Below are 56,802 nucleotides of genomic sequence, written 5' to 3'. Positions count from 1 at the left end.
CAAATAATGTTGGCTCATACAACGCCATGGCGCGCACTCGGCCGGGATTCTGCAACGCCGCGATCAACGCCACCGCCGCACCATAAGAGTGACCGACCAGAATGAGCGGTTCGCCGGCGCGGGCGAGCACCGGCTCGGCGAAGCGCGCTTCTTCACTGAGGGTGACGATTCGATCGGTGGGCCACGCCGGGCTCTTGCCAGCGCCAAACGAATCGAGCGCCAGAACCCGAAACGTTGCGGCCAGGTGATCTTGCAGTCCACGCCATTGCACTGAGTGACTCGCGTTGGCATGAAAGCAAACAACACCCGGGCCCACGCCTGAGTCCCGGAAAAAAGGTTCGACGGTTTTCATCCTGGCCTCCTGCAGCGGGTTAAAAGGACAAAGAGCGTTAGAGATTAGCTTCAAGGCTTCGGTGTAGCAGCCAGTCATGATGAAATAGCCGCCCGTTTTTGCTGTCAGCAACACCTGATTTGGAGCACCCCATGAAAAACGCCGCCGTACTGACCTTCGCCTTGATGCTCAATACCGGATTATTAAGCCTGCAAGCAGAAGCGGCGGGGGATGCTGAAGCCGGTCAGAAACTGTTTAACCGCATTTGCGGCGGCTGTCATCAAGTGGGGACTTCGGCTCGGGGCTCTTTTGGTCCGCAACTCAATGCCATCTTCGGGCGCCCTGCGGGAAGCACGACGGATTACCAGTACTCATCCGCGATGAAATCATCAGGCGTCGTCTGGACCCGCGAAACACTCACCGCCTACATCGAGGCGCCAAAAGAAGTTGTCCCCGGAACCCGCATGATTTTCTGGGGCCTCAGCGATTCGCAGAAGATCGAAAACCTGTTGGCCTACCTTCAGACGTTTCAGCCGCAATAATCTGTGCCTCATCAAAATGATTGCCCCGTAAAGGCTGTATAGGTGATATCAACGAGCCATTTCATCCGTTAAAGTATGCGCCGCCCGAGAAACGGATCCCGGGTATTTCTAAATGGAGTGACTCAGTGAATTATCTCAGCAAAGTTGTTGCCGTAGCCCTGTTCGGTCTGGTTCTGGCGGGTTGCACCGGCGCCCCGATGAAGACTCAGCAGTACGACAGCAGCCAGTACACCGTTGTCGGCCACAGTGAAGCGACCGCCACTGGCCTCCTGCTGTTTGGTCTCATCCCGATCCAGCAGAACAACCGTTTCATCCGCGCTCAGAACGCCGCGATCAAGGCCAAGGGCGGCGACGCCATGATCAACACCCAGGTTCAGGAAAACTGGTTCTGGGCTTGGGTCCTGACGGGTTACACCACCACAATCTCCGGTGATGTCGTCAAGCTGAAAACGGTTCAGTAAGCGACAGGCTCTGCCATTGTGGCGAGCGAGCTTGCTCCGGGCGGTGTTCCGACGCTGGGCTGCATAGCGGCCCCAAAAATCCGACAGCAATTGCCGATTTTTGTGAGTGCTACACACTCAAGCGGGAGCAAGCTCCCTCGCCACAGGTTTCTCACTCATTGATCGTACGTCATCCCCAGGCTTTTCCGAGCTCCTCCAGACCCGCGTCTTGCAGATTCTGCGCACTCATGACCACGCGCAGTTTGCAGCTGGCCTGAAAGTTGAGAAAGAAAGGTTCCGCATAGCCAGGAATTTCGGAAGGGTCTTCTATATCGATCAGAAAAATTCCACTTCGCATTCCATCCTGCTCAGTGAAATAAGTCGCCTCCGGCTTAATGGTTTCCAGGACGCGGTTCATGATTTCGCCGATCTTCCCCGACCTGACAAGCGCGTTGAAAGGCTCATGGGGAAACTCGACCATCAGTAGCATTTTCATTATTCGATACTCTGTTGAGGTGGCGTGCTCCTTACCCGGGTCCTTACTCCTGACGATGCCGCAAGCCGTACATTCAGCCGTGCCAGCGGTGGTGTGTGGTTAAGAATAGCGAAGGGTGAGAGGCTGCCGGGGCAGAGTTACGGACGGTCGTTTTTGATGATTCAGCGGCGAGGCGAAGGGTTTGTTGGCTGAACTCATGCAGTTCTGTGATGAAAGCAATTTTATGCAGCGTGGCTTTGGACGTTCGAAGAGAGGCACGCCAGCATCGCCTATAGAGGCGATGCCGACTTACCGATTACTGCTGTACCGGCGTGCAGAGTTCTACCAAGGTTCCGTCAGGGCATCGAACGTAAGAGACGATTTGTCCCCAGGGCTTGGCGCTTGGCGCGGAAATTTCGCTGGCTCCCGCTTCCAACGCTCTGGCGTGCGCCGCCGGAACGTCCTCGGTCACCAGGCCTACTTCGATTCCGAGTGGTTTGGGGGAGGAGTGTGCCGAGACATGGCCCGTGCTGAAGTTCATCGCAGCCAGTTCATCGGCGGCGAATGCCAGCGCGGTTTCCCCTGTTTCGAGTTCGCCGTAGGTGTTGGATTCATGGAGGAAGCGAACGCTAAACCCGAAGGCTGACGAAAAGAACTGGAGTGAGGTAACGACGTCCGGGACGTAGATGATCATGTAGCCAAATTTCATGAATGGGCATTCCTTGTCTTGTTAATTGAGTGGCAAATCACGGTTACCCAAGCAGGTTTACCCTGTGTCTGTTCTTTTGAGTTAAGACACGGAGCCCTGTAGGAGCGAGCTTGCTCGCGAAAGCGGTATATATGGCGACATCAATGTTGACTGTACTGCCGTCTTCGCGAGCAAGCTCGCTCCTACAGGAATTTCGCTTAACTGACTGGCATTAGGGCTTGCCCGCGAAAGCGGGTGTGCTCAGGCCTGGCTGATGTCCAGCAACCGAGGTTTGGCAATCGCCAGATAATCCTGCGTATCAAGCACCATCGATGCATCCAGCCGACCAGCGTTGAAGGCGATTTCGCTATAGCCTGTGGTCAGGGCCGGATCGACGATCAATTGAATCCGCTCATCGAAGACGAAAGGAGGGATGGCGCCGATCTGGCATCCGGTCAGTCCCATGGCGGTTTCGGCCTTCACCAGTTCGGCTTTTTTCCCGCCCAGGGCCGCTCCGACCTTCTTCATGTCGAGCTTCTGGTCGCCTGGCAGTATCACCAGGGCATACGGTTCGGCCTGACCCTTGAGCGAGCAAAGCATGGCCTTCGCGCCTTGGCCGGGCTTGGTGCCACGGATTTCGGCGACCCGCGCCGACTGGCCCTCGGCATCGTGCATCAACACTCGGTAGGAGGCTGCGCGCGCATCGAGTAGCGCCACCAGGCGATCGAACATGGGATGCATGTGGTTTTCCTCAGATTTACAGGAACAGGTCGTAGGACAGCTTGCTGATCAGGATCACCAGCAACACCAGGAACAGGGCCCGGACAAAGGGCACGCCTTTATGAACCGCCAGCCAGGTGCCGGTCAGCGCGCCCAGGATATTGAATGCCGCCATGGGAATGGCGACCAGGTAGAGCACGTTACCCGTCGGAATGAAGAATATCAGCGCCGCTACGTTGGTCGCGATGTTCACCAGCTTGGCCGATGCCGAGGCATGAAGGAAGTCGAAGGCGAAGAAGCGGATAAACAGGAAGATCAGGAAACTGCCGGTGCCGGGACCGAACAGTCCGTCGTAGAAGCCGATGGCACCGCCGATGACGATCGCCAGCAGTTTTTCCTTGGTACCGATGCGCATGGGTTTGTGCAGGGCGCCGAAGTCCTTTTTCCAGAAGGTGTAGATCGCCATCAGTACGATCAACACCAGCACCGCCGGCCGGATCATCGACTGCGGTACGAACGACACCGTGGCCGCTCCGAAGAAAGCCATGACAAAGGCCGCACAGGCGGCGGGGATCACCAGGCCCCAGTTGATCACCACCTTGCGCACGAAGGACCGGGCCGCGAATGCGGTGCCGCAGGCCGCTGCGACTTTGTTGGTACCCAGCAGCGCCGCCGGTTGTGCCGTGGGCAGCACGTTGAACAGCGCGGGTATCTGGATCAGTCCGCCGCCGCCCACCGCCGCATCGATCAGGCCGGCGGCGAAGGCGAACACGCAAAGGATGACAATATCGACCATGAAATCAGGCTCTGACGATGAAGGGAAGGTGAGGGTCCAGCGGTATCACGCGTGCCAGGTCATTGACCCCGAAGACACGCAGCATCCAGCGGTCGCGACCGTCGTAGCGGGGGGTAAAACCGTCTCGGGCATGCAGGGTTTGCTGGTTCTTGAAGATCAGCATGTCCCCCGGTTGCAGCAGTATGTGGTGCACGACATCGGGATGATTGGCGGCGGCGGCGAACAGTTGCAGGGCAAACTGCGCATTGGCGCCGGTCGCTTCGACACTCGCTTTGTTGTAGCGGCAATACAGGCCACCGGTTGCGCTTCTGTACAGCAGGGGGACGTTTTCCAGCACGTTACCCTGTTTGCCGAAGGACGCCGGTCGGCGAATGGCGAAGTTCGGTCGTGACAATTCTTCTTCGACGCTGGCCGGCAGCATGGCCAGCACGTCGTCAATGGCGACGATGCGCGTCGGCACGTCGGGCTCGCAGCGCAGGCCGGTCAGGGACAGGTACTCCGGACAAGCCGACAACTGCGAGACGGGTTCGCAGGTCAAGGGCAGGTGAGGGTTGTCGACATGCATGTCCAGGTCCGCGCGCGAGCCATAGGAACTCTTTTCGGTCTCTCGCTTGTGCTTGGGCGATACATGGCGGAACACCGTGTCGTCGCTTTCACCCTCGTATGCCAGCGGATGGGTTTGCAGGGTTTGCAGCACGGACAGAATAGCCCCGGCCAGAACCGACACGTTCTCGATACCCGGCTCCATGTCGTAGGGCGTGGCGGGCAGTTGCGGGTCCAGCGGCAATCCCCTGACGATCATTGCCACTTCTCGGGCCTGGGGAAAGTTACGCAACTGCTGGACTTTCTCGGCGCACAGGACACTTTCCAGCAACTGCCCCAAGGCCGGCATGTGGCGGATGCCCGAGGCGCTGTCGGTCACGACCAGCGATGCCAGGCCGGTTTGCAGGGTACGCTGTTCTTCGAATGACAGATGAATTTGCGGTATCTCCTGTCGGGTCGGAGCCGCTGATTTTTTTTCCTGCCATTCATGAACTTCTTCACCGATATGGGCTGCGGATTTTCCGACTATTTCATCCAGCTTCGACACGTCCTTCTGCTCCTCTTTGCCCCATCCCTGTGGGTTGAGCGGGAAGGTTAACGGAAGGGCCTTTTTTGTGTTGCAATGCCACGTTGTGAAAAGTGCAATGAGGTGGTCAGTGGCATTGAATATGTTGGGAGAACTCGAAGCCTTCGCGACGGTGGCTCGCAAGCGCAGCTTCGTCGCGGCGGCACGTACTCTGGGGCGCTCCCCCAGTGCGCTGACCCGTGCCGTTCAAGCCCTGGAGGAAAGTGTCGGGGTCAAGCTGTTCAATCGCTCGTCCAATGCCGTGAGTCTGACCGAGGCGGGTGAGCGCTTGATGCCTCACGCTTACAAAATGCTGGATCTGCAACGTGAGGCGGAGGAAGACCTGGCCGGTCTCAGCGGCCTGGCCTGTGGCTGGATCCGCTTTTCCGCCCCCGAGTTTCTCGGGTACGGGGTATTGCCCCGGTTGATCGCGCAGTACTGCGAGCGTTATCCAGACGTGAACGTCGATGTGATTTTCACCGATGAAACCATTGACCCGGCCAAGAACAAGCTGGACTTCTCGATTCGCGGCGCGTTTGCGCAATCCAGTGATCTGATTGGATTTCCACTCTGGAGTTATTCACGTTACCTGTATGCCAGCCCCGGATATCTGGAGCGACACGGAATGCCCGACTCCATCGAGGCCCTGGAGTCGCACTCACTGATCCTGCATACGGCGCCACGGATTCTCAAAGAGTGGAATTTTCGCAGTGAGGAGCAGGCCATCAGCTTTCGGGTTCATCCAAAATTTCGTTTCAGCTCCGGTTTGGCGGTGTTCCAGGCGACCCTGGCGGGCGTCGGGATCGCCCGTCTGGCGGACTGGATGGCGGAACCCGAAGTGCAAGCGGGGCGCCTGCTTCGGGTCTGCCCCGAGTACAAACTCACCTCCAGCGGCGGTGAGAGCCCGCAAATGCACGCGGTGTACCCGGCCGGGAATCTGCCGCTGCGGGTGAAGTCGTTATTGGAGGTGATCCGTGGTTTTGGCGACAGCCTTGATCGAAAGCGTGCAGTGACGCTTTAGGTGGCTGACGCAGGCCTCAATCTGTGGCCTTCGAGGTGCCTTCGGCCTATGGCTGCGGAACCAGCGTCATTTGTATGAGGGCTGACCGACCGTTTCCCAACGAAGGTCGTTCCTCAATGGCGAAAGGCACAAACCCAAGCCTGGGGTAGAGCAACAGCCCAGCCGTATTTTCGTTGAAACAGGAGATCTGCACCTCGTTGGCTTCATAACGCTCGAATGCCAAGCGTGTCATTGTCTCTACGATAAACGTCGCCACACCTTTGCCCCGAGCGGTCGGCGAGACGATGACATTGCCGATACAGCAAACGCCATTGCGTTCAGCTCGATAAAAATTGGCGAATCCGACGATGGCTCCATCGATCTCAACGACAGTAGAGTCGAAACGTTGGGTGATCGCAGCGATCAATTGCGCTTCCGTTAGCGGGTAGTGCGCTTTCGGAAACATGAAAAACAACTCTTGGGCGTTCTGAGGAAAGCCGCAGATCGTTTTAATGTCGTCCGCCTTCACTGGCCTGTGTTTCAGTTTCATTGCGTATCCCTGAGCTCCATGAATTAGCACTCTAGCGGAATACCAAGGTTTGTGCAGTGAGGGAAATTATTGGTATGGATGGCTGATTACTGCCTGTTGTGAAGGGCTGCAATCGACCCAAAGCTGCCCTTCATTGTCTTTTCGAAGCGGTCACCAATGAGTTTCGACGACTCAACATTTTCCTTGGTTTTGCGAAACGGTTTGTCATGAACTGGATAGCCTCCGTCGCGAGATGTACATAACCCACCGTCGAACATTCGTATATTCCAGTCCATGGGACCAGCTCCCGACAAGATGAAATCAGACTGGAGAAACGACATGGTTAAAGCTGTTCGCTTTTACGAAACCGGGGCACCCGAGGTCCTTCGCTACGAAAATGTTGAGGTCGGTGATCCAGGGCCCGGGCAAGTTCGTCTTCGTCACGTTGCTGTTGGCTTGAACTACGCCGACACCTATGTCCGTAGTGGCATCTATCAGGTCCCGTTACCTAGTGGCATAGGCTGTGAAGCCTCGGGCATCGTAGTGGCCGTCGGGGACGGCGTGACTAACGTTACCGTTGGCGACCGAGTGACTTACACCGGCTTTATGAACACCATCGGCGCTTACTGTACCGAACGGCTGATTTCGGCTGCACCGCTGATCAAGCTACCCGCAAACATCGGCTTCGAAACGGCTGCCGCCATGACCATGCGCGGGCTTACGTCGGCTTACCTCATGCGTCGCATCTATCCCTTTCAGGCCGGCGATAGCATCCTCTTACACGCCGCTGCTGGTGGTGTTGGTTTGATTGTTTCGCAGTGGGCGAAACTCCTCGGGCTCACCGTTATTGGTACCGTTTCCAGTGAGGCCAAGGCAGAGGTGGCGCGCGCCCATGGCTGCGACCACATCATCAATTACAGCCATGAAGACATTGCCAAGAGCGTGCGTGAGCTGACCGGCGGGCGGGGTGTCGATGTCGTGATCGACAGCGTCGGTAAAGACACTTTCATGGCCTCGCTCGACTCGGTCAAACGACGTGGCCTGATGGTTTGTGTGGGTACCGCCTCTGGCAGCATTCCGCCTTTCGACCCGCAGCTTCTGGCTTTCAAGGGCTCACCTTATTTGACTCGTCCGGCATTGGCAGATTACATCGCCGACCCGGCAGAGAAGGTTGCGTTGAGTGAAGAAATCTTTGGTCATGTTGCAGCTGGCCGCATCAAGATTGAGATCAACCAGCAATATGCTCTCGCCGATGCGGCTCAGGCGCACCGTGACATAGAAGGCCGCAAGACAATCGGCTCGTCGATTTTCGTCATCTAAGGAGGCGGCCATGCGAGTCGAGCAATTGACCTGTAGCATCGGTGCGGAGCTTTCTGGTGTGAACCTGGCTCACGCTGTCCATGATGACGAGTTGCTGACGCAGATCCGGCAACTGCTGCTTAAGCACAAAGTATTGTTTTTCCGCGATCAGGACATCAGCAATGCCGAGCATGCGGCGTTCGCGCGTCGATTCGGCGAACTTGAAGATCATCCAGTCGTCGGAAGCGATCCGGATTGCCCCGGGTTGGTACAGATCTACAAGACCCCGGACGGTCCACCCGAGCGATATGAAAACGCCTGGCATTCCGATGCCAGTTGGCGTGAGAAACCGCCGATGGGCAGCGTCCTGCGCTGCATCGAGTGTCCTCCGGTCGGTGGCGACACGATGTGGGCGAACATGGCGTTGGCTTATGAGCATCTGCCCACGCACATCAAACAGCAGGTTGAAGGCCTGCGCGCCCGTCACAGCATAGAGGCTATCTTCGGCGCGGTCATGCCGATTGAAAAGCGTTTGGCGCTAAGAAAACAGTTCCCGGACGCCGAACATCCAGTTGTGCGTACTCATCCTGAGACGGGCGAAAAGGTTCTCTACGTCAACGTGTTCACAACCCATTTCAGTAATTTCCACACGCCTGAACGGGTTCGTTTTGGCCAGGACGCGAATCCGGGAGCGGCCGACCTTCTGCGCTATCTGGTGAGCCAGGCCAGTATCCCGGAATACCAGGTGCGTTGGCGATGGAAGCCGAACAGCATCGCCATCTGGGACAACCGCAGTACCCAGCATTACGCAGTGATGGACTACCCCCCCTGTCACCGCAAGATGACGCGCGCCACCATTATGGGCGACCTGCCTTATTGATCAGTTCGACTCCTCGACTAACAACATTCATCCAAAAATACGTCTTCGGAGACACCCATGAATTTCATTGACGGTTCGCTATACCCCGAAAACCAGGAAAAACTGGTCATCACTGTTGCCCCTTATGGTCCGCAATTCGAGGTCAGTGATTTCCCGCAAGACATCCCGGTCACGATGCACGAACAAGTCCAGAAAGCGGTTGACTGCTATGAAGCCGGTGCCACTGTGCTGCACCTACATGTGCGCGAACTCGACGGCAAAGGCTCAAAACGCTTGTCCAAATTCAACGAGCTGATCGCCGGAGTACGTGAGGCTGTACCGGATATGATCATTCAGGTGGGCGGCTCGATTTCATTTGCGCCGGAGGAAGGCGAGGTCGCCAAATGGCTGTCCGACGACACACGCCACATGCTGGCTGAGCTGACACCGAAGCCGGATCAGGTAACCCTGGCCATCAATTCGAACCAGTTCAATATCATTGAAGCACTGTCCGATGCCGATGTCGCCGGCACCTCGTTCGCTGATCCAGTGAAGCAGATTGCCTATCGCGAAATGACCATTCCGGCGGGTCCTGGCTGGGTCGAAGAACACGTCAAACGCCTAAGCGCGAACGGCATTCAGGTGCAGTTCCAGATGGGCAACATCAACTCGCTGGAAACCGTCGAACGCATGATGCGCCGCGGCGTTTGCAACATTCCGCTGATTTTGACCTGGATACCCATCGGCGGCGGTGCAGATGCCATGACGCCCTACAACATGACGAATTTCATGCGCGCAGTGCCGGACGGTGCAGTGCTTACTTTCGAGGGCCAGATGAACAACGTGCTGCCGCTTAACATGATGGCCATTGCGATGGGCCTGCATGTGCGCTGTGGTATCGAAGACACGATCTGGACACCTGATCGTTCGCGCAAGATGAGCAGCGTGGAGCAGATTGAGCAACTGGTGCGCATCGCCAATGAATGCGCACGACCGGTTGCCAATGGCAAGGAGGCGCGCGAAATCTACAAGATCGGTACGTTCTACAAGGACGCGGACGAAACGCTGGCCGCGAACGGTTTCGCACCGAATCGCAAGCCGCGTCAGTAACGGATCTACGTTCACCCAAGACCTGTGCCATCGATGGTCAGCCAGACTGACCAAGGCAGGGGACGTTGAACGTTCCCTGCCGTCGAACCTAATAACAACAAGACGCATCGACTCAAAGGACCTGCCATGGCTTTCCATCACACCACCGTCGGTGATTGCGCGGACGTCGCCGTCAGCGTTCCCCGTACGTTTGCCTGGGTTGTGTTCGCACTGACCTTTGGCCTGCTGATTTCCGATTACATGTCACGCCAGGTGCTTAACGCGGTTTTCCCGCTACTGAAGGCCGAATGGGCTCTGAGTGACGCACAGTTGGGGATGCTCAGCAGTATCGTCTCGGTCATGGTCGGTTTGCTGACCATTCCCTTGTCGTTGCTTGCGGACCGCTGGGGACGCGTCAAGAGTTTGGTACTGATGGCCATGTTCTGGAGCCTGGCGACACTGGGCTGCGCAATAGCGGAAAACTTCAATCAGATGTTTGTCGCACGTTTTCTGGTCGGTGCCGGTGAGGCGGCCTACGGCAGTGTAGGCATTGCGGTGGTGTTATCCGTTTTCCCCAAACATATGCGCGCTTCCCTGTCGGCTGCATTCATGGCCGGCAGCATGTTCGGCTCGGTGCTGGGCATGGCGTTGGGTGGTGTCATCGCCGCGCACCTGGGTTGGCGCGTCGCGTTCACCAGCATGGCACTGTTCGGAATGTGCCTGGCGGTGATTTACCTGATTGTTGTGCGTGAGCGACGCATTACCGCGCAACGCCAATGCAGTTCGCAGGGCCAGGCCGCAGCAGCAACCATTAAACGCCCACTGACCACACTGTTTGCCAGTCGCTCGGTGATCTGCGCCTACGTTGGCAACGGCCTCCAGCTTTTTGTCGTTGGCTCGGTACTCGCCTGGTTTCCGAGCTACTTGAATCGCTACTACCACATGAATACCGACAAGGCCGGCATGCTTTCGGCGTTGATCGTTCTGATCGGCGGTGGCGGCATGATTCTGTGTGGCATGTTGAGTGATCGCCTGTGCCGCAATGCACCAGACCGCAAAATTGCCCTGGCCATCACCTATTGCCTGATCAGCGGTTTGTTACTGGCAGTGGCTTTCCAATTGCCGCCCGGTGTCGGGCAACTCACCTTGATCAGCATGGGGATGCTGGTTGCCAGCGGCACCTGCGGGCCGGCCGGTGCCATGGTGGCTAATCTGACCCATCCTTCGGTGCATGCCACGGCATTCGCGGTTCTGGCATTGGCCAACAATATTTTGGGCTTGGCGCCTGGCCCGCTAGTCACCGGCATGCTGGCCGATGCGGTCAGCCTGGACCACGCCTTCCAGGTTATCCCACTGATGGCCATCGCATCCGCCCTGGTGTTTTGGTACGGCAAGCGTCACTACCACCGCGATATCGCGAAATTGGGATCGCCTGGCGCAGCTCCAACGGTGAGGGCGCCATCATGATGTTCTTTGCATTGACGTTGTTGCCTGTCGAGCTTGATCCGAACACCTTTTATTTCGGCCGCATCGCTCCGGCCACCTGCCTGTACCGAGAGAGACTGATATGAACGAAAAACCCATTTTTCAGCCCGGCATCGAGAGAATCGCCAACACGCGCCTGATGGCTTTTATGCATTTTGCGCAGTCGCGAACCGGGCGTGAGTTCACCGACTACGACGCGTTATGGAGGTGGTCGGTTCAAGAGATTGAGCAGTTCTGGCCACTGGTTTGGGAGTTCTGTGGCGCAGTCGGCGAACTGGGCGATGTGGTGCTGGAAAACGGTGGGCGTATGCCCGGCGCACGCTGGTTCCCGAATGCGCACTTGAACTATGCGCAGTCGCTCCTGGCTCGCCGCGACGACGGTGATGCGGTGGTGTTCTGGGGCGAAGATAAGGTTCAGCGCCGCCTGTCCCGAGGTGAACTCCATGCCCAGGTTTCACGCTTTCGCCAAGGCCTTGAAGCTCTGGGTATCGGCAAGGGCGATCGCGTTGCCGCAGTCATGCCGAACATGCCTGAAACCCTGGTCGCCATGTTAGCCACCATCTCGCTGGGTGCGGTCTGGTCTTCAGCCTCGCCTGACTTTGGTGTTCAGGGGGTGCTCGACCGTTTCGGGCAAATCGAACCCAAGCTACTGTTGTGCGTTGATGGCTATTGGTACAACGGCAAACGTGTCGATTGCCTAGCGAAGAATGCTGAGGTATCGGCGCGTCTACCCAGCCTCCTTCGTACCGTGGTAGTGCCTTATGTGGAGGATATGCCGGACGTCGCCAACTTTGTCGGGGGGACGCGTTACGCTAATTTTATCGAGCCCTACGCCGCAGCCGAGATCGCGTTCGTTCAGGTGTCTTTTGACCATCCACTGTTCATCCTGTTTTCCTCTGGAACGACTGGCGTGCCCAAATGCATCGTTCATGGCCACGGTGGCTCGTTGCTGCAACATCTCAAAGAGCACCAGTTGCATACCGATGTGCATCCGGACGATCGCTTGTTCTACTTCAGCACTTGCAGCTGGATGATGTGGAACTGGCTTGTTTCCGCTCTGGCATCTGGGGCGACGGTACTGCTCTACGACGGATCGCCGTTCCTGGCGGGTCGTGACGGTCGTCCTGGCAGTATTCTTTTCGATTACGCTGACGCCGAAGGCATGACCCATTTCGGCACATCAGCCAAGTTTATTGACGCGCTGCTCAAGCAGGGCCTTTCGCCACGCAGTGGTCATTCTCTGGCTGCATTACGGGGTTTCCTGTCGACCGGTAGTCCTCTGGCTCCGGAGGGGTTCGATTACGTCTACCGCGAGATCAAGAGTGATTTGCATCTGGCCTCGGTCGCCGGGGGAACCGACATCCTTTCCGGTTTCGTGGTTGGCGTACCGATCCAGCCTGTATATCGCGGTGAAATCCAGCGAGCAGGCTTGGGTATGGCGGTAGCTGTATTCGATGAGCGTGGCGAGTCCGTCCGCGAAATCAAAGGTGAGCTTGTGTGCACCCGGCCGTTCCCTTGCATGCCCGTAGGTTTCTGGAATGACGCCGATGGATCGCGATACTACGCGGCCTATTTCGCCCGTTTCCCCAACATTTGGTGCCATGGCGATTTCGCTGAGATCAATAGCCGTGGTGGTTTCGCAATCTATGGCCGTTCGGACGCTACCCTTAATCCCGGAGGCGTACGCATCGGTACTGCGGAGATCTACCGCCAGGTTGAACTATTGCCAGAAATTGTTGAGTCGTTGGTGATCGGGCAAGAATGGGCGGGCGACACCCGCGTTGTACTGTTCGTGAAGCTGCGTGACGACCAGCAACTCGATGATGACCTGGTGGCGCGGGTTAAGCAGCAGGTCCGCAACAATACTACGCCGCGTCATGTTCCTGCGAAGGTCCTCCAAGTCGTGGATATTCCCCGCACCAAGAGCGGCAAGATCGTTGAACTGGCGGTTCGTAACGTCGTACACGGCGAGCCGGTGAAGAACGTCGAGGCACTCGCCAATCCCGAGGCATTAGCATACTTCCGAGATCGCAGTGAGCTAACTGTCTAAGGATAGGTAAAGGCGCTTGGGGGAACTGCCTAAACGTGCCCCCAGATTGCTGGACAGGGGGCAAGCAATAATGTCTCGAGGTGGAGGCTTGTTCTATTCTTGGTTGTTGAGGTTTTGGCGCCGCCAGGCTGTCGGTGCCATGCCGTACTGGGCGTTAAACCAGCGGGTGAATGAGCTTGGCGTTGAGTAACCAAGCAGACCTGCAACCTGGCTCAACGAGTAACGTGGATTCGTCATGTAACGGTGCAAAAGTTCGTGACGTATTTGATCATGCAGTTCGGTAAAATTAACGCCGCTTTCTTCCAATCTGCGTTGTAACGTGCGCACGTTCATGTCGAGGGATTGGGCGACCAGACTGATTGAGGCCCGGTCCATGGGCAACAACAGGTAAATGGCCTGGCGTACTTCGTTAAGTATCGAGCCCTTGCTCGCCCCAGGTAATGCTTCGAGAAATCCCCGTGCGTAGTTCGCCATCACCGGATCTGATGTTGGATTCGTCTTATTCAGATCAGCGACAAGGCAGACAATACCGTTGAACTGGCAGTTGAATTCAACGTTGCAACCGAACACTCGGCGATGAACGTTTAGGTCTGCCGGGGCGTTGTGGGTGAAGCTTACGCTCTGCGGGCGCCAATTCTTGCCAAGCAACGCACTACAAAGTCGATGCAGCACGCCAATTGCCAGTTCGATACTTTGGCGCGTGGGGGTAGACGGGGCGATCATGATTTCCTCACGGATAATCACTATCTTGTCGGTCTCAGTGATATCCATTGCCAGGGATTCGTTGAGCAGGTGCCGATATTGTCCAATGGTGTTCAAGGCGTCCCGCAGCGTTGGCTGGTGGGTGAGCAACAAGCTGATCGCGCCGAAACTTGAAAGTTGTCGTGATTCAGCCATGCGCAGGCCAAATGTTTCGCAACCACTGGCCCTTGCGGACGCTTCCAGCAGCATTGCCACAACTGTCATGGGAATGCGTAATTCCGGATTCTTCAACATTGCCGTGCTGAGTGCGAAATCATTGAGTAGCTGCTGAGAATTAACACCCAGCTGCGTGCACAGTTCCAGGTAATTCGTCAGGGCAGCGGTACGAGCCATTAGGGCCATGATGGTGACCTCGTTATTGTTATTTTCACCTGCCCATCCTGCCCCATGCTGGGGTGGAAATTTTCGTTTGAAGTGGCAAGCGAACTTTCATAATCAGACCCTTTATAGAGGGTTGAGCAAGAAATGAAAACCGTCTGGCCAGCATCCTCCAAAGCAATTGACCTGTTGCGATTTTTAGCGGTGCACTCTGCGGTATCTGTCATGAGATGGGCAGTCGCTGACACCAAATGTACAGCATGGCGATTAGGCAAAACTTACTGTGCCACACCACAGTTCGAGGTGGGTATGGTCCCTGAACTTGCTGCTTAGCGGCGGGAGAACGCTGGGACAACACCTGAGTACAGGAGTGAGAAGAAACACCATGCTGACAACAAAAATAATCAAGCCAGCGCCAGACGCTTATGCCTACCCACTATTGATCAAGCGACTGCTGCTATCAGGGGCCCGGTACGAGCCAGAGCAGGAAATTGTCTATGCTGACAAATTGAGATACAGCTACCGGACGCTCAATGAGCGAATCCAGCGTTTGGCCAATGCCTTGACGGCGGCAGGCGTCAAGGCAGGGGATACCGTAGCGCTGCTCGACTGGGACAGCCATCGCTACCTGGAGTGTTTTTTTGCGGTTCCGATGATCGGCGCGGTTTTGCACACAGTGAACATCCGCCTTTCCGCAGACCAGGTGCGCTACACCATGAACCACGCCGAAGATGATCTGGTGTTGGTCCATGACGACTTCCTCCCCCTGATCGAGCAGATTCATGAGGAACTATTGACCGTTAAAGGCTACATCCGACTCACCGACGATGATGCAGCCGCTACCGACTTGCCGGTGCTGGGGGAGTATGAGCATTTGCTGTCCAGGGCCAGTGACCATTACGATTTCCCTGATTTTGATGAAAACTCGGTGGCGACCCTTTTCTACACGACGGGCACCACCGGAAATCCTAAAGGAGTGTATTTCTCGCACCGACAATTGGTGCTGCACACCTTGAATGCCGTCGGAACATTGAGTGCCTTTCAAGGTCAGCCGCTACTGCGTTCCGATGACGTCTACATGCCCATTACCCCCATGTTCCACGTACATGCCTGGGGCGTTCCTTATGTCGCCACACTGATGGGGGTCAAGCAGGTTTACCCTGGTCGATACGAACCCAATCGCCTGGTCAGACTCTTCCGTGATGAGAAAGTCACGTTTTCCCATTGTGTGCCCACGATCCTGCAAATGATCCTTGGATGCGAAGAGGCGACCCAGACCGACTTCGATGGCTGGAAAATGCTGTTGGGTGGAAGCTCTATTACGATGGGAATCGCGCAGCAGGCGACCAACCGTGGTATCCGAGTGCACAGCGCGTACGGGATGTCTGAAACCTGCCCATTGCTCTGCACCACTTATCTGCATGCCCAGGATCTTGAGCAACCGGCGCAAACCCAGCTCGCCAGTCGCATCAAGACAGGGACGCCAATACCGATGGTCGATCTGAAAATCGTCGATGCTGGCGGCAAAGAGGTTCCTCATGATGGCGAATCGCTGGGCGAGATCGTGGTGCGCTCGCCATGGCTAACACAAGGTTATTTCAAGGATCAGGAAAAGGGCGCAGAGCTGTGGCACAACGGATGGTTGCACACCGGTGACATGGCTTCGATCGATCCCCGGGGCGTGGTGGAAATCAAGGATCGAATCAAAGATGTGATCAAAACGGGAGGGGAATGGATCAGTTCACTGGACCTGGAAAGCCTGATCAGCGAGCACTCGTCGGTCAGTGCGGTTGCTGTAGTCGGTATCGCCGATGAGCAATGGGGGGAGCGTCCCATGGCATTGGTGGTATGCGTACCTGGCAAACACCTCGATCAAGCGCTGCTCGAAGCCCATCTACAGCAGTTTGTAGCGTCCGGCCGTATCAACAAATGGGCAATTCCCAGGCAGTTCAAGTTCGTCGCAGAGATTCCAAAAACCAGCGTTGGAAAGATCAACAAGAAACTGATCCGAGAATGTGAATCAAACTGAGCCCCTTCTGAACGCAGACCATCTCAAATGCGCATATTTCGCCAGTCAGTGAGGTGGACTGATTTGGACAATTGGGCAGAGCTTTAAATGGATGCACGTTAAATGCATTGAATTCTCCGGGAACGTATTTGTGCGCCCACCAATGACCGCTTTTGGCCGTTTTCTGCCTGTCGGCAAAGGCTGCAATCGACCCGAAACTGTCACTGGTGTTGCGGCCAATGATCCGTGATTTCATACCACGAGGCCTTGGATGGGACCTGAACGTGCTTTTGTTTATCAGAGGTGAATGTTGTATCCAGGGTACCCAAGGCGATCGAGATCCAGCCAGAGTATTCACCTTGGCTTGTTGACCAGAACAGCGACGAACCGCACTGGCCGCAAAACTGACGCAGGACTGACTCAGAAGACTGGAACGACTTAATGCAATCGGCACCGTGAATAAACTGCAGATCGCCGCGCAACACGCTGCCATAGCTGGCGAATGCGGCCCCATGGCTTTTGCGGCATTGGCTGCAATGACAGTGAGAAAGTGCTTTAGGTCGTGAAGAGATTTGGTATTTGACGGCGCCGCAAAGGCAGCTGCCCGAGAAGGGGGCATTCATGTAGGGGAGCACCTTCAGACGAGGAGGCAGCGAATTTAAACGAGCAGACCAGGTGCTAAACCAGCTGGCGGATCCCCAGAGACAAAATCAAACCACCGCACAGTCGATCGATTGCTTTTTTCCTCCCTTGATACCCGCAAGCAATCTTAGGTTGCGAAAGAGCGATTGCGACCATTCCATACCAGGTCGTTGAAACCACCACTACAACTGCCAGCATCGACGCAAACGTGCCTGGCGAAACGTGGGCGGGGGCTGCGGCTGAAAAAACAGCGGCATAGAAGGCCATGGACTTGGAGTTGCCAATGTTGGTAATCACCCCCTGAATGAAGGACTGCCTGCAACTACCGGCGACGTCATCATTTAGCGGGCCAGGCGCATTCTTCCCCGCGTTGATCAGCAGTCGGAATCCGAACCCTATCAGGTAAGCGGCCCCCAGAATCTTTACAACAAACGCAGCCCGGGGGAGGGCAGCAAATACAACCCCGAGACCTGCAATTGCACAGGTGGACCAGAACAAGTTGATCAGTACGATACCCGCTACCAAGGCCAGAGCTTCTGACCGTGTAGCAGCCACCGCTTTATGGACCACGGCGACGAAATTTGGCCCGGGGATAACAACGCCTGCCAAGTAAACCCAAAAAACTGTCAAAACGGCGGAACCGTCGATCATTTGCTTCCTCGCAAGTCCTGTGGACGGCTTCTTCCCTGAGTAGTGCTGGGCGCTGAAAACCCGGCTCATTCTCGACGATGAGTGTGCGGCTGTCGAGATACCGCTTCTGGTCGATTGCTGTCTGCAGCGATGGGCAGCAAGCGGCCCAAAGGCGAACTTCGTTCCGGCTCGCCAGATGGCCGGATGGATTAATGTGTGGTTGGTTCTTTATCTTATATACGGAAAACCATATATTCGTTAAACCGTATAAAAGCTGAGACTTCACAATGACCAGCAAAGTCCGTGTCCTGTTCGTCTGTACCGCCAACGCTGCACGCTCTCAGTTGGCCCAAGCGTTGTTGAGGCATACCGACTCGGAGCATTTCGAGGCGTTCAGTGCCGGCACCGCTCCGACTCAGGTAGACCCGCGCACCCTTGAGGCGCTTTCACACATTGGTGTGAGCACCGAAGGATTACGCAGCAAGTCGATAGACGAGTTCCGTGGTGAGCGTTTCGATTACGTCATCACCTTGTGTGATAAAGCCGCAGCGGAATGCCTGTCTATACCTGGAGCCGATGAGTCGTTGGTCTGGAGTTTTGAGGATCCGGTCACCAGCACCAAACCCGATGCCTTCCGTCACACCCTTCACGAAATCCATGAGCGCATCAAGATGTTCGTCTTGGTCAAAAACAAACACTGAGAAACGATATGGCTGACCATCTGACACTGATCACTGTTTTCAAATGCCTGGCTGACGACACTCGAGTGCGCACGATGATGCTCATCACTCGTGAAGGCGAGCTCTGTGTTTGCGAGCTGACCTGCGCGTTGAATGAGAGTCAGCCAAAAGTCTCCAGGCACCTGGCGCAGCTGCGCAGTTGCGGTTTGCTGTCGGACCGTCGGCAAGGCCAATGGGTGTATTACCGACTGCACCCGAATCTCCCGGATTGGGTCCATCAAGTGCTGACCACTACGCTCGAAAGCAACAAGCATTGGTTGAGCCCTGACGCCAAACGCCTTGATGAAATGGGCGACCGTCCTGAACGGGCACTCGCCTGCTGTGAAAGCTAAATCGTCTGATACCGCCTTCGAATACTAGATCGCTCAGCATCCTGCCCATATCGAATACATCGGCCAGTTCGACAGCCAGTCGAACGCCCACTGACAACAGATACAGAGCACAACAACATGACTATCAAAGTTGGCATCAATGGTTTTGGTCGGATCGGTCGCCTCGCTTTGCGCGCCGCGTGGAGCTGGCCAGAATTCGAGTTCGTGCAGATCAACGATCCGGCAGGTGACGCATCCACGCATGCGCACCTGCTGAACTTCGACTCGGTGCATGGCCGTTGGAATTACCAGGCCAACTCCGAAGGCGACAGCATCGTCATCGACGGCAAACGCATCAAAGTCACTGCCAACAAGGCGATTGCCGACACTGATTGGTCGGGCTGTGATCTGGTGATTGAGGCCAGCGGCAAGATGAAAACCGTCGCGGTGCTTCAGGCTTACCTCGACCAGGGCGTTAAACGTGTAGTGGTCAGCGCGCCGGTGAAGGAGAAGGGCGCGCTGAACATCGTCATGGGCGTCAACCATCAGCTGTTCAATCCGGCGGAACATCGCATCGTCACCGCCGCATCGTGCACCACCAACTGTCTGGCGCCGGTGGTGAAGGTGATCCACGAGAAACTGGGCATTCGCCACGGTTCGATCACTACCATTCACGACCTGACCAACACCCAGAGCATTCTCGATCAGCCGCACAAGGATCTGCGCCGTGCACGTGCATCCGGCATGAGCCTGATTCCAACCAGTACCGGCTCGGCCACGGCCATTGCCGAAATCTTCCCGGAACTGCGCGGGCGTCTGAATGGCCATGCCGTGCGCGTACCATTGGCCAACGCTTCGCTGACCGATTGTGTCTTTGAAGTCGAGCGCGTCACCACTGTCGAAGAAGTGAATCAGTTCCTCAAGGACGCGTCCGAGAATGAACTGAAAGACATCCTCGGTTTCGAGGAGCGTCCGCTGGTGTCCATCGACTACCGCACCGACCCGCGCTCATCGATCATCGATGCGCTGTCGACCATGGTCGTCAACGGCACCCAGGTCAAACTCTATGCCTGGTACGACAATGAATGGGGTTACGCCAACCGCACCGTCGAACTGGCCAGAATGGTCGGCCTGGCTGTTTAAGGAGCGGTAATGAAAGCGTTGTCAGCCCTCGCGCCGCAAGTGCGACAGTACCTGCTCGTGACGGGCAATTACTGGGCCTTCACCCTCACTGATGGCGCCTTGCGTATGTTGGTGGTGCTGCACTTTCACGCGTTGGGCTACAGCCCTCTGCAAATCGCAGCGTTATTTCTGTTCTACGAACTCTTTGGTGTAATCACCAACCTGGTGGGCGGTTATCTCGGCGCCCGATTGGGCCTGAACCGGACCATGAACATCGGGCTAGGGATACAGGTTGTGGCGTTGTTGATGCTGACGGTGCCAGTGGCCTGGCTGACGATTCCATGGGTGATGGGCGCTCAGGCGCTTTCCGGGATTGCCAAGGACCTGAACAAGATGAGTGCCAAAAGCTCCATCAAACTTCTGGTTCCGGATGGGCAGCAGGGCAAACTCTACAAGTGGGTGGCAATCCTCACCGGCTCGAAGAACGCACTCAAAGGTGTCGGCTTCTTTCTTGGTGGAGCCTTGCTGGCATTGATCGGTTTCAAAGGCGCCTTGCTGGCCATGGCCGGTGTTCTGGCGCTGATCTGGATCAGCAGCCTGATTCTGTTGAAGAAGGACTTGGGCAAGGCCAAAGCCAAGCCAAAATTTCGCGACATCCTGTCCAAGAGCCGGGCGATCAATATCCTCTCGGCGGCACGGATGTTCCTGTTCGGTGCGCGCGATATTTGGTTCGTGGTGGCATTGCCGGTGTACCTGAGCAGTGTCTTCGGCTGGGACTTCTGGAAGGTTGGCGGCTTTCTTGCGGCCTGGGTGATTGGTTATGGCATCGTGCAGTCTTTCGCGCCCTACATCACAGGAAAGAAACGTGGGCACGTACCGGATGGTCGTGCGGCATTTCTATGGGCTCTTGCACTGGCGGGCCTGCCTGCGGCAATTGCTCTCGGGCTGAACACCGGGTTATCGCAACAGGCGGTGCTGCTCGGCGGATTAATGGTCTTTGGCGCGCTGTTCGCGGTGAACTCTTCGCTCCACAGCTACCTGATCGTGTCCTACGCCAAGGAAGACGGCGTGTCGCTGGATGTGGGTTTTTATTACATGTCCAACGCCATGGGCCGGCTGATCGGCACGGTGCTTTCCGGTTGGGTTTATCAGGTGTATGGATTGGAAGCGTGTTTATGGATATCGAGTGGATTCGTGCTGATTGCAGCGTTGATTTCGATTGCCTTGCCTCGTCACATGCTTGGTAAACGCGGTTGTACCTTGTAGCCGGATTGGATCTTTTCGACGTTCGACATATCAGTTGGGTTGAACAGCTGGGTTCGAGAAAGTTTGTGGATCGATCCAAAGTCTTAAAATTCATCGTGGGAAGGAGCGACGCCAAATAAGGCGTTGCGTTCAATAGGATCGGTCCGACGTTCACATGGATTATTGACAGTTACCAGTCATCCGGCAAAGCTGGAGCGAGCTTGAACGCGCGCTTGACGGCAAGCGCACCTGGACTACGGAAGTCGCAATGCCGAAAGATAAAAATAAAGCGGTTACCGCAAACCCTGATCCGCAACCGTCCCTGATAAACCGCTACCTGTTTCCCGTCACCATCGCTGTCCTGCTCCTGGGTGTTGTGGGCCTTGGCTGGTTTGCGTTCGGTAGTAAATCTGCTCCCGCGACCTATGCGCCAGTCAGCACACCGGTCACTCAACCCACCAAGCACCAACCGAGTGCCGTGCCGCCGGCGAAAATGGTCGTCGAGCAGCAATGTCAGGGCTGTCACAGCTCCCAGGTCAAGGACTGGCAAGGCTCCCATCACCAATTGGCGATGCAAGCAGCCAACGCTGAAACCATGCTTGGCGACTTCAACAACGTCACCTTCAAGACGGAAAATGAAACGACCCGTTTCTCGCGCAAGGATGACGGATTCTGGGTCAACACCCCGGGCATTGACGGCAAGAATGCCGACTTCAAGGTGGCTTACACCTTCGGCATTGCACCGTTGCAGCAATACTTGATCGAGGTCGGCGACGGTAACTTGCAGGCCCTGGGCGTGGCCTGGGATACCGAAAAGCACCGCTGGTTTCATCTCTATCCGGGCCAGGGCGTGACCTTCAAGGATCCGTTGCACTGGAGCAAACCGAGCCAGAACGCCAACTTCATGTGCGTCGAGTGCCATACCACCGGTTACAAGCGCAATTTCGATGCGGCAAAAAATACCTTTGACAGTCAGTGGAATAGTCTCGGTATCGGTTGCCAGGCCTGCCACGGTCCGGCTTCCTACCACCTGGAATGGGCGGCGAAAAAAACCGACCTGATTCACGCCGGATTTGCCGTCAACCTTAAGGACAAGGATGCCACCGTTGAAATCGAGACTTGCGCCCGCTGCCACTCTCGCCGCGCGCCGCTGGGCGATGGTTTCACCGTGGGCAAGCGCCTGATGGATGATTATTTGCCCAGTCCCCTGACGCGCGAGTTGTACGCCTTGGATGGCAAGATCAAGGACGAAGTGTTCGAACACGGCTCCTTTGCCCAGAGCAAAATGTCCGACAAGGGAGTGCGTTGCAGCAATTGCCACAATCCCCACAGCACCCAGCTCAAGATGCCGGGCAATGGCGTCTGCCTGCAATGCCACAACACCGTTGGCAAGACTTCGGCGGAAGGTGTTGATGGCAAGGGCCTGCAAGCGAAGAACTACGATTCCATCGAACACACCCGTCATACCCCGGGCCAGCCTGGCTCGCAGTGCGTGGATTGCCACATGCCCGGCAAGTTCTATATGGGCAATGACTTTCGGCATGATCACAGCTTCAGCATTCCCAACCCCGAGCGGGCGAAAAAACTAGGGACACCGGACGCTTGTCTGACTTGCCACCAGGGGAAGGCTGGCGGCAAAGTCACTGAACAGTTCAAGCTGTCGACCCTCACTCCTACCGTGCAGGCCCCGCGTTACGACGAAAGCCTGTGGCTGATTCGCAACGATTTACCCGGCGCGGCGCAAGCCTTGTACGAACAATTGCAACGCAGCAACCTGCCGACGATTCAACGGGCGACGCTGCTTGCCGAATTGCCGTCGTATCCCAGCGAACAGGCGCTGAAACTGGCGAGCCGGGATCTGAGTCACCCGGCACCACAAGTGCGTGTAAGCGCCGTGCTGGCGATCAGCGCATTGCTGCCGCCGACGGAGCGTGCACCGCTGTTGACGCCGTCGCTGAGCGACCCGGTGAAGGCCGTGCGCATTACGGCGGCGCGGGATTTGCTGGGGGTGGCGCGTAACGGTCTGGGCAATGCTCAGGACAGGTGGAACAGTGCCATCGCCGAATATGAGGCGGTGCAAAATAGCCTGGCTGACCGCGCCGAAGCCAACCTCAACCTTGCCATGTTGTATCAGGCCAACGGTCGTAGTGGCGACGTCGAAGGTCTGCTGCGCACTGCGCTCCAACGTGATCCTGATTTCCACCCGGCGCTGGTGACGCTGGTGCAATGGCTGGAAGCCAATGGCCGCGGCCAGGAAGCCCAGGCGCTGCTCGCGCAAAGCCTCAAAGAACACCCGGACGCCGCCCTGCTGCAACATACCCAGGGCTTGTCGTTGGTGCGTGCAGGCCAATCGGACAAGGCCATGCCGTTCCTGCGCAAGGCCGCACAACTGGAGCCGCAGAGTCCTCAATACGGCTACGTCCTCGCAGTGGCGCTGCATGACAGCGGCAAGGTTGAGGCGGCGTGTGAGGAATTGGAAAGACTGTTGAAGGTGCAGCCCGCCAACCGCAATGCTCGGCGGGCGTTGATTCAGTACTACCTCGAAGGCGGGCAAGAACCGAAGGCGCAAATGCTTTTGCAGGGCTGGAAGAAAATGAACATGAATGATCAATAAACCCGAGCACAAAAAAAGCTGTGATAAGGAGCGAGATTAAATAACCGTACTACGCTAAGGCGGGCACCTTGAGAAGTGAACGGAGAGTCCGATGGCCGGGTTAGCTGACCTGTTTGAACTATCCGGGAGCAAGGTTTGGGGGATTACTCACAGGATTCTGATTGCTGCTGACTCAGTGGTTGGGTAGCAGCGAGGATCGACTCTCGATAGAGGAAAGCCACCATGAAAAGACTCCCGCATCGCTCCAGGTTCTACGTCGCCTGTTCATTACTGATGGCACTAAACGGTCTTGCTCAAGCCGCCCAAACAGAAAAGCCCAACATTCTATTCATCGTCTCCGACGACACCGGCTACGGTGATTTGGGACCTTACGGTGGGGGTGTCGGGCGAGGCATGCCAACCCCGAGCATCGATGAACTGGCCGCAGCGGGCACCACTTTTTACTCGTTTTACGCCCAACCCAGTTGTACGCCCGGTCGGGCAGCCATGCAAACCGGGCGTATCCCGAACCGCAGCGGCATGACGACGGTAGCCTTCCAGGGCCAGGGCGGCGGTTTGCCCGCGGCCGAGTGGACGTTGGCCTCGGTGCTCAAGACGGGTGGCTACGACACATACTTCACCGGCAAGTGGCATTTGGGTGAGGCCGACTATGCAATGCCCAATGCCCAGGGCTATGACGTAATGAAGTACGTCGGCCTATACCACCTCAATGCCTACACCTACGCTGACCCGGAATGGTTCCCGGACATGGATCCTGAAACCCGGGCCATGTTCACCCAAGTGACCAAAGGGGCACTGTCCGGCAAGGCTGGCGAGAAGCCCGTCGAAGAGTTCAAGATCAACGGCCAATATGTGGATACCCCGGTGATCGACGGCAAGCCGGGTGTGGTCGGGGTTCCCTTCTTTGACAGCTATGTGGAAAAAGCCACCCTGGAGTTTCTCGACACGGCCGCCAAATCGGACAAGCCTTTCTTCATCAACGTCAACTTCATGAAAGTGCATCAACCGAACATGCCGGCGCCGGAGTTCGTTCATAAATCGATCTCCAAATCCAAGTACGCCGACTCCGTGGTGGAACTCGACACCCGCATTGGCCGCATCATGGCCAAGCTCAAGGCATTGGGCATGGATAAAAACACCTTGGTGGTTTACACAACCGACAACGGTGCCTGGCAGGACGTGTACCCGGATGCCGGCTACACGCCATTCCGTGGCACTAAAGGCACGGTGCGTGAAGGTGGCAATCGGGTACCGGCGATCATGGTCTGGCCGGAAAAAATCAAACCCAGTATGAAAAACCACGACATTCTCGGTGGACTTGATCTTATGGCGACCTTTGCCTCGGTAGCCGGCATTAAACTGCCGGAGAAAGATCGTGAAGGCCAGCCCATCATGTTTGACAGCTATGACATGACCCCGGTACTGCTTGGCACCGGACCGTCCCCTCGTAAAGAGTGGTTTTATTTCACCGAGAACGAACTGTCGCCGGGTGCGGCCCGTGTGGGCAACTTCAAGGCCGTGTTCAACCTGCGGGGCGATGACGGAGCCCATACCGGTGGCCTGGCTGTCGATACCAACCAGGGCTGGAAAGGCGCGAGCAAGTATGTGGCGACCGTGCCACAGGTCTTTGACTTGCTCCAGGATCCGCAAGAGCGCTACGACATCTTCATGAACAACTTCACCGAACGTACCTGGTCAATGGTTCCCATCAGCATGGCAATCAACAACCTTATGAAAACTTACGCCAAGTACCCTCCACGCAAGATGCAAAGCATGACCTATGACGGGCCGATCGAGTTGTCCAAATACCAGAAATTCCAGACGGTACGAGAAGAATTGCAGAAGGAAGGCATTCACCTGCCGATGCCTGCCGGTAACTAGTCAATCAGGCCAGAAGTGGCGGACTTTTCAAACGCCGCCACTTTGCGACTTAACGGCTGACCAGTGCGCTTGCTCGATACTCGGGACAGACAAAGCGGTGGATCTTCTAACCCCCCACCTCGCCCAGTTATGGCAGGGGAGTAAATCGTATGAACGACACATCATGGGCTCGTCCGTCATTGCGTTGGTTTTGGTTGATATTGTTGTGGCCACTCCTGCTTCAAGCAGCCGAACCCTTGCCCTCCTGGCAAGAGGGCTCCTCCAAAAAGGCTATCGTCGAATTTGTCCAGGCGGTCACAACGGACGGCTCAAAGGATTTCGTGGCACCGGCTGACCGTATTGCCGTGTTCGATAACGACGGAACCCTATGGAGCGAGCAGCCCATGTACTTCCAGTTGCTATTCGCACTGGAGGAAGTCAAGCGGTTGGCACCCCAGCATCCCGAATGGAAAGACCGGCAGCCCTTCAAGGCAGTACTGGAGAACGATCAGAAAACCCTGTCCGACAGCGGCATGGAAGGACTGATGAACATCGTTGGAGCCACTCATACCCAAATCAGTACCGAAGCCTTTTTGGCCAATGTCCGGGCTTGGCTGGCCAAGGCCGTGCACCCCAAAACCCATAAGCCTTACACCGAAATGATTTATCAGCCGATGTTGGAATTGCTCGACTATTTGCGCAGCAACGACTTTAGAACCTACATCGTTTCAGGTGGCGAAGTGGAGTTCATGCGCGCCTGGGCCGAGGAAGTGTATGGCGTTCCACCGGAACAGGTAATCGGCACCACTTTCGATGCCGAATACCAATATAACGACGGTAAACCGGTGATCATGCGGATGCCAAAACTGGCCCATAACGATGATGGCCCCGGCAAGCCGGTGAGCATTGCCGCGATTATCGGTCGGCGTCCGATCTTCGCTTTTGGTAACTCCGATGGCGATCAGCAAATGTTGCAATGGACCGCTGCGGGCGAAGGTAAACGCTTCATGGGCCTGGTGCATCACACTGATGCGCAGCGTGAGTGGGCCTATGACCGCACATCCAAAATCGGCAAGCTGGATAAAGCGCTGGATGAGGCCAAGGCTCAGAACTGGACAGTCGTGGATATGGCGAAAGAGTGGCGCAGGATTTATCCGTTTGACACCACAGTGAAGTGATAACTGTCGCCGGACCGCCACTCCCCCCAGTACTCGGCACAATCGTGCGGGCTATCAATCCAATCCACGGGGCTGCCCGCATTCGTAATGGACATTGCCGAGGTGAATGCATGCCTGCAAAAACCGCAACCCTGCCGACCTGTACGTTGCTTGCGCTGTTTTGCCAGCAAACCTGGGCCGGCGGCATCATGCTTTACGAAATCGGTACTGATAACGCTGGCCTGGCCAATGCCGGTGCCGCCGCCCGTGCTCAAGGCCCTTCGACCATCGCCAGCAATCCGGCGGGCATGGGGTACCTGCCAGGGACGCAAATCACCGGTGGCTTGCAGGTGCTTTATGGTGACCTGACGTTCAATCGCGATTCTGCCACCAACGGCACGGGCAGCGGCAGCGGCAACGCTCTCGACCCGATACCCGGCGCCAGCTTCTTCATCAGCCATGAACTCGACGAACACTGGAGCGTCGGGTTCGGCCAGTACGGTGACTTCGGGCTGGCGGTCGATTACGACAACGATTGGTCTGGTCGCTATTTTGCCCAGAACTCCAGCTTGCTCGGTTTATCTCTCGTGCCCAGCGTGGCTTACCGTTTCAATGAGCAATGGTCGGTGGGCCTCGGCATCAAGGCCATGTACGGCATGTTGCAAGCCCAAACCGCCATCGACCGCTCACCCTTCGGTTTCACCGATCGCACTGACGGCCAGTACAAGTACAAAGACGGCACCTGGGGCTACGGCGCCAACGTGGGCGTGATTTACGCCCCGCAACCCGGCACGCGCATTGGTTTGACCTACACCAGTCAGGTCGACCTGGACTTTGAAGACCGACTTGATGTGACGGGCGATGGTCCGCTGTTGCAAGCCATCGATAACACCCACACCGAACTCGACATGCAGGTGCCGCAAACCGTCACCCTGAGCCTGTTCCAGCAACTCGATCGGCAATGGGCCTTGCTGGCGTCGGCCAACTGGCAGGATTGGTCAGAGTTCGGCGACATTGCCGTACAGGTCGACACAACGGCGTTTGGTGCGCAAAAAAGAACGGTCGACGCGGCCTTCAAGGACACTTGGCATCTCTCCCTTGGCGCGCAGTACCAAGCCACCGAGCAAGTGCTGTGGAATGTCGGCGTGGCCTACGACAGCAGTGCCGTCTCGGATGCTAAACGCACTTTCACCGTACCTATGGGCGAATCCTGGCGCCTGGCGACGGGGGTGACCTATGCGCTGAGCAAGGACACCGATGTCAACGTCAGCTGGGCCATGGTGTGGCTCGGCGACATGCCGGTGGACCAGACAAAATCGGTGTCGGGTACTCGAACTTCCGGTGAGTTCGACAATGCCTGGATTCAAGCCGTGACCGGCAACATGACCTGGCGTTTCTGACGCCTCTGCCAAAACGACGAATTATCCGCCGTCGGCAAGCATATCAAGGTGATGCGATGAGCGATCTTCCCTCATGAACCATATAGCTATCGGACTGATCGGCTTCGTCGCTACCTTCGGCGGCGCTCTTATTGGCATCTATGCTGCGCGAGCTCTGCCCGAGCATCATCTGAGCAATGAATCGCGCAATGCAATCTCCGTTTCGTCGGCGATTGTCGGCACACTGTCGGCCTTGGTGATTGGCCTGATGATCTCGACGGCGAACAGTTCATTTTCGACACGCTCGAATGAAGTGTCGAAGATCGCTGTCGATATCGTCAGGATCAACCGCATGCTGCAGCGCTACGGACCAGAAGCGGAGGATGCCCGTACTAAGCTGCGCCTCTACGCGAGAACTAAAATGGAGGAATTGTTTCCAGCGACAGGTAAAACCTTACATTCAACTGAAACGACTGTTCAGATGATGGAGGCGATACAGGAATCGATTCTGTTGCTTGTTGCGACTGATCCGAGACAACGCTGGTTGCGCTCCCAGGCGCTTGCGCTGTCGGACGATGTGTTACAGGCGCGTTGGATGCTGGCGGAACAGCGTGCAAGTAACATTCCGATGCCGTTCCTGATCCTGCTGATTTTTTGGCTTGGCCTCGTCTTCGCCAGCTTCGGCTTGTTCGCACCTCGCAATGCCACGACGATTGCCGTTTTCTGCCTCTGTTCGATAGCAGTTTCCGGAGGCGTCATGATGATTCTGGAACTGGACTCGCCCTTCTCTGGATTCGTCCATGTCTCCGGCGAGCCGATGCGCCAAGCGCTGGCCGAAATCCTCCGTTAATCGAGGACACGCTAACATCTACGTGAGAGGCAATGGCTTACAGGAGAGGGGAGCGTCATGAGCAAACTAACTGAGAAGATCAAAGAAGAGATCGCAGCCATAATCCCACCCACAGTTTTCTTCTTCATTGCCTTGCACATTGTTGCTTTCATTCGTGTCCTGATGCTTAAGCAAACAGGAATGACGCTGGGCGCGACCGCATCGGTAACCCTGGCAGCATTGATTCTGGGCAAGGCGGTGGTGATTGCGGACTTATTGCCATTCATCAATCGTTACCCGGAAAAACCACTGATATACAACGTCGCCTGGAAAACAACTATCTATACGCTGATAGCCGTGCTTTTCCATTATCTGGAACATCTCATCGATTTTTGGCGTGAGGTCGGTGGTTTGATCTCTGCTAACGAGAAGTTGCTCGCGCAGATCGTATGGCCGCATTTCTGGGCCATTCAGATTTTGCTGCTGGTTCTGGTGCTGATGTACTGCACGATGCGCGAGCTGATACGCGTGATTGGCAGAGACAAGGTCATACGTATGTTCTTCGGCCCGTTGTCGAGTACACCGTAATGATGCTTAACCGGTGTTGCATTGCCCCCGAAATCGCGGCTTGGCCCGTCATGCCCTTTATCTGACATGACCTTCTCCTTAAGACTATTTGTCTTATCTGTGCGACGTCGACACAACGCTCCTACAGCGCTGTGTGTCTGGCCAGAACAGCTACCGTCAGTTTGCCAGCGCCGAGAGTCGCATCGTGCAAGATCTACCCGGTTGCCTGCACTTGAGCATCACGCTGCGTCAATGCCTGCTGCAACCGCCAAACCACCGCTACACCAGGACAATACGTTTCAGCTTGGCGTTCAGTGCGGCGAACGCCGCTTCGGTACTGGCCTTGTGGTTGGTAATGAGCACGTCGATACGTTCTGGCGGGCAGAAAGCGACGCGGCTCTCCACGCCAATCTTGCTGTAATCGGCGAGGATGACTACGCCTTCGGCATTGTCGGCCATGGCGCGCGCCACTTCGGCTTCGCGGTGGTCGTAGTCGCTGGCACCGCGCTGGGCGTCGATGCCGACCGGCGACAACAGCGCCAGGTCGGCCCGATAGCGGGCAATTTCCGCCACCGTGGTGCTGCCGACCGTCGCCGGCGCACGATCGTCGAGTGAACCGCCCAGTACGAGCACCTCGTTGTGCCGACCGCCCGACGCGGCGGGGTTGCGCAGTTGCAGTGCCACGTTGAACGAGTTGGTGATCACGGTCAGCCCTCCCAGCTTGGCCAACTCTTCGGCAAGGATGACGGTGGTGGTGCCCGCGTCGATGAACACTGTCTGCCCATGTGACAGCAGACTGACCGCGGCGCGCGCGAGGTCACGTTTGAACTTGACGTTGCTTTGCGCCCGCTCGGCGATGGGCGCTTCGTCCTCAACGCGGATGGCGCCGCCGTGTATCCGCTTCAACTCTCCCTGTTCTTCCAGAGCGACCAGGTCGCGCCGCACTGTCTCGCGAGAAACATTCAGCTCCGTGACGATGCGGTCGGTGGTGACGCGCTGCAAAGTCGATAGCAGTGCGCGGATCCGCTGGTAACGCTCTTCTTGCCACATACCGGGTGTCCCTGCTGTTCGAGTCGCTGTCCGAGCACGCATTGTGGAGGGGCGTCAGTCGCTGTCAAGTTTGGCGCGGCCCCAGGATCATTGAGCTGACACGGTCTGCGCATCATCTTTGTGCAATATTGAGGCAATATTGTTTTTTTGTGTATTTGGAGCTAGCCTCGTGGCCGGACGGGCTCTTCCCCTCGTCCGTATTTCGAAACACGCTTTCGCCATCGCCTCGGTTGTAACCTCTCGTCTAGAAGTAGGAGCTATGCCATGCAGCGTCGCCAGTTTCTGAACACCCTCGCCACCGTTTCCGTCATCTCTCCGCTGTTGTTGTCATCCCGTATAACGCAAGCCGCCATGCCTGCGGCCACACCGAGTGCGCTGGACCCAGCGCGCTGGTCGCCGCTTAACCAAAAGCGTCTGCAAGCGGTGATCGATGAGCACGGTGTCAAAAGCGCGTCCTACCGTCCTGACCAGCGCCCATACGCGGTGTTCGACTGGGACAACACCTGCATCATGAACGACTGTGAAGAAGCGCTGCTGGTCTACCAGATCAATCATTTGCAGTACAAGCTGACGCCTGATGAGTTCGCTGCTGTGGTGCGTCAGGACGTGCCGAACGGCGCGTTCATGAAGGACTACACCACGGTGGACGGCAAGCCGGTCAAGATGGAAGACATCGCCAGCGATGTGGAAGCGGATTACCGCTGGTTGCACGCCAACTACAAGGGGCTCGCTGGCGACAAGAGCCTGGAAGAGATCCAGGCCAGCGAGCAGTACAAGGATTTTCTCGCCAAGCTCTACTTCATGTACGACGCGATCTGCGACAGTTACCCGGTGGAGATCGGCTACAAGTGGATACTGTATTTCTACAAGAACATGACCACGGCTGAGTTGCAGGCGATGGCCGAGGCTTCCAACAACTCCGCCATCGGCGACGCGCTGCGCAAGGTCAAGTACGAGAGTTCGCGCACATTACCGGGCAGGGCCGGGGTGGTGGCTGCTACCCACTTCCATGGCATTCGTATCCATGAGGAGATTCGTGGACTGATGCACACGCTGCGCGCCAACGGCATCGACGTCTATGTCAGCACCGCCTCGATCGACGATGTGGTACGCGTGTTCGCGGGCAATCCTCATTACGGATACGGCGTGCCGCCTGAGAACGTGATCGGTCTGCGCATGGCAATGGAAGACGGCAAGTACACCACTCGCTATCGGCCAGACTGGCACTTCAACTACGGTCCGGGCAAGACCGTCGGCATCAAGAACGTGCTGGTTAAACAGAAGGGCTATGGCCCGGTGTTGGTGGCTGGCGACAGCGATGGCGATGCCTGGATGCTGCGCGACTTCAACGATACGGCGGTGGGGGTGATCGTCAACCGCATGAAGAAGGGCGAGATCGGCGCCAACAGCCAGCAGGCCGCTACGCAACTGGGCAAGCCGGACGCCCGCTTCGTCCTGCAGGGGCGCGACGAGCACACCGGCCTGATGATTCCAGACGAGAAATCGCTCAAATACGGTAAAGACGAGCTTAAGCTGCTGGCTTGATGGTACTGGCTCGCGGGTGGCCGGCGGCCATCCGCGAGCCGCAGTGCAACTCGCCTTGTATCTGTGGGAATGATGATTCTGCGTCCGAAATTCGGTACCGCTGCCGGCCTGAGTGAGTCTGTAAGTAGTATCGAGTCAAAATTGTGAGTTGCCCCAGTTTTTCGAGGCGCGCCCCACAGGCCGCTTTTGGCCGATTGCTGCCTCTAAGTACAAGCTATCTTCTACATTTATCGCATTCACTGTTGCAATGCCGCTACTGATTTAAGGTGGGCAGTCATTCGGCTCACGGCCAGATTGGTGCCCGCATCCCCTTGGCGCCGCTCAACGATGGAATAGGCGATTTCCGGCAGTTGCGGCAGCGATGTTCTCGACATCGCCGGTAGGCCAAATCCTGCTTCAGTGCGGCAGGTAATGCCCAATCCTGCCTCGACCGCAGCGCGTAGACCATCAAGGCTCGGGGTGGTGAGCGCCATGCGCCATGGGCGTCCGGCGGCGTCCAGCACTCGCTGCGCGGCCAGAAGAAACGGGCGGAACCACGTCATCGAGTAGTAGATCCGGGTAGCCGAACCACTTCATGGGGAGGCGCGTAACGATGTTTGCGCCGAACGGCTCACCAGCGCAAAGTGCGATGTCGATCCGGTCCTCGCCTATCGCCTGCAACAGCTCTGCCGTGCTCGCCGGCAACCGATTGGGGCTATGACGGAAGAACTCAGGCCGATCGTGCAAGGTGCAAGGCTTAAGCAGGTTTTCGACTGCACGAATGCATTGCGTATAGCGTTTCCAAGGGGTCTCCTTGGCAAAAAAGCGTACTAGAGTCAAAACCACCACGCTGACCGGATCCCGATAGGCATGGACAGAGGGAGCGATAGCTAGATACCACTGAACATGCCGATGATCACGGCATTGACCAGGTCAATGAAAAAGCCACATACCAGCGGCACGATCAGGAAGGCCTGGTGGGCTGCACCGTATTTTTGCGTCACGGTTGTCATGTTGACGATGGCCGTCGCCGTGGAACCGAGAGCAATTCCCCCGAAGCCGGAAGCAATCACGCTGGCTTCGTAATCGCGACCCATACAGCGGAAGACCACAAAATACGTATAGAGCACCGTCAGCAGAATTTGCAGGGTCAAAGCACACAGAATGAACATCAATGCGCCGCTGAGCTGCCATAACTGAAGCCCCATCAGGGCCATGGTCAAAAACATGCCCAAACAAATATCGGAGATCAGCGACAGACCCAAGCTGGCACCGCTCCAGGTTTTCAGCCGCTGATCTCCAATCACTGCGACCACGATGTGGTGTATGACGATACCCGCAAACAGGCAACTGACGAACTTTGGCAGGGTGATGCCGGCATTGACCAACAGCAGATTGAGCCCATAGCCCAGCATCAGGGTCAGGTTGAGCCACATCCACGCCCAGAGCACGTCGTAGTAGTTCATTGACTGGATGGGGTGTTGCTCGAGAACGCCGACTTCCAGCGCAGCATCCCCGGAAGGCGTCAGTTGATAACGACGTATCAGTTGGTTGGCGATAGGGCCGCCGATAACGCAAGCGGCAATCAGGCCGACAGTGTTGCTGGCCATGCCCAGTTCGTGCGCGTTATCGATGCCCAGCCTGTCGACGAACAGCGGTGCCCAGGCCAGCGTGGTGCCTGCGCCACCCGTGAGGGAAATGGAGCCCACCATCAACCCAGCCTTGGGATCGAGTCCAAATAGCTCGGCCATACCTATGCCCAGGGCGTTTTGCAGGACGATGAATACACCGGCGAGCAACAGGAGGATCAGCAGCGGAAGTCCACCTTTAAGCAGTTGGCGCATGTCCGATCTTAAGCCAATGCCGGCAAAGAAATAGAGCAGCAGAGTATCGCGAACTTTCAGATCGAATTCGATCTGGATATTAAGACCAAAGTAAAGAAGGGTCGTCACCGCCGCACAGACAAAGCCGCCGACGACCGATTCAGGAATACAGTATTGACGGAGCAAGGTGTTGTGCTGGACAAGGGTTTTGCCTAGGAAAAGCAGGAGGATGGCGAGGGTAAAACTTACGAGGCCATGAATCGGGAAGAGCTGAGGAGTCATTCAAAGCCTACCTAAAAAATGAAAAATCATTATCAGGATTAGGCCGTTCAATGTTCAGACCTGAGTCAATGAACGGTTGATGCAGCATAGCAGGAAGGTTAGAACCTTCCTGTTGCTCCCATTGCTTGTCTAAATGGCTGCTCAATCGGGTTGGATGTACTTGCTGAAATTGTTGATGTGGTCATCCAGGTTATCCTCGAGCATCATCCGGTACTGCTCGCAGAAGTAGTTCAACATCTCTTCGCGAGCCTGCGCCATTTCCGCGCCGGATTTGAAGCTGCGAGCGCTCACCCAAGCATTGAACCGTGTAGTGCCAAACATCATCGACGCGCTTACCTTGCCAAGATTTTCGAACTCTCTAAGTTGCTCGTTTGATAGGTTTATATGCTCGTCTGCGCGATCGTAGAACGCTTTGTCGTCGGTTTCAGGCATTGCTGCTTACCTTTCTATTCATTGTCAGAGTCCGGTAATTTGAGCATTTCTGCGTTCTGCTAGCTACAGAGTATGAATGCAAAGATTGATGTCTCCTTCGGGCCGTTTTTTGTCTTTTCTGAAGGGCCGAAATAGGCCGATTTTCTGACCTTCGTGACAGCCAGCAATCGACCGAGGCTGTGTGAAAACGTTCTCGACCAGTGACGGCGATCTGAATCGGGTCAAATAACGCGATCCCACGCAAATTTCAGGTCTTGATTTGACCAGAACTTCGGCAGATTTCACGTAGCAACGCAGACCAAAAAATGATGCAGTCGTTTTTACGCAGCCTGGGCCAGAAGCAGCCATTCACGTTTCGTCGGAAAAGTGTCTCTGAGCCACATTCGGGGAGACAATCGAGAGCGATCTTCACATCTCGATCATGTATGCCCTTAGGGCGTGGTCAGGAGGAAACCATGAGCAAACGCGACAAGCGTGGCAATCCTGTTTCCTATGACGTGCAGGAGGCGATCGATGCTCTGGATAGCGCTTGCGACTTGCTGCATGCCTACCAGGCCGATCCTCTGGCGGCGGCTGACAAAATTATCGCGCAGCACCCGGATTTTGCGCTGGCCTACGCCTTTCGTGCTGGCGCGATTGCGACTGCGACCGACAAAGCGTTTGACTCAGAGCTGTTCAAAAGTTTGGACGCGGCAGAGCGGTTGGCACCGAAAGCGAATGATCGCGAGCGGCAGCATATCCATGCCGTACGCGCTTGGTTCGACGGCGACTGGGAGCGGGCAATCGAAACCTGGGGGCGTGTTTCGATGGAGCACCCCCGTGATCTGCTGGCACTGCAATTCGCCCATTTGGGCGACTTCTATCTAGGTTACTCGCACATGCTACGTGATCGCGTGGCTCGTGTGATGCCGCGCTGGGATAACCAGATTCCTGGCTTTGGCTTTGTGAAAGGGATGTATGCCTTTGGCCTGGAAGAGGCAGGGGATTACCGGCAGGCTGAAGAGCAGGGGCGCGAGGCTGTTGCCTTGAACCCGCAGGATGGCTGGGCAGTGCATGCCGTCACCCATGTCATGGAAATGCAGGGCCGTAGCGAAGAGGGGGCCAAGTATCTTTCATCCAGCGCCAGTGCTTGGGCTCCCAATAGCATGTTTGCCTTCCATTTGTGGTGGCACCAAGCGCTATTCCTCCTTGAGGCCAATGATGTGGCGGGCGCGTTTCGTCTCTTTGATGAGGACATTTCAGCGGGCGGATTTGGTCAAGCGCTTGAGCTACTTGATGGATCAGCGCTGCTCTGGAGACTCTCTCTGCTCGGTCATGACGTTGGAGATCGGTGGAAAGGACTGGCCGAAAGATGGGAGTCCCGTTGTGAAGACGGTTTCTACGCCTTTAACGACGTGAACGCGATGATGTCATTCGTGGGTTCTGCAAACAGCCGTGCACAAACTCAGCAGTTGGATACCCTGAAGCGGGCCGCTGCTGGCACTGGTACCAACGCCATGATGAGTAGAGAGATTGGTGTGCCGGCGTGCGAAGGGTTAGTGGCGTTTGGTCGTGGGGATTATGCCCAGGCTATAGCGTCGTTGATGCCCTTACGAGCCAAAGCCAACCGCTTCGGCGGTAGTCACGCGCAGCGTGATGTCTTCTCATGGACGCTGACCGAAGCCGCTATTCGCCTTGGCAACCGCACACTTGCCGAGGCACTGGTTGCCGAGCGCCTTGCATTGAAGCCTGAGAGCCCGATCAACTGCGCCTGGAAAATGCGCGCGGGTCAATTTCAGCCGCTGCATGCGCGATAGCAGGAAGTCCGACCAATAAGGGGACAGATCTATTTTCTCTATTTTCTCCGGGGCTTGCAGCTATGGGGCGGGACAAGAAAAAAGAGATCTGCATTCTCATACACGGGTAATGCTGAACAAACAGCTCGACATGCTCTTCCAGTGTTTGCGGCCACAGGTCCTGTTCAGAGCGAAGTACTTGAGTTGACCGGATGAGTTTGCAGCATTTCCAGATCCTGCGACGTAGGAGGGCTGTGAAGGACAAGGGTCAAGTCCAGGTCGGAAACCCCCGGCACGGCGTTGCCTCTAGCGACGCTGCCATAAAGATAAATCCCGTCCAGCAGAGGTTCCGACCCAGTGAGCGTCATGCAAACATCCGCCAGCAAATCCTGAAACTGTGACTGCACCTCGACATTGGGCACGGTGAGGATATAACCGTCTGCATCAATGCCACTAGGATGGAATCGTTCCATGAAGCCGTCCGTTAGTTGTGTTCAGAGAGGTACTTTAACAGAGCCAATAGTGTCCGCTTCTGGCCGATTTCTTCCGGTCACAAAGGGCAGCTATCCGACCCTGAGCGGACACTCGTCAACGTCAACTCAGGGTCGAAAGCTGTTTGCTCCGCTGTAATTTAGTCGCCCATACAAATCAACGCTAAACCATTACCTATGGAGCCTTGGCGTCGGCCCGGTTGACCATGCTGGTGCAGGTCCGGCCCAACGTCGTTCAACAGGCCCCTCTTAAACACCGCCGTATTGATACACCGTCGCACTCCAATACTGGCTGCCATTACGTTTTTGGCGAGTCCATCCATCTGCCACCAGTTGTTTGGCGATCATTCGATTCATGATGCCATGACCGAGCAGCAGAACCGGTCCTTCGCTGGCAAGGGACTGAAGTCGTTGAGCTGCCGTGCTGGCGCGTATCCTCGCCGTGCCGACGGATTCGACGCTGCGGGAGTAACCGCACAACCATAGGACTCGAAAGATAAATGCCCAGGTAAACGGCGATAGCCGTGGCAGTTTCCAGTGACCATAAGGCAGTTGCGCTTCACGGAAAAGCGCGTCGACGAGGGTGGGCTTCAGGCCAAGCGCCTGGACGGAAGTCAGTGCGCGAGGCGCGTCGCTTGAGACAACCACCGTGGCGGTTGCTGCGAGCTGCAGGCTGGCATCCGGGACGGGTTGGTGGGTGATTTCGGACTGGTTGTAGTGTTCGATCCAGTCTTTCATATCGTGCGCTGACATTTTTTCGGTTGCGACCAACTTTGGCTGGCCGTGGCGCATCAGGATTATTTTCCTGCTCACAGTATGTTTACGTCCTTGTCCTGGGGTGTTTCAAACCAATCGTGATCACGGTACCACGCCACGGTGTCGGTGATTGTCAGCTCTAGCGCGCGGAAACTCAGGCCAAGCTCTTGTTCACTTTTACTGTGGTTGAAATACGAGCGGTCCTTCTCTCGTACCAACAGGCGCAACGTGGCCATGCTCAGCAGAATGGGCTTGCCGGTAATACGCGCATAGATCTCCTGCACAGCCGCCAAAGTGTATAGAAAGGCCAGCGGCAATTGTCGAACGGGTGTCTTGACGCCCGCTATACGTCCCAGAACAGGCACCAGTTCACGCATTGTCATATGCCGGCCCGCCGCGAGATAGCGCTCACCGCGCCGTCCATGCCTGGCGGCGGCAATCTGCGCCAATGCCACATCGCGGGCATCGACAACGGAGAAACTACCGGGGATCAGTCCGGGCAATTTGCCGCGCACGACATCGTTGACCAACTGTCCCGAGGAGGTCGGGCCAATGTCGGCAGGGCCCCACATCCAGCCAGGCAGGACCATGCAGGCATGCATCTCGGGATGGACCTCCAGGAACGACAAGACGACACGGTCGGCGAGGATCTTGCTACGGTAGTAGTCATCCGCATCGGCGTCGGCCCGCAGACATGTCTCATCGATAGACGTGCCAGGTGCGCCGTCGAGCACCGCAATGGAAGACGTATGGATGAACCGTCGTATACCGGCCCGGTAGGCCTGGTTAAGCAGGCATCGCGTACCAGACACATTAATCTTTTCGAGTTCCTTCCAGTGACTGCCGCCCTTGTAGTTATCGCGGAAGAACGCCGCGGTGTGAAACACCGTATCGCAGCCTTGCAGCGACGCTGCGAATGCGTCGACATCGGCCATGTCCCCAACGACCAGCTCAACTCCCGGCAAATTGTTGAACTGCTGTTCACCTTTGGCCCTTGATCGGACCAGCGCTTTGACCGTACAGCCATGAGCGACCAATTCACGCACCAGGTTATTGCCCAGCAAGCCTGTTGCGCCAGTAACGAATACGCTTTGCATCGCTCAATCCTCAGTTTGATCGGCTAAAAAATGACATCAACACCGCACTGTCGAAGAAGGCCTCTTCACGGATGGCCAGGCCGTCTTTGAAGGTGAAGTGTGCGGCGTAGTACACGGCAATGTGGCGGCCATGGGGTGGAATCACTCGGTCCGGCAGCACTAAGGGTGCGGTGAAGGTGCCGGTCAGGAAGGCGGTCAGTGCTAAACGATCGTTATCGACGGCAAATGGGCTGAAGGTCAGCTGGGCATCGGGGAACGCTTCGAGTAATGCGAGTTCTCGCTGGCGCATGGATTCGCGACCGGTTTGCATCCCCATCCCATCGAAATAGATGAAGTCTTCGCAAACCAGCGCAAGCATCGCCTCCACATCACGGCGATTGAAGGCGCTGGCGGCGCGTTCCGCAAAGTCGTTGGGGCCAGTAGTCATACAGTCCGTTCCATTCCATTCGTTTCGAGGGGCTGTAGATATACCTTTGAGGCCCCTGCCGAAAAACAGCGACTACTGCATAATGGCTTTGCATATATGCAGACCAGGGAGGCTATGGAGCATGGCGTTGCAAGCAAATTGGGATGATCTTCGTCTGTTGTTGGCCGTCTCGCGGCGCGGCAGCTTTCTTCAGGCCGGCCAATTGCTGGGGGTCGCGGCGTCTACCGTTTCCCGCCGATTGACCCAACTTGAGGGCGCCTTGGGCGAGCCACTCGTCGAGCGGGGCGTTGAAGGATGCTGGTTGACCCCGCGCGGCCAATCCCTCGTGGACGTTGCCCTGGCTGCTGAAGCGGGTTTGAGGCGTCAAACCGTTACGGGCATGTCCGAGTTGCACACAGAGCTATCTGGCAGTGTCGTGGTCAGTGCGGGAGAGGGATTCTCGTCCTGCGTGCTGGAGGCCGCGAGTCGCTTCACCTCTGCGCACCCACGATGCTCGGTGGAATTGCTGATAACAGTCGACTTTCACAAGATTGTCCGCGGCGCCGCAGACATTGCAGTACGCACAGTTCATCTGGGCGAGCCATCGCTGATTTATCGCCCCATAGGCAGGCTCGCTTACGGTGTCTTCGCCGATGCAAGTTATCTGAAGCGGTTTCCAGGGGTGACGCCGGCCACTGCGGTCAATATTGCCTTGCTTCCTCCGCTGGATAGGTTGCCGCAAATGTGTGCCGCAAAGGCTGCGGGTCTGGATCGCACGCAGATCAGCGTGAACTCGTTCGCGGTTCAGCTCGAATCGGTAAAGCGAGGTATGGGCGTGGCAGTGCTGCCCCGTATTCTGGCGAAGGACCTGATCGGGTTGTTCCCGGATCTCCAGCTTCCAGATATGGAGGTCTATCTGGTGACCCGGCCACAGGCATTGAAACAGGCTCACATCAAATGTTTTTTTGTCATCCTGGAGCAGGTGCTGCTTGAAGCCCTTTGCGTAGATGTCGGCACCGGTTGAAAACTGCATTCATATCTGTTCCAGCAACCAGGTACGGAACGCCATGAGTGACGGCAGCATTTCATTGCGCGGCGGATAGGTCAGGTAGTAACTGCGCTGGCTGGCGAAAGGCAGGTCCAGGCTGATCAGCTCTGAGTTGGCTAACTCGTCGGCCACTAGAATACGCGGCACCAGACCGATTCCGATGCCGGCTCTGACGGCCTGGATCAAGTGCGAGGTGAGTTCGAAACTCGGCCCCAGACGCATCATTCGATGGGGCAAGCCGTGGTGGCTGAACCACTCGCCCCAAACGTTGGGATTGTTCGTGACATTGAGCAGTATCTGTCCACCAATGCGCTCTGGTGTCCAGTCGTCATGGGCCTGGGCCGCTTGCGGCGAAATGATCACCATCATTTCTTCTGCGTGCAGGCGATGGCTGATCAGGCCCGGTAAATCGGCATTGCCGACGATGATCGCGGCATCGATGCCGCTGGTTTCAAAGTCGATGGCGTCGATCCGGGAGTTGATGTGCACCAGCATGCCGGGATGGGTTTTGTAGAAGTCATGCAGGCGCGGCAATAACCACTTCGAGCCGAAGGTCGGCAATGTGGCCAGGCGCAATGTGCCGCTGCCTGATTGATAAGCCATGGCCTGCAACGTGGCGCTGCGGATGCGTCCGAGCGCCTCGCTCATTTCCCGCTGATAAAGACGACCGACATCGGTCAACTGCACCTGCCGGCCTTCACGGCGAAACAGCGTCAGGCCCAGTTGCTGCTCCAGCGCCTGGACTTGCCGGCTGACTGCGCTTTGGGTCAGTGAGAGTTCCATCGCTGCACGGGTATAACTTTCATGTCGGGCGGCGGCTTCAAAGGCCAGCAGCAATGACATCGAGGGGGTGAGGTGGCGGTAATTCATTCGTAAAAGTCATCGATAGCGGCAGGATTATCCGTTTGTCCAAGGCTGAAACCTGCAGGATCATGGGTGAAGCCGACGACCTGAGGCTGACCTATTAATGCTCAGGCGACAAGTGTTTTGATTTTTCCGTGATTAGACAAGAGACCAGCCTGCGATGATCGCCCAGTTGACGACCGTTGAACCCGCGGCCCAGTACCCGGAATTTCTGCAAGCCCTGCGCGCCAGCGGCTTCCGCGGTCAGCTCAGTGCCGACTATGCCACTCGGACCGTGCTGGCGACCGACAACTCGATTTACCAGCGTTTGCCGCAAGCGGCGGTGTTCCCCCTGGACGCGGACGACATCGTGCGCATCGCTACCTTGATGGCCGAACCACGCTTTCGCCAAATCAAGCTGACCCCGCGGGGCGGTGGCACCGGGACCAACGGCCAGTCATTGACCGATGGCATCGTGGTCGACCTGTCGCGGCACATGAACACGGTTCTGGAAATCAACGTCGCCGAGCGTTGGGTGCGGGTGCAGGCGGGCGTGGTCAAAGACCAGCTGAATGCCGCGCTCAAGCCTCATGGGCTGTTCTTCGCCCCGGAGTTGTCGACTTCCAATCGCGCCACCGTGGGCGGCATGATCAACACGGACGCCAGCGGCCAGGGCAGCTGCACTTATGGCAAGACTCGCGATCATGTTTTGGAGCTGCATAGCGTGCTGCTCGGCGGTGAGCGTCTGCATAGCCAGCCTCTGTCCGACGCGGAGCTGGACGTGGCGTGCGCGCAGTCCGGCCGCATCGGCGAGGTGTACCGTACAGCGCGGCAGATTCAGGAAACCCAGGCCGACTTGATCGAGTCGGTGTTCCCCAAACTCAACCGCTGTCTGACGGGTTACGACTTGGCGCACCTGCGTGACGAGCACGGACGTTTCAACCTCAATAGCGTGCTCTGCGGTGCGGAAGGATCGCTGGGCTACATCGTCGAAGCCAAGCTCAACGTGCTGCCGATTCCCAAATATTCGGTGTTGGTGAACGTACGCTATGCCAGCTTCATGGATGCGCTGCGCGACGCCAACGCGTTATTGGCGCACAAGCCGCTGTCCATCGAAACCGTGGACTCCAAGGTGTTGCTGCTGGCGATGAAAGACATCGTCTGGCACAGCGTCGCCGAGTATTTTCCGAGCGACGCCGAGCGCGCGACGCTGGGCATCAATCTGGTGGAGTTCAGCGGGGAAGACCTGACGCAAGTGAACGCTCGCGTGGCGTCATTCGTGGAGCATCTGCAGGCCGACACAACGATCGAGCGGCTGGGCCACACGCTGGCCGAAGGTGCCGAAGCAGTGACTCGCGTATACGCCATGCGCAAACGCTCGGTCGGACTGTTGGGCAACGTCGAAGGCGAGATTCGCCCGCAGCCTTTCGTTGAAGACACCGCCGTGCCGCCGGAGAAATTGGCCGACTACATCGCCGAGTTCCGCGCGTTGCTCGACAGCCATGGTCTGGTCTACGGCATGTTCGGTCACGTCGATGCCGGTGTGTTGCATGTGCGCCCGGCGCTGGACATGAAAGACCCGGCCCAGGCCGCTCTGATCAAGCCGATTTCCGATGCCGTGGCCGAGCTGACCCGGCGTTATGGTGGTCTGCTGTGGGGCGAGCACGGCAAGGGTTTACGCTCGGAATATGTTCCTGAGTTTTTTGGCGAACTGTACCCGGCGCTGCAATCGCTCAAGGGTGCATTCGACCCGCACAATCAGCTCAATCCCGGCAAGATCTGCACGCCGCCGGATGCCGCCCAAGGCTTGCTCAAGGTCAACGAAGTGACGCTGCGCGGTGATCTGGATCGGCAAATCGACGAGCGCGTCTGGCAAAGTTTCGGCACCGCCGTGCACTGCAACGGTAACGGCGCTTGTTACAACTACGACCCCAACGATGCGATGTGCCCGTCGTGGAAAGCCACCCGTGAACGCCAGCATTCGCCGAAGGGCAGGGCGTCATTGATTCGCGAGTGGTTGCGTCTGCAAGGCGCGGCCAATATCGATGTTCTGAAAGCGGCGCGGGGCAAATTGTCGTGGTTGAGCGGGTTGCCGACGCGGTTGCGCAATAACCTGGCGCGCTCGCGCGGCGAGGCGGATTTCTCCCACGAAGTCTATGACGCGATGGCGGGCTGTCTGGCCTGTAAATCCTGTGCGGGTCAATGCCCGATCAAGGTCAACGTCCCGGAATTCCGCTCGCGTTTTCTGGAGCTGTACCACGGTCGCTATCAACGCCCGATTCGCGATTACCTGATCGGCTCGCTGGAGTTCACCATCCCTTACATGGCCTACGCGCCGGGCCTGTACAACGCGGTAATGGGCTCGAAATGGATGAGCCGCTTGCTTGAGCAACACGTCGGCATGCTCGACAGTCCGCTGATCAACCGCTACGACTTGCAGGCCACGTTGACCCGCTGCAAGGTCGTTGTCGCCACCGTGCCGGCCTTGCGAGAACTGACGCCTGCTCAACGTGAGCGTAGCGTGGTGCTGGTGCAGGACGCCTTCACCCGTTACTTCGAAACCCCGTTGCTGGCGAGCTTTATCCAGTTGGCGCATCAGTTGGGCTATCGGGTGTTTCTGGCGCCCTATAGTGCCAACGGCAAGCCTTTGCATGTACAGGGCTTCCTCGGCGCATTCGCCAAAGCGGCGATCCGCAACGCCCATCAGCTCAAGGCGCTGGCTGACTGCGAAGTACCGCTGGTGGGCCTGGATCCGGCGATGACGCTGGTCTACCGCCAGGAATATCAGAAAGTACCAGGGCTCAATGATTGCCCGAAAGTCTTGCTCCCTCAGGAGTGGCTCTTCGATGTGTTGCCCGAAAACCCGCATCCCGTTACCCAGACATTCCGTTTGTTGGCGCACTGCACCGAGAAGACCAATGTGCCGGCCAGCACTTCGCAATGGGAAACAGTGTTTGCAAGGCTTGGGCTCAAGCTGGTGACTGAAGCGACCGGCTGTTGCGGCATGTCCGGTACCTACGGCCATGAAGCGCGAAACCAGGACACCTCGCGGACCATTTTCGAGCAGTCCTGGGCCGGCAAGCTCGACAAGTCGGGTGAAGCACTGGCGACGGGTTACTCCTGCCGCAGTCAGGTAAAGCGCCAGGCCAACAGGCAACTGCGCCACCCATTGGAAGTGGTGTTGGAGCATGCGCGCGCAGAGTAGAGGAGCTTGAGTAACGTGGATCGCCAACGTGTGTTCGGGACTACGCTAAAGCTATGCGAGTCGTCGATCAATGGTGATCCACTGTTCGCGCTGCGTCCGCCCCTGGAGCGCCCAATGCCGCCCATCACCCCGCGCCTGATGGCGCTGTTTGCTCTTTGCCTGACGCTTGAAGCGCCAGCCCAGACCAACGCCTGCCCAGCTGGCGAGAAACAAGTGTGCCTGGACGGCTGCATCTGCCTGCCAGATCCGGGACAGGTGCTTGGCCCCTTGCCAGATGGCATCTACCAGATCGCAGCACCCGCCCTGGCGCTGTGGCTGACCCAAGCTCGCGCTGAAGCAGCCAGCGCCGGCCTCCAACCCATTCCACCGCACATCCGGGAGCAACTGCTGCGCTGGTACGACCCCAGAGTCCTCGATACCGCGCGCTACAAAATTAGCGACAACGGCGAATTCAGCGCCGCCACTGCCATGCTGCAAAACCCCGATGTCGGTGCCGTGACGCTGATCGACATCATCCTCTTCCGTGACGCTCAAGCCGTAGAACAGAACATCGCGCTCTGGGCTCATGAGCTAAAACATGTGCAGCAGTTTCAGGAATGGGGGGTAGAGGAATTTGCCCAGCGCTATACCCAAGATTTCAATGCTGTGGAAGCGCCGGCTTATGCCATACAGGCTGAGGTCAGACGATGGATGCGGGAAGGGACTTACTGAAGGGTCGCGAGGCTGCCTGACAGGCAGCCCGGACACCAGAATCAGGTTTCGGCTTGATGGGCCGCCCAGTGTTTCATCTCTTCGGCAATGAAGTGGTTCACCAGATCGCTGTACATCTTCTCGATGGCATCCGCGCTCAAGCCCTCGGCCTCGGCCCACTCGCGACGTGTCGCCAGCATCGCCTTGAAACGCTCCGGAGCACGCACCGAAGTCGCCGAGGTCTTGAACTTCGAGGCCGCCAGCACGTAGCGAAAACGCTTGCCCAACAGCTTGATAACGCCCTGATCAAGGGCATCGATTTCGCATCGGATGTCCTCCATGCCTGCGCACTCTGCGGGTTGCAACTGATTGATGACTTCCATGTAAGTGACTCCGTTTGCTGCAGTTGATGAGACGCCAACACGCCGAAACCCCACCTTCGGCTACCTTGGGCGAGCATCGACAATAATTCATTTGACGATGCAACTGGGCAAAAAAAACGCAAAAAAAAACCGGCTGATAAGGCCGGTTCTTTTTCGGGTGTCGCGGTAAAGCCACTCATTCATGCAGTACGATTTTGAATCAGACGATCGGAACCACCTTCAGCAACGCGGTTTTCGATCAGACGGTCGGAACCACCTTCAGCGACGCGGTTTTCGATCAGACGATCGGAACCGCCTTCAGCGACGCGGTTTTCGATCAGACGATCCGAGCCGCCTTCAGCGACGCGGTTTTCGATCAGACGATCCGAGCCACCTTCAGCGACGCGGTTTTCAATCAGACGATCCGAGCCACCTTCAGCGACGCGGTTTTCGATCAGACGATCCGAGCCGCCTTCTGCGACGCGATTTTCGATCAGACGATCTGAACCGCCTTCAGCGACGCGATTTTCGATCAGACGATCCGAACCACCTTCAGCGACGCGGTTCTCGATCAGACGATCCGAACCGCCTTCAGCGACGCGGTTTTCGATCAGGCGATCGGAACCACCTTCAGCGATGCGGTTTTCGATCAGACGATCGGAACCACCTTCGGCAACGCGGTTCTCGATCAGACGATCCGAGCCGCCTTCTGCGACGACCGGGTGAGCAGAGAAAGCGGCGAAAGCGTTAACTGCAAAAACCGAGAAAGCGATGCTGAGGATGATTTGGCGTTTCATGATGGTGTGCTCCGGGGTGTTATTGGTTGGGTATGGAGCGGATGTTACGCCGAGGATTTTTTATGAGAACTTCATTGCGCTGATGGTGACTATCGATGCGAGCGATGGATGCAACGAGCGGGTGAACGTCGCGTCTACGCCGGGGCAAACGCCTGACCGAGTGCAATCCTCCAAACCCCCGATACCCTGTAGGAGCGAGCTTGCTCGCGATGGCGTAGTGTCAGCCAACATCAATGTTTGGATGTGCTGGCCGGCACTACGCCGCGCGCCATGAACGAAGATCGAAGCCTTATTCGACTGCCGCCGTCTCGGCCACACGTTGAACCTCAACCGGTTTCAACGGCGTCTCGGGCGACGTCTCGGGCGTGTTCAGGTCACGGGCAAAGGTCCTGTCGTTTTCGCCACGGAAAAAATTCTTGCCGTAGATCAGCAAGCACAACACCACGCCGATGGCGAACGCCCAGCTCGCGCCCTTGATTGCCAGCACCGCGCCGATCACCCCGACGATACCCAGGTCACGCTGGCTTCGCGCTTCCAGGATGCCCAGACGCACGCTGACATAACCTTGGATCAGCAGGGTCAGGGACAGCGCGACGCCCAGAATCGGTTGCACCAGGGTTACCACTGGCAATAGCAGCAGCCCGGTATTGGTCCCCCAGCGGAATGAGCCGACACCGGCAATGATCGAACCCATTGCCTTCGGCCCACCCTTGAAACGTTCGATGATCACCACGCCAGGCTCGGCATCCTGCCGATTGTCCTGCTGGCGGTGGTCATCGCCCCGCTGTTCAACGAGGCGCCGTGGCCGACCATTCAATGGGGCATCAGCCAGCCGGACTTCATTGGTTTGTGGACCCACTACACGGTGTTCGGTCTCGGCATGCCGCCTTTGTCGATGTTCATCTCGGCAATTCCAACGGTGCTGGCGGTGTACATCATCGTGTTTGGCGACGTGCTCAGCGCCAAGGTACCCGGACCGCGCGCACCTGATCTTCGGCGGACGCAACGCCATCATGAGCATCTTCGGCCCCGACGTCGCCATGTGCGGACCGAAGTGGGCAGCCGCGGATGAGCAGCGCCGGGTGTCCCGATATTCTCCTGTCCCAGCATCACAATATTGTGTCCTGAAAAGCTGAGTGCAAGACGCCCTCTGAGGACTACCTTCAAGCCGACTACTGAAAATAGATGGAGGTAAAAAGTGGATGCACGCACTGCAATGCGCATTGGTCAACCGCTCGCCGCAACGCGACAAGATGTTGACAACCCCGATGCATTCAACGCCATACCTGGATCGGCATCGGTGGCGGTTTTGATGGCCCGGATCCGTTCAACATCATTCGGGTGCGGGACGGTTGCACCCTGACCGCCGATCCCTGCTCAAGAACGTTCTGCCGGGCAACGGCATGGCCCTGGCCATGTAGATGTACTCGCGTGCGGGCTTTGAAGACACTATCGCTCGCCGTCCGGCTACACGCTTGATAACAACAATAAAATAAAGACTTCGAGGAGGCTGCATGGCCTTTCACCCAATCGCCGGCGACGATGACGACGCAGGCTGCGTCGGCGTGGCGCGCCAATATGCCTGGATCGTTTTTGCACTGACATTCGGCCTGTTGATTTCCGATTACATGTCGCGTCAGGTACTGAACGCGGTGTTCCCGCTGCTCAAGAGTGAGTGGTCGTTGAGCGACGGACAGCTCGGTTTGCTCAGTGGCATCGTTGCCCTGATGGTTGGCCTGCTGACGTTTCCGCTGTCGTTGCTGGCCGATCGTTTCGGCCGGGTCAAGAGCCTGGCGCTGATGGCGTTGCTGTGGAGCGTGGCCACCCTGGGTTGCGCGTTGGCGCAGGATTACCAGCAGATGTTCATCGCGCGGTTCATGGTCGGCGTCGGCGAAGCCGCCTACGGCAGCGTCGGCATTGCCGTGGTGATTTCGGTGTTCCCCAAACATATGCGCGCCACCCTGGCCAGTGCCTTCATGGCCGGAGGTTTGTTCGGCGCTGTTTTAGGGATGGCCCTGGGCGGCGCCATCGCGGCCAAGCTGGGCTGGCGCTGGTCGTTCGCCGGCATGTCGTTGTTTGGCCTGGTGCTGGCGATGCTGTATCCGCTCATTGTCAAGGAAGCACGTATTGCGCCGCCACGTGCCGCGCCAGTGGCGAACAAGGCAACAGCTGCGATCAAGCGTCCGCTACGCACGCTCTGGTCCAGCCGTTCGGTGGTGGCGACCTATGTCGCCAGTGGCTTGCAGTTGTTCGTCGGCGGCACGGTGATGGTGTGGATTCCCAGTTACCTCAACCGCTACTACGACATGCCCACCGACAAGGCCGGTGGCATGGCGGCGAGCATCGTGCTGTGCAGCGGTGTGGGGATGATCCTGTGCGGCATGCTCAGTGATCGCCTATGTCGCCACTCGCCGGAGCGCAAGGTTAGCCTGGCCATCGGCTTCTGCCTGGGCAGCTGCCTGTTGCTGTCGGCTGCCTTTGCCTTGCAGGCGGGGCCGGTGCAACTGCTGCTGATCTGCCTGGGCATGTTGATTGCCACCGGCACTACAGGCCCCAGCGGCGCGATGGTTGCCAACCTGACCCATTACTCGGTGCACGGCACGGCCTTCGCCACGCTGACCTTGGCCAATAACCTGCTGGGGCTGGCGCCGGGGCCGTTCATCACCGGTCGGGTGTCGGACCTCATCGGTCTGCATGCTGCGTTTCAACTGGTGCCACTGGTCAGCCTCGCGGCGGCCGCGGTGTTCTTTTATGCCAAGTGTCATTACCACAAAGATATTGCCCGCCTTCAGGGTCAGAGCGTGCCTGACCCTGTCAGTGAAGTCGGGGTAGAGGTGAAATTGTGAGACGTCGTTTATGTCTCGATGTGTGTTTTGATTTCATTTTCATTGGGGCCTCTGAATAGAGGCGTTCCAGAGGTTTATAGCCGGGCTTCACTGGGCGGGCTCCTCGTCGCAGTGATGCTCCCGACCTGTGTCACCTACACCGTTTTTCTGCGGCGACTGTACCAGCAGTCGCCGTTTTTTTTGGCCGCGGGCTCAGAAAGGCTTGGGGGCGGCAGCGTACGTCGAGGGGCAAGCGGACTGTTTCTGCGCGCTGCGCCACACCGCCGGCGGCATGCCGAACTGGCTGATGAACCAGCGGGTAAAGGAGCTCGCCATGGAGAAGCCGAACATGTCGGCAATGTGGCTCATCGAGTGGTTCGGGTTTTCCAGATAACGCAGTACCAAGGCACGGCGCACATCGTTGATCAGGTCGCTGAAGGCACAGCCGTGGTCCTTGAGGCGACGTTGCAGGGTGCGCACGTTCATCCCCTGGGATTGGGCGATCTGCTCGATGGTGGCGCGGCCCATGGGTAACAGCAGGTAGATGGCCTTGCGCACTTCGAACAGCATCGAGTTGCTTTCGGGGCTTTGCAGCGAGTCAAGGTAGCTCTGTGCATGACGGGCCATGGTCGGGTCGGCATTGAGATTGATCATGTCGAGGCAGGCGGCAGGGCAAACGATGCCATTGAACTCGCTGCCGAACTCCAGGTTGCAGCCGAACACGCGCCGATGCGGGTACAGGTTGTCTGGCGGCTGGTGCATGAAGTTGACGCTGTAAGGGCGCCAGTGTGAGCCGAGCAGGGCCGAGCACAGACCGAACGTCACGCCGATGGCCAGTTCCGTAGCCTGGCGCCTGGGCATCGGCGACTCGGTGACCATCTCTTCACGAATGATCACCATTTTGCCGCTCTCTTCAACGAAGATGGCCAGCGAGTCGTTCATCAGATGACGGTAGCGCACCATGACCTGCAACGCTTCGCGCAGGGTGCGTTGATGACTGAGCAGCAGGCTGACCACGCCGAAGTCCGAAAGCTGGCGCGACTCGGCCATGCTCAGGCCGAAGGTCTGGCAACCGCTGGCGGCGGCCGTATCTTCCAGCAGACGCACGGCGGCATCGATGGGGATGCGGGATTCGGGGGCTTGCAGCCGAGCCTTGTTCAGGCCTGCGACTGCCATGACGTCGTGCGGGTTGAATCCCAGGTCCTGGGTAACTTCCAGGTATTTGGTCAAAACGGCGGCGCGAACAAGCGTGGGCATGTGTAGGACTTCCCTCGGCCGATGGTGACGTTTCATTGACGATGTGTTGCGCGATCAGGCGCTGTTCTGATGACGTTTGTGCTGCTCCCGGGGCGATCCCGGTGGAGGACTGCAAGTAGCGCGATCAGATTCAGGATCGTATTTTTTGCATCACCAGCGAATTGGTTGCTGGACTCGAATTCACAAACCGCTGGAGCCATCAAGGATCCAGGATTCTGGGCGGTAAACGTGTATCCGGTGGATGTTGTGGCCCCCATCAACGGAACAGGGGCCACCGACCCATAGTAGGTTGCACGAGAGCGATGCAATGGGCGTTGCGGGACAGAATCTTCGCGTATTGGGACGCTGGCGGCGGGATGGCGGGGTCAGAAACGTCGGGTATGGCAGGTTCAGACCAAGTGGCTGGTCAGCAGGCTGGAGTCGCCCATGAACCTGTTTTTTATTCAGGTGATTGGGGCCCGGATGCCGCCTTGCTCTCTCGGTAGGAGACGGCCCAAGCCGAGGGTGTCTTGCCAAAACGGCTGCGGAACCAGCGTGAAAAGTCACCGGCAGAGGAAAATCCGAGGAGTTCGGCGACCTCATACAATCGGCGCTTGCTGTTGGCCAGATACTCTTCGGCGAGTTCGGCGCGTACCGCATTGATGATCGTCGTGACACTCTCTCCCTCGTCCGCCAGGTGTCGGTTAAGGGTGCGTCGGTGCATCCCGAGATGCTGGGCCACGCCATCGACAGAGCACAGTCCGCTTGGCAGCAGCATCTTGACGATCTGGCGTACCCGCTGCGCCGGTTCGTCGCGCAGGTTGGCCAACTGCATGTCCAGGGATCGCTTCACCTCGCGATGCAATGCGGGGTCGGCCGTGGGAATGGGCATATCCAGATCGCGCCTGCGGCAAACGATGGCATTGAATTCCTGGGAAAACTCGATAGTCGTACCCAACACGCGGTGGTGCACTTCAAGGCTGGAAGGTCGGTCGTGAGTAAAACTGACCCTTACCGGCCGGAAGGCATGGCCGCTCAGAACGCTCAACATCCGAAGCATTATGCCGGTTGCCTGTTCAATCGCCTGGCGCCAGACGCCATGATGCCCCTGCATGTTCACACCCACATGCAGCAGGGTCAGTTCGCCTACATCCTCGAGCCACAATTGCACACCGGCGTTATGCAGGCGCGTATAGCGGAAGCAAGATTGCAAAGCTGCGCGAAGCGTTGGCTCTTCGCGGATGAGTAGCGCGAGCATGCCAAAGTTGGAAAGGTGTCTGGTTTCCGCGAGCAACAGTCCGAAGGCCTCCTGGCCGGACAGGCGGGCTGACTCCTCCAGCAGCCAACCTACCGAATCGCTGCTGATCATGATGTTCGGATCGTCGAGGACACTGGCCGGTAGCCTGGTCATGCGCAGCATGCGAAATGGATCGAGCCCCACTGAACGGGCAACCTGCTCAAAGTCGGTAAGGCTGGCGCTTCGCGTCAAGGTATACATGCTTGGCCTCGTGTCCCAGTTTCACCAGATTGTGTCCTGAGAAGCTTAGTGCAGGACAGCCGCTCAGGGCTACCTTCACGCCGACAATGACAACAAAGATGGAGGTAGATAATGGACACGCGCACCGCTACAGGTATCGGTCACCCGCTCGCGGCAAGGGCGCAGGTGGACGCCGATGACCCCGATGCATTCAACCACTGCTTTGCCGAACTCAACGGCATTCGCATGCATTACATCGACGAGGGGCAAGGGCCTCTCGTCATCCTGCTGCACGGTTTTCCTTATCTTTGGTACATGTGGCGGCACCAGATCGCGGTGTTGGCCGAGGCCGGCTATCGAGTCGTGGTCCCTGATCAACGGGGGTTTGGCCAAACCGATCGACCCGATGCCATTGAAGCCTATGACATGAGTCAGGCAGTCGGCGACATGGTGGGGTTGATGACGACTCTGGGCGAAACATCCGCGGTGATCATCGGGCACGACCTGGGCGCCTGGGTGGCCCAGGCGGCGGCCATGCTGCGGCCGGATCTGTTCCGTGGCCTGGTGATGCTCAATACGCCGGTGCCACCGCGCGGCAAGGTCAAGCCGACAATAGGTTTGCAGGCAATGGCAAAGGGCAGGGTGTACCACCACCTGTATTTCCAGCAGCTCGACAAGCCGGACCGCGAGTTGGCCAGCGATCCGCGCAAAACCTTGCGCAGCGTCTTCTACTCGATCTCCGGCAGCGCTGTCGGGGCTGAACGCTGGCGCCTGTTCGTCGAGCCTGGTGAGCCCATTCTCAATGCGTTCACTGAGCCGAAGGGGGAGTTCCCGTCATGGCTGAGCGCGCGGGCGCTCGACTACTACGTCACTGAATACACGCGCACTGGGTTTACCGGTGCTTTGAACTACTACCGCTGTCGCGACCGGAACTGGGAGATCACCGCGTTTCTCGACGGTGCGGTGGTGCGCCAGCCGAGCCTGTTCATTGGTGGTGCCGCCGACCCTTCGCTGGAGCCGGTCGAAATCCGTGCGCTCTACGAACAGCTCGACACTTATCTACCCGGGCTGCAGAAGAAGGTCTTGCTACCCGGCGTGGGCCACAGCGCCGCGGAAGAAAGCGTCGATCAAGTCAATGAGTTGCTCCTGACGTTTCTCGAGCAACTGGAGCGCTAGAAGCGATCGCACTGTGCGTGGTCGCGATCACTCGCGGCCACGCACAGTGCATGCACTCGTTCAGCCGGCAGCCTTGACCATAAGATGGTCACCGAACTGCTCCCGCAGACGGTTCTTCTGGATCTTGCCCGTAGCGCCCAACGCAATTGTGTCGACAAAGATCACATCATCCGGCGTCCACCATTTCGCGATCTTGCCTTCATAAAAGGCGAGCAGTTCTTCCCGCGTCAGTGTTGCTTGCGCCTTCGTGACGACGATCAACAATGGGCGTTCGTCCCATTTTGCGTGTCTAGCGGCAATGCAGGCCGCCTGGGAGACTGCCGGATGGGCCATCGCAATGGTTTCCAGTTCGATGGAGCCTATCCATTCGCCACCCGACTTGATCACATCCTTGCTGCGATCGGTGATCTGCATGAAGCCATCGACATCGATGGTCGCTACATCGCCGGTTGGGAACCACCCTTGACCTGCGTGTTCGAGCAGCGGCGAACTGTTTGCTTCGTTCCTGAAATAATCGCGCACCACCCATGGCCCGCGCACCAACAGCTCGCCCGAGGTTGCGCCGTCCCAGGGCAATTCCATGCCATCGGCGTCAACGATCTTCATGTCGACGCCAAACACCGCTCGGCCTTGCTTGGATTGCACGGCATGACGCTCTGCCGGGGACATTTCAATATGCCTGGCCTTGAGGGTGCCAACGGTTCCGATAGGGCTCAATTCCGTCATCCCCCAGACGTGCAATACCGCTACGCCGTAGGTTTCCTGAAACCTGTGCAGCATGGATGGGGGACAAGTGGCGCCACCAATGATGCTGCGTTTCATGCTGGAGAATCGCCGGCCGGTTTTTTCCACATGACCAAGAAGGCTTTGCCACACGGTCGGGACACCCGCAGACAGTGTCACCTGCTCGGCTTCGAGCAGTTCGAACAGCGATACTCCATCCAGGGCAGGTCCGGGAAAGACAAGCTTCGCACCGACCATGCACGCAATGTACGGAAGTCCCCAGGCGTTGATATGGAACATCGGCACAACGGGCAGAATCACGTCGTGTGCCGAACAATTCAGGGCGTCGGGGAGCGCGGCCGCATAGGTGTGCAGCACCGACGAACGATGACTGTACAAAACCCCTTTCGGGTTGCCCGTCGTGCCAGAGGTGTAGCAGAGCGTGCTGGCGGCATCCTCGTCGAAAATCGGCCAGGCGTAGTCAGGGGATTTCTCTTGAAGGAGGTCTTCATAGCACAGCAAATTGTCGATGCCGGCATCCTTGGGTATATGCGCCTGATCGGTCATGGCGATGAACGCCTTGACCCCATTGCAGCGCCCGGCGATGGACTTGATCAGCGGCAAGAAGGTCAAGTCGAAGAAGATGTACTGGTCTTCGGCGTGATTGGCGATGTAGGCGACCTGGTCTTCATGCAGACGAGGGTTGATGGTATGCACAATGGCACCCATGCCGGCAACGCCGTAGTACAACTCCAGGTGCCGATAGCCATTCCATGCCAGTGTGCCGATCCGCTCGGAAGGCTTGACGCCCAGGCGGGTCAGCGCGCTGGCCAGTTGGCGCGCGCGGCGGTGGCAGTCACGGAAGGTGTAGCGATGGATATCGCCCTCCACCCGACGGGATACGATCTGCGTATCGCCGTGATGGCGATCGGCATGTTCAATGAGTGAGGAAATCAAAAGCGGCTTTTGCATCATCAGGCCTTTCATGGCATCGCTCCGTTCGCTTGTCTGTGATCGGGGAGCGAGCAGGCGGCCAGGCCCAGGTCAGATGTCGCGATCAAGATCGCGCCCCGACACAGCCTGTTTCCCTCCCCTGAATGATTGCTATCCGGCAACTGGCCCGGTCGCCCCTTGAAGAGAGGCGCCGGGTTTCCCTATGAAATCCGGGTCAGTTGAATGCCGTCAGGTCTTTCGGCGCGATGTCATGCTGCTCGCAGTAAGCAAGATAACGTTGCAACCCGGTCTTCCAGTTTTCCAGCGCGACGATGTTGTCGTTGCCGTCCAGGAACGCGAGATCGCCATTAACCTGAACCAACGTGAGCACATATCCGTCTGTGCTTCCCGTGCTGACGACTTCAGGCGTGTGAGTCGATCCGGCAGTCTCGTACACGATGCTGCCGGGGCCGGCGATCCAGTCATGCTCCTTGTATTTCCACTGACCTTCGATCGTGTAGACCATCACCGTACCCGTGTGGTGGTGCTTGGGCAGTTGCATGTCGATCGGCGACTTCATCATGACGATCCATTCACCGCGGATCGGGTCAAGCTTGAAGTACTTCAGCAGGACGTTTTCCGCATAGGGCGTAAAGGGTATCCACGGCAGCGATTCGCCATCGATGACGGCAGTGTCGATATGTTCGTAGAGCATAGGTATCTCCATTGTTTTTATTTGAGGTCGAGCATTTGTGAGCGGCCAGGGCTGCCCGACTGACTCAGATGGTCGGTCGGGTGCCCTGAATTCCCCCGGAGGGAACCGTTTGGATTAGGTGAGCGGGGTACCCGCGAGGGTGGCGCGGAGCATCTTTCTTGGCGCATTGCCGTAGTCAGCCACCGCGTAGTGTTGAACCTGTAGGTTGTCCCACATGGCAACCGTATTGGTTCGCCACTTCAGGCGTACCTGGTATTCCGGAATCGCGGCCTGAGACATCAGGTAGTTCATCAGATGATGAGCTTCCGGCATGAAGTCCTGGCCGTAGCGGATATCCTCGAAGTTGAAGAAATTCGAGAAATGGGTCGTGAACGCAGAGTTGACGAACAAGACCTTTTCGCCAGTCTCTGGATGGGTAAGTACCACCGGGTGTTCAGCGGCAGGGTTCTTCGCAGCCATCGCATGACGTTCTTCGCGTGGCAACTGGGCGCCAAAGGTCTGCTCGGCACCGTGTTTTGCGTACAGGCGTTCGATTCGTTGCTTGATAGCCTGTGGCAGGTTTTCGTAAGCCATCACCATGTTGGAAAACAGCGTGTCGCCGCCGGCCTCCGGACCCAGTTCGCAGCGCAATACCGCGCCGCGGGGCGGCGCCTTCTTGTAGGTGACATCGGCATGCCAAAGGTTTTCGCGGCTGGCCTTTTCGACATAGCTCTTGGGCTTGCTCGGATCGAGATTGCGGTACAGCATCAGCAGCTTGTCCGCCTCCGGATGGCTCGGCGCCAGGGGATGGGCTTCCAGCTCAGCGAATTGCGCGGCGAAGTGCTGTTGCTCCAGGGGGGTGATGTCCTGATCGCGAAAGAACAGTACTTTGTGCTTCAGCCACAGAGCCCTGATTTCTGCGATCAGTTCGGGGTCCTGGGCAGCATCGGCCAGATTGATGTTGCTGAGTTCGGCACCGATGGCGGGGGAGCAAATCTCCACCTTGATCGAATGCTGGCGCACTGACGACCGGATAGTGGCAGGTGCCGAGGGGGTAAGGGGTGAAGGAGTGTCTTGGGCTGCGGCGACTGTTGTCATTGTTGTCTCCAATCCGTGCTGTACGGCGGTGCGCAATATGAGCATCCGGTGTAGGTAACTGCCCCCTACCAGTTATTGATAGGGGTGGTCCTACAGTAGTGATTTCAGGCGCAAGACTATGGGCGTAGCGGGACAGTTTCTTCGCATATTGGGACGAAGAGCCGGGACCATGACTGGAAGACGAATGACGGCCTAATTCGGAAGGTGCTTGGTCAAATTGACCGCGTAACTAGCGCGATATCCGGTTTTTCATCAAAGGATTTTGAAGCTCGTAGACAAATTCGAGCGTCTGCTTTTGGCCCGAAAGCAGACATTACTCATGCCACCCAAATCCGCAAAACAGAAGCGCCTCGTTCCCAGTTCCGTAGCGTAGAATTTCCCAAATGCCAACCCCCACCCGAGACGGAACCTCAATGCAAACCCCCACCAAATCCCACCCCCTCTGGCAAACCTACCTCCTATTC

50 protein-coding genes and 5 pseudogenes (1 of these 55 only partly in view) are annotated in these 56,802 nt (G+C 57.3%); 28 read left to right on the top strand and 27 right to left on the bottom strand.

Annotated features, from left to right (window positions below):
* On the bottom strand, positions 1–352 hold the beginning of the coding sequence (locus tag MEB48_RS24870; RefSeq protein ID WP_237886469.1) for an alpha/beta fold hydrolase. 446 nt of this gene lie to the left of the window's left edge; the window shows 352 of its 798 coding nt (coding positions 1–352); its start codon is at positions 350–352; its stop codon lies beyond the left edge, outside the window.
* A 131-nt stretch (positions 353–483) separates the two neighbouring features.
* Between MEB48_RS24870 and MEB48_RS24865 the strand changes: the two genes are divergently transcribed.
* Together MEB48_RS24865 and MEB48_RS24860 are read left to right on the top strand one after the other, a co-directional pair.
* Positions 484–873 (top strand): c-type cytochrome, encoded by a 390-nt coding sequence (locus tag MEB48_RS24865; RefSeq protein WP_237886468.1) that lies wholly within the window; start codon positions 484–486, stop codon positions 871–873.
* A 125-nt stretch (positions 874–998) separates the two neighbouring features.
* Positions 999–1,334 carry a hypothetical protein gene (locus tag MEB48_RS24860; protein WP_095053216.1) on the top strand — a complete coding sequence of 112 codons (336 nt, stop codon included), beginning with the start codon at positions 999–1,001 and terminating at the stop codon, positions 1,332–1,334.
* A gap of 169 nt (positions 1,335–1,503) precedes the next feature.
* Here the strand turns inward: MEB48_RS24860 and MEB48_RS24855 are convergent, their stop codons facing one another.
* From MEB48_RS24855 to MEB48_RS24835, 5 genes are all read right to left on the bottom strand, one after another.
* Entirely contained in the window at positions 1,504–1,809 is a 306-nt protein-coding gene (locus tag MEB48_RS24855) for a panthothenate synthetase (RefSeq protein WP_237886467.1), read from the bottom strand.
* Between the two features lie 295 nt (positions 1,810–2,104).
* Positions 2,105–2,497, bottom strand: coding sequence for a VOC family protein (locus tag MEB48_RS24850; RefSeq protein WP_237886466.1), 393 nt, complete (start codon positions 2,495–2,497; stop codon positions 2,105–2,107).
* Positions 2,498–2,737: 240 nt separating this feature from the next.
* Entirely contained in the window at positions 2,738–3,217 is a 480-nt protein-coding gene (locus tag MEB48_RS24845) for a YbaK/prolyl-tRNA synthetase associated domain-containing protein (protein ID WP_237886465.1), read from the bottom strand.
* A 16-nt stretch (positions 3,218–3,233) separates the two neighbouring features.
* Positions 3,234–3,992, bottom strand: coding sequence for a sulfite exporter TauE/SafE family protein (locus MEB48_RS24840; RefSeq protein WP_237886464.1), 759 nt, complete (start codon positions 3,990–3,992; stop codon positions 3,234–3,236).
* A 4-nt stretch (positions 3,993–3,996) separates the two neighbouring features.
* Positions 3,997–5,082: a TauD/TfdA family dioxygenase gene (locus tag MEB48_RS24835; protein ID WP_237886463.1), complete on the bottom strand. Its 1,086-nt coding sequence runs from the start codon at positions 5,080–5,082 to the stop codon at positions 3,997–3,999.
* 109 nt (positions 5,083–5,191) lie between these two features.
* Between MEB48_RS24835 and MEB48_RS24830 the strand changes: the two genes are divergently transcribed.
* Positions 5,192–6,121: a LysR family transcriptional regulator gene (locus MEB48_RS24830; RefSeq protein WP_237886462.1), complete on the top strand. Its 930-nt coding sequence runs from the start codon at positions 5,192–5,194 to the stop codon at positions 6,119–6,121.
* A gap of 46 nt (positions 6,122–6,167) precedes the next feature.
* Here MEB48_RS24830 and MEB48_RS24825 read toward each other — a convergent pair whose 3' ends face one another.
* Positions 6,168–6,650, bottom strand: coding sequence for a GNAT family N-acetyltransferase (locus MEB48_RS24825; RefSeq protein WP_237886461.1), 483 nt, complete (start codon positions 6,648–6,650; stop codon positions 6,168–6,170).
* Positions 6,651–6,968: 318 nt separating this feature from the next.
* On the opposite strand from MEB48_RS24825, the gene MEB48_RS24820 reads away from it, so the two are divergent.
* From MEB48_RS24820 to MEB48_RS24800, 5 genes are all read left to right on the top strand, one after another.
* Entirely contained in the window at positions 6,969–7,949 is a 981-nt protein-coding gene (locus MEB48_RS24820; protein WP_237886460.1) for a quinone oxidoreductase family protein, read from the top strand.
* A gap of 10 nt (positions 7,950–7,959) precedes the next feature.
* A complete protein-coding gene (locus MEB48_RS24815) occupies positions 7,960–8,808 on the top strand; it encodes a TauD/TfdA dioxygenase family protein (protein WP_237886459.1) in 849 nt (282 codons plus the stop codon).
* A gap of 57 nt (positions 8,809–8,865) precedes the next feature.
* Complete coding sequence (locus MEB48_RS24810) at positions 8,866–9,897, top strand: 3-keto-5-aminohexanoate cleavage protein (RefSeq protein ID WP_237886458.1); 1,032 nt, start codon at positions 8,866–8,868, stop codon at positions 9,895–9,897.
* Positions 9,898–10,023: 126 nt separating this feature from the next.
* Positions 10,024–11,343 carry an MFS transporter gene (locus tag MEB48_RS24805; RefSeq protein WP_237886457.1) on the top strand — a complete coding sequence of 440 codons (1,320 nt, stop codon included), beginning with the start codon at positions 10,024–10,026 and terminating at the stop codon, positions 11,341–11,343.
* A gap of 100 nt (positions 11,344–11,443) precedes the next feature.
* Positions 11,444–13,411: an acetoacetate--CoA ligase gene (locus MEB48_RS24800; protein WP_237886456.1), complete on the top strand. Its 1,968-nt coding sequence runs from the start codon at positions 11,444–11,446 to the stop codon at positions 13,409–13,411.
* Between the two features lie 93 nt (positions 13,412–13,504).
* Here the strand turns inward: MEB48_RS24800 and MEB48_RS24795 are convergent, their stop codons facing one another.
* Positions 13,505–14,515 carry an AraC family transcriptional regulator gene (locus MEB48_RS24795; protein ID WP_237886455.1) on the bottom strand — a complete coding sequence of 337 codons (1,011 nt, stop codon included), beginning with the start codon at positions 14,513–14,515 and terminating at the stop codon, positions 13,505–13,507.
* A gap of 361 nt (positions 14,516–14,876) precedes the next feature.
* On the opposite strand from MEB48_RS24795, the gene MEB48_RS24790 reads away from it, so the two are divergent.
* Positions 14,877–16,520 carry a fatty acid--CoA ligase gene (locus tag MEB48_RS24790; RefSeq protein ID WP_237886484.1) on the top strand — a complete coding sequence of 548 codons (1,644 nt, stop codon included), beginning with the start codon at positions 14,877–14,879 and terminating at the stop codon, positions 16,518–16,520.
* Positions 16,521–16,720: 200 nt separating this feature from the next.
* Here MEB48_RS24790 and MEB48_RS24785 read toward each other — a convergent pair whose 3' ends face one another.
* Together MEB48_RS24785 and MEB48_RS24780 are read right to left on the bottom strand one after the other, a co-directional pair.
* The gene (locus MEB48_RS24785) at positions 16,721–17,122 is read right to left on the bottom strand and encodes a GFA family protein (protein WP_237886454.1); all 402 of its coding nucleotides are present in this window, start codon (positions 17,120–17,122) and stop codon (positions 16,721–16,723) included.
* 55 nt (positions 17,123–17,177) lie between these two features.
* Complete coding sequence (locus MEB48_RS24780; protein ID WP_237886453.1) at positions 17,178–17,792, bottom strand: LysE family translocator; 615 nt, start codon at positions 17,790–17,792, stop codon at positions 17,178–17,180.
* Between the two features lie 266 nt (positions 17,793–18,058).
* On the opposite strand from MEB48_RS24780, the gene MEB48_RS24775 reads away from it, so the two are divergent.
* The 10 genes from MEB48_RS24775 to MEB48_RS24730 all read left to right on the top strand — a co-directional run bounded on the left by MEB48_RS24775 (position 18,059) and on the right by MEB48_RS24730 (position 29,616).
* Positions 18,059–18,472: an arsenate reductase ArsC gene (locus MEB48_RS24775; protein ID WP_237886452.1), complete on the top strand. Its 414-nt coding sequence runs from the start codon at positions 18,059–18,061 to the stop codon at positions 18,470–18,472.
* Between the two features lie 8 nt (positions 18,473–18,480).
* Positions 18,481–18,843, top strand: coding sequence for a metalloregulator ArsR/SmtB family transcription factor (locus tag MEB48_RS24770; RefSeq protein ID WP_237886451.1), 363 nt, complete (start codon positions 18,481–18,483; stop codon positions 18,841–18,843).
* 117 nt (positions 18,844–18,960) lie between these two features.
* A complete protein-coding gene (locus MEB48_RS24765) occupies positions 18,961–19,965 on the top strand; it encodes an ArsJ-associated glyceraldehyde-3-phosphate dehydrogenase (RefSeq protein WP_237886450.1) in 1,005 nt (334 codons plus the stop codon).
* A gap of 9 nt (positions 19,966–19,974) precedes the next feature.
* Complete coding sequence (gene arsJ / locus MEB48_RS24760; RefSeq protein ID WP_237886449.1) at positions 19,975–21,210, top strand: organoarsenical effux MFS transporter ArsJ; 1,236 nt, start codon at positions 19,975–19,977, stop codon at positions 21,208–21,210.
* Positions 21,211–21,457: 247 nt separating this feature from the next.
* Positions 21,458–23,803, top strand: a complete 2,346-nt coding sequence (locus MEB48_RS24755; protein WP_237886448.1) for a tetratricopeptide repeat protein — start codon at positions 21,458–21,460, stop codon at positions 23,801–23,803.
* A gap of 222 nt (positions 23,804–24,025) precedes the next feature.
* Complete coding sequence (locus tag MEB48_RS24750; protein WP_237886447.1) at positions 24,026–25,684, top strand: arylsulfatase; 1,659 nt, start codon at positions 24,026–24,028, stop codon at positions 25,682–25,684.
* 149 nt (positions 25,685–25,833) lie between these two features.
* On the top strand, positions 25,834–26,841 hold the full coding sequence (locus tag MEB48_RS24745; protein ID WP_237886446.1) for an HAD family hydrolase: 1,008 nt from the start codon (positions 25,834–25,836) through the stop codon (positions 26,839–26,841).
* 110 nt (positions 26,842–26,951) lie between these two features.
* Positions 26,952–28,220 carry an OmpP1/FadL family transporter gene (locus MEB48_RS24740; RefSeq protein WP_237886445.1) on the top strand — a complete coding sequence of 423 codons (1,269 nt, stop codon included), beginning with the start codon at positions 26,952–26,954 and terminating at the stop codon, positions 28,218–28,220.
* Between the two features lie 73 nt (positions 28,221–28,293).
* A complete protein-coding gene (locus MEB48_RS24735; protein ID WP_237886444.1) occupies positions 28,294–29,049 on the top strand; it encodes a bestrophin-like domain in 756 nt (251 codons plus the stop codon).
* A 57-nt stretch (positions 29,050–29,106) separates the two neighbouring features.
* On the top strand, positions 29,107–29,616 hold the full coding sequence (locus tag MEB48_RS24730) for a hypothetical protein (protein WP_237886443.1): 510 nt from the start codon (positions 29,107–29,109) through the stop codon (positions 29,614–29,616).
* 258 nt (positions 29,617–29,874) lie between these two features.
* On the opposite strand, the gene MEB48_RS24725 is transcribed toward MEB48_RS24730, so the two are convergent.
* The gene (locus tag MEB48_RS24725; protein ID WP_237886442.1) at positions 29,875–30,645 is read right to left on the bottom strand and encodes a DeoR/GlpR family DNA-binding transcription regulator; all 771 of its coding nucleotides are present in this window, start codon (positions 30,643–30,645) and stop codon (positions 29,875–29,877) included.
* Positions 30,646–30,909: 264 nt separating this feature from the next.
* On the opposite strand from MEB48_RS24725, the gene MEB48_RS24720 reads away from it, so the two are divergent.
* Positions 30,910–32,190 (top strand): haloacid dehalogenase-like hydrolase, encoded by a 1,281-nt coding sequence (locus MEB48_RS24720; RefSeq protein ID WP_237886441.1) that lies wholly within the window; start codon positions 30,910–30,912, stop codon positions 32,188–32,190.
* Between the two features lie 236 nt (positions 32,191–32,426).
* Here the strand turns inward: MEB48_RS24720 and MEB48_RS29270 are convergent, their stop codons facing one another.
* From MEB48_RS29270 to MEB48_RS24705, 3 genes are all read right to left on the bottom strand, one after another.
* Positions 32,427–32,732: a hypothetical protein gene (locus MEB48_RS29270; RefSeq protein ID WP_330932723.1), complete on the bottom strand. Its 306-nt coding sequence runs from the start codon at positions 32,730–32,732 to the stop codon at positions 32,427–32,429.
* Positions 32,733–33,059: 327 nt separating this feature from the next.
* On the bottom strand, positions 33,060–34,274 hold the full coding sequence (gene gltS, locus MEB48_RS24710; RefSeq protein ID WP_237886440.1) for a sodium/glutamate symporter: 1,215 nt from the start codon (positions 34,272–34,274) through the stop codon (positions 33,060–33,062).
* Positions 34,275–34,415: 141 nt separating this feature from the next.
* Entirely contained in the window at positions 34,416–34,706 is a 291-nt protein-coding gene (locus MEB48_RS24705) for a DUF3144 domain-containing protein (protein ID WP_237886439.1), read from the bottom strand.
* Between the two features lie 455 nt (positions 34,707–35,161).
* Between MEB48_RS24705 and MEB48_RS24700 the strand changes: the two genes are divergently transcribed.
* The gene (locus tag MEB48_RS24700) at positions 35,162–36,502 is read left to right on the top strand and encodes a tetratricopeptide repeat protein (protein WP_237886438.1); all 1,341 of its coding nucleotides are present in this window, start codon (positions 35,162–35,164) and stop codon (positions 36,500–36,502) included.
* Between the two features lie 67 nt (positions 36,503–36,569).
* Here MEB48_RS24700 and MEB48_RS24695 read toward each other — a convergent pair.
* The 4 genes and pseudogenes from MEB48_RS24695 to MEB48_RS24680 form a co-directional block, all read right to left on the bottom strand.
* Positions 36,570–36,954: pseudogene (locus MEB48_RS24695) on the bottom strand (nucleotidyltransferase domain-containing protein); the annotation flags it as partial.
* A 267-nt stretch (positions 36,955–37,221) separates the two neighbouring features.
* The gene (locus tag MEB48_RS24690) at positions 37,222–37,764 is read right to left on the bottom strand and encodes a histidine phosphatase family protein (protein ID WP_237886436.1); all 543 of its coding nucleotides are present in this window, start codon (positions 37,762–37,764) and stop codon (positions 37,222–37,224) included.
* 17 nt (positions 37,765–37,781) lie between these two features.
* Entirely contained in the window at positions 37,782–38,825 is a 1,044-nt protein-coding gene (locus MEB48_RS24685; RefSeq protein WP_237886435.1) for an SDR family oxidoreductase, read from the bottom strand.
* A gap of 10 nt (positions 38,826–38,835) precedes the next feature.
* Positions 38,836–39,252, bottom strand: coding sequence for an ester cyclase (locus MEB48_RS24680; protein ID WP_237886434.1), 417 nt, complete (start codon positions 39,250–39,252; stop codon positions 38,836–38,838).
* Between the two features lie 121 nt (positions 39,253–39,373).
* Between MEB48_RS24680 and MEB48_RS24675 the strand changes: the two genes are divergently transcribed.
* On the top strand, positions 39,374–40,255 hold the full coding sequence (locus MEB48_RS24675; protein WP_237886433.1) for a LysR family transcriptional regulator: 882 nt from the start codon (positions 39,374–39,376) through the stop codon (positions 40,253–40,255).
* Between the two features lie 9 nt (positions 40,256–40,264).
* Here the strand turns inward: MEB48_RS24675 and MEB48_RS24670 are convergent, their stop codons facing one another.
* On the bottom strand, positions 40,265–41,149 hold the full coding sequence (locus tag MEB48_RS24670) for a LysR substrate-binding domain-containing protein (protein ID WP_030131025.1): 885 nt from the start codon (positions 41,147–41,149) through the stop codon (positions 40,265–40,267).
* Between the two features lie 154 nt (positions 41,150–41,303).
* On the opposite strand from MEB48_RS24670, the gene ydiJ reads away from it, so the two are divergent.
* Both ydiJ and MEB48_RS24660 read left to right on the top strand, forming a co-directional pair.
* On the top strand, positions 41,304–44,327 hold the full coding sequence (ydiJ, locus tag MEB48_RS24665; protein ID WP_237886432.1) for a D-2-hydroxyglutarate dehydrogenase YdiJ: 3,024 nt from the start codon (positions 41,304–41,306) through the stop codon (positions 44,325–44,327).
* 114 nt (positions 44,328–44,441) lie between these two features.
* Positions 44,442–45,038 (top strand): eCIS core domain-containing protein, encoded by a 597-nt coding sequence (locus MEB48_RS24660; RefSeq protein WP_237886431.1) that lies wholly within the window; start codon positions 44,442–44,444, stop codon positions 45,036–45,038.
* 41 nt (positions 45,039–45,079) lie between these two features.
* Here MEB48_RS24660 and MEB48_RS24655 read toward each other — a convergent pair whose 3' ends face one another.
* The 3 genes and pseudogenes from MEB48_RS24655 to MEB48_RS24645 form a co-directional block, all read right to left on the bottom strand.
* The gene (locus MEB48_RS24655; RefSeq protein WP_237886430.1) at positions 45,080–45,400 is read right to left on the bottom strand and encodes an isochorismate lyase; all 321 of its coding nucleotides are present in this window, start codon (positions 45,398–45,400) and stop codon (positions 45,080–45,082) included.
* A 299-nt stretch (positions 45,401–45,699) separates the two neighbouring features.
* Positions 45,700–46,176 (bottom strand): annotated as a pseudogene (locus MEB48_RS24650) (phage infection protein); the annotation flags it as partial.
* A gap of 289 nt (positions 46,177–46,465) precedes the next feature.
* Positions 46,466–46,909: pseudogene (locus tag MEB48_RS24645) on the bottom strand (hypothetical protein); the annotation flags it as partial.
* Here MEB48_RS24645 and MEB48_RS24640 point away from each other — a divergent pair.
* From MEB48_RS24640 to MEB48_RS24630, 3 genes and pseudogenes are all read left to right on the top strand, one after another.
* Positions 46,910–47,240 (top strand): annotated as a pseudogene (locus MEB48_RS24640) (hypothetical protein); the annotation flags it as partial.
* 220 nt (positions 47,241–47,460) lie between these two features.
* Positions 47,461–47,594 (top strand): annotated as a pseudogene (locus tag MEB48_RS24635) (3-keto-5-aminohexanoate cleavage protein); the annotation flags it as partial.
* Between the two features lie 96 nt (positions 47,595–47,690).
* Positions 47,691–49,022, top strand: coding sequence for an MFS transporter (locus MEB48_RS24630; protein ID WP_237886428.1), 1,332 nt, complete (start codon positions 47,691–47,693; stop codon positions 49,020–49,022).
* Between the two features lie 192 nt (positions 49,023–49,214).
* Here MEB48_RS24630 and MEB48_RS24625 read toward each other — a convergent pair whose 3' ends face one another.
* Both MEB48_RS24625 and MEB48_RS24620 read right to left on the bottom strand, forming a co-directional pair.
* Positions 49,215–50,258, bottom strand: a complete 1,044-nt coding sequence (locus MEB48_RS24625; RefSeq protein ID WP_237886427.1) for an AraC family transcriptional regulator — start codon at positions 50,256–50,258, stop codon at positions 49,215–49,217.
* Positions 50,259–50,697: 439 nt separating this feature from the next.
* A complete protein-coding gene (locus MEB48_RS24620; RefSeq protein WP_237886426.1) occupies positions 50,698–51,735 on the bottom strand; it encodes an AraC family transcriptional regulator in 1,038 nt (345 codons plus the stop codon).
* 111 nt (positions 51,736–51,846) lie between these two features.
* On the opposite strand from MEB48_RS24620, the gene MEB48_RS24615 reads away from it, so the two are divergent.
* Positions 51,847–52,890 carry an alpha/beta fold hydrolase gene (locus MEB48_RS24615; protein ID WP_237886425.1) on the top strand — a complete coding sequence of 348 codons (1,044 nt, stop codon included), beginning with the start codon at positions 51,847–51,849 and terminating at the stop codon, positions 52,888–52,890.
* Between the two features lie 60 nt (positions 52,891–52,950).
* Here MEB48_RS24615 and MEB48_RS24610 read toward each other — a convergent pair whose 3' ends face one another.
* The 3 genes from MEB48_RS24610 to MEB48_RS24600 form a co-directional block, all read right to left on the bottom strand.
* Positions 52,951–54,600, bottom strand: coding sequence for a 3-(methylthio)propionyl-CoA ligase (locus MEB48_RS24610; RefSeq protein WP_237886424.1), 1,650 nt, complete (start codon positions 54,598–54,600; stop codon positions 52,951–52,953).
* Between the two features lie 181 nt (positions 54,601–54,781).
* A complete protein-coding gene (locus tag MEB48_RS24605; RefSeq protein ID WP_237886423.1) occupies positions 54,782–55,261 on the bottom strand; it encodes a 2,4'-dihydroxyacetophenone dioxygenase family protein in 480 nt (159 codons plus the stop codon).
* 114 nt (positions 55,262–55,375) lie between these two features.
* A complete protein-coding gene (locus tag MEB48_RS24600) occupies positions 55,376–56,248 on the bottom strand; it encodes a TauD/TfdA dioxygenase family protein (RefSeq protein ID WP_218228002.1) in 873 nt (290 codons plus the stop codon).
* Positions 56,249–56,802 lie beyond the last annotated feature (554 nt).

Origin of the sequence: Pseudomonas sp. PGPR40, from assembly GCF_022014505.1 — a bacterium.
GTDB lineage: Bacteria > Pseudomonadota > Gammaproteobacteria > Pseudomonadales > Pseudomonadaceae > Aquipseudomonas.
Note: the sequence above shows the minus strand (reverse complement) of the source record. Positions and strands in the feature narration are given on the sequence as shown.

What these genes read in the sequence shown, in the direction of transcription:
- MEB48_RS24865 (WP_237886468.1), top strand. Translation starts at nt 484, where the DNA reads ATGAAAAACGCCGCCGTACTGACCTTCGCCTTGATGCTCAATACCGGA.
- MEB48_RS24855 (WP_237886467.1), bottom strand. Translation starts at nt 1,809, where the DNA reads ATGAAAATGCTACTGATGGTCGAGTTTCCCCATGAGCCTTTCAACGCG.
- MEB48_RS24850 (WP_237886466.1), bottom strand. Translation starts at nt 2,497, where the DNA reads ATGAAATTTGGCTACATGATCATCTACGTCCCGGACGTCGTTACCTCA.
- MEB48_RS24845 (WP_237886465.1), bottom strand. Translation starts at nt 3,217, where the DNA reads ATGCATCCCATGTTCGATCGCCTGGTGGCGCTACTCGATGCGCGCGCA.
- MEB48_RS24840 (WP_237886464.1), bottom strand. Translation starts at nt 3,992, where the DNA reads ATGGTCGATATTGTCATCCTTTGCGTGTTCGCCTTCGCCGCCGGCCTG.
- MEB48_RS24825 (WP_237886461.1), bottom strand. Translation starts at nt 6,650, where the DNA reads ATGAAACTGAAACACAGGCCAGTGAAGGCGGACGACATTAAAACGATC.
- MEB48_RS24820 (WP_237886460.1), top strand. Translation starts at nt 6,969, where the DNA reads ATGGTTAAAGCTGTTCGCTTTTACGAAACCGGGGCACCCGAGGTCCTT.
- MEB48_RS24815 (WP_237886459.1), top strand. Translation starts at nt 7,960, where the DNA reads ATGCGAGTCGAGCAATTGACCTGTAGCATCGGTGCGGAGCTTTCTGGT.
- MEB48_RS24810 (WP_237886458.1), top strand. Translation starts at nt 8,866, where the DNA reads ATGAATTTCATTGACGGTTCGCTATACCCCGAAAACCAGGAAAAACTG.
- MEB48_RS24805 (WP_237886457.1), top strand. Translation starts at nt 10,024, where the DNA reads ATGGCTTTCCATCACACCACCGTCGGTGATTGCGCGGACGTCGCCGTC.
- MEB48_RS24800 (WP_237886456.1), top strand. Translation starts at nt 11,444, where the DNA reads ATGAACGAAAAACCCATTTTTCAGCCCGGCATCGAGAGAATCGCCAAC.
- MEB48_RS24795 (WP_237886455.1), bottom strand. Translation starts at nt 14,515, where the DNA reads ATGGCCCTAATGGCTCGTACCGCTGCCCTGACGAATTACCTGGAACTG.
- MEB48_RS24790 (WP_237886484.1), top strand. Translation starts at nt 14,877, where the DNA reads ATGCTGACAACAAAAATAATCAAGCCAGCGCCAGACGCTTATGCCTAC.
- MEB48_RS24785 (WP_237886454.1), bottom strand. Translation starts at nt 17,122, where the DNA reads ATGAATGCCCCCTTCTCGGGCAGCTGCCTTTGCGGCGCCGTCAAATAC.
- MEB48_RS24780 (WP_237886453.1), bottom strand. Translation starts at nt 17,792, where the DNA reads ATGATCGACGGTTCCGCCGTTTTGACAGTTTTTTGGGTTTACTTGGCA.
- MEB48_RS24775 (WP_237886452.1), top strand. Translation starts at nt 18,059, where the DNA reads ATGACCAGCAAAGTCCGTGTCCTGTTCGTCTGTACCGCCAACGCTGCA.
- MEB48_RS24770 (WP_237886451.1), top strand. Translation starts at nt 18,481, where the DNA reads ATGGCTGACCATCTGACACTGATCACTGTTTTCAAATGCCTGGCTGAC.
- MEB48_RS24765 (WP_237886450.1), top strand. Translation starts at nt 18,961, where the DNA reads ATGACTATCAAAGTTGGCATCAATGGTTTTGGTCGGATCGGTCGCCTC.
- arsJ (WP_237886449.1), top strand. Translation starts at nt 19,975, where the DNA reads ATGAAAGCGTTGTCAGCCCTCGCGCCGCAAGTGCGACAGTACCTGCTC.
- MEB48_RS24755 (WP_237886448.1), top strand. Translation starts at nt 21,458, where the DNA reads ATGCCGAAAGATAAAAATAAAGCGGTTACCGCAAACCCTGATCCGCAA.
- MEB48_RS24750 (WP_237886447.1), top strand. Translation starts at nt 24,026, where the DNA reads ATGAAAAGACTCCCGCATCGCTCCAGGTTCTACGTCGCCTGTTCATTA.
- MEB48_RS24745 (WP_237886446.1), top strand. Translation starts at nt 25,834, where the DNA reads ATGAACGACACATCATGGGCTCGTCCGTCATTGCGTTGGTTTTGGTTG.
- MEB48_RS24740 (WP_237886445.1), top strand. Translation starts at nt 26,952, where the DNA reads ATGCCTGCAAAAACCGCAACCCTGCCGACCTGTACGTTGCTTGCGCTG.
- MEB48_RS24735 (WP_237886444.1), top strand. Translation starts at nt 28,294, where the DNA reads ATGAACCATATAGCTATCGGACTGATCGGCTTCGTCGCTACCTTCGGC.
- MEB48_RS24730 (WP_237886443.1), top strand. Translation starts at nt 29,107, where the DNA reads ATGAGCAAACTAACTGAGAAGATCAAAGAAGAGATCGCAGCCATAATC.
- MEB48_RS24725 (WP_237886442.1), bottom strand. Translation starts at nt 30,645, where the DNA reads ATGTGGCAAGAAGAGCGTTACCAGCGGATCCGCGCACTGCTATCGACT.
- MEB48_RS24720 (WP_237886441.1), top strand. Translation starts at nt 30,910, where the DNA reads ATGCAGCGTCGCCAGTTTCTGAACACCCTCGCCACCGTTTCCGTCATC.
- MEB48_RS29270 (WP_330932723.1), bottom strand. Translation starts at nt 32,732, where the DNA reads ATGACGTGGTTCCGCCCGTTTCTTCTGGCCGCGCAGCGAGTGCTGGAC.
- gltS (WP_237886440.1), bottom strand. Translation starts at nt 34,274, where the DNA reads ATGACTCCTCAGCTCTTCCCGATTCATGGCCTCGTAAGTTTTACCCTC.
- MEB48_RS24705 (WP_237886439.1), bottom strand. Translation starts at nt 34,706, where the DNA reads ATGCCTGAAACCGACGACAAAGCGTTCTACGATCGCGCAGACGAGCAT.
- MEB48_RS24700 (WP_237886438.1), top strand. Translation starts at nt 35,162, where the DNA reads ATGAGCAAACGCGACAAGCGTGGCAATCCTGTTTCCTATGACGTGCAG.
- MEB48_RS24690 (WP_237886436.1), bottom strand. Translation starts at nt 37,764, where the DNA reads ATGCGCCACGGCCAGCCAAAGTTGGTCGCAACCGAAAAAATGTCAGCG.
- MEB48_RS24685 (WP_237886435.1), bottom strand. Translation starts at nt 38,825, where the DNA reads ATGCAAAGCGTATTCGTTACTGGCGCAACAGGCTTGCTGGGCAATAAC.
- MEB48_RS24680 (WP_237886434.1), bottom strand. Translation starts at nt 39,252, where the DNA reads ATGACTACTGGCCCCAACGACTTTGCGGAACGCGCCGCCAGCGCCTTC.
- MEB48_RS24675 (WP_237886433.1), top strand. Translation starts at nt 39,374, where the DNA reads ATGGCGTTGCAAGCAAATTGGGATGATCTTCGTCTGTTGTTGGCCGTC.
- MEB48_RS24670 (WP_030131025.1), bottom strand. Translation starts at nt 41,149, where the DNA reads ATGAATTACCGCCACCTCACCCCCTCGATGTCATTGCTGCTGGCCTTT.
- ydiJ (WP_237886432.1), top strand. Translation starts at nt 41,304, where the DNA reads ATGATCGCCCAGTTGACGACCGTTGAACCCGCGGCCCAGTACCCGGAA.
- MEB48_RS24660 (WP_237886431.1), top strand. Translation starts at nt 44,442, where the DNA reads ATGCCGCCCATCACCCCGCGCCTGATGGCGCTGTTTGCTCTTTGCCTG.
- MEB48_RS24655 (WP_237886430.1), bottom strand. Translation starts at nt 45,400, where the DNA reads ATGGAAGTCATCAATCAGTTGCAACCCGCAGAGTGCGCAGGCATGGAG.
- MEB48_RS24630 (WP_237886428.1), top strand. Translation starts at nt 47,691, where the DNA reads ATGGCCTTTCACCCAATCGCCGGCGACGATGACGACGCAGGCTGCGTC.
- MEB48_RS24625 (WP_237886427.1), bottom strand. Translation starts at nt 50,258, where the DNA reads ATGCCCACGCTTGTTCGCGCCGCCGTTTTGACCAAATACCTGGAAGTT.
- MEB48_RS24620 (WP_237886426.1), bottom strand. Translation starts at nt 51,735, where the DNA reads ATGTATACCTTGACGCGAAGCGCCAGCCTTACCGACTTTGAGCAGGTT.
- MEB48_RS24615 (WP_237886425.1), top strand. Translation starts at nt 51,847, where the DNA reads ATGGACACGCGCACCGCTACAGGTATCGGTCACCCGCTCGCGGCAAGG.
- MEB48_RS24610 (WP_237886424.1), bottom strand. Translation starts at nt 54,600, where the DNA reads ATGAAAGGCCTGATGATGCAAAAGCCGCTTTTGATTTCCTCACTCATT.
- MEB48_RS24605 (WP_237886423.1), bottom strand. Translation starts at nt 55,261, where the DNA reads ATGCTCTACGAACATATCGACACTGCCGTCATCGATGGCGAATCGCTG.